At 40.0% G+C, this 57,671-nt stretch carries 57 protein-coding genes and 1 riboswitch (1 of these 58 running past the window's edge); of the genes, 25 read left to right on the top strand and 32 right to left on the bottom strand.

Going from position 1 to position 57,671, the window contains the following annotated elements:
* Window positions 1-154 precede the first annotated feature (154 nt).
* The 6 genes from IMO47_RS06730 to IMO47_RS06755 all read left to right on the top strand — a co-directional run bounded on the left by IMO47_RS06730 (window position 155) and on the right by IMO47_RS06755 (window position 4,710).
* Window positions 155-1,090, top strand: coding sequence for a VacJ family lipoprotein (locus IMO47_RS06730; protein ID WP_196077089.1), 936 nt, complete (start codon window positions 155-157; stop codon window positions 1,088-1,090).
* A gap of 124 nt (window positions 1,091-1,214) precedes the next feature.
* The gene (gene gigA, locus IMO47_RS06735) at window positions 1,215-2,183 is read left to right on the top strand and encodes an RsbU family protein phosphatase GigA (protein WP_196077090.1); all 969 of its coding nucleotides are present in this window, start codon (window positions 1,215-1,217) and stop codon (window positions 2,181-2,183) included.
* A 113-nt stretch (window positions 2,184-2,296) separates the two neighbouring features.
* Window positions 2,297-2,821 (top strand): anti-anti-sigma factor GigB, encoded by a 525-nt coding sequence (gene gigB, locus IMO47_RS06740; RefSeq protein ID WP_196077091.1) that lies wholly within the window; start codon window positions 2,297-2,299, stop codon window positions 2,819-2,821.
* A 33-nt stretch (window positions 2,822-2,854) separates the two neighbouring features.
* Window positions 2,855-3,679: a carbon-nitrogen hydrolase family protein gene (locus IMO47_RS06745; RefSeq protein WP_196077092.1), complete on the top strand. Its 825-nt coding sequence runs from the start codon at window positions 2,855-2,857 to the stop codon at window positions 3,677-3,679.
* A gap of 80 nt (window positions 3,680-3,759) precedes the next feature.
* Window positions 3,760-4,197: a MarR family transcriptional regulator gene (locus tag IMO47_RS06750; protein ID WP_196077093.1), complete on the top strand. Its 438-nt coding sequence runs from the start codon at window positions 3,760-3,762 to the stop codon at window positions 4,195-4,197.
* An 87-nt stretch (window positions 4,198-4,284) separates the two neighbouring features.
* Window positions 4,285-4,710: an organic hydroperoxide resistance protein gene (locus IMO47_RS06755; protein WP_196077094.1), complete on the top strand. Its 426-nt coding sequence runs from the start codon at window positions 4,285-4,287 to the stop codon at window positions 4,708-4,710.
* Window positions 4,711-4,839: 129 nt separating this feature from the next.
* On the opposite strand, the gene gspE is transcribed toward IMO47_RS06755, so the two are convergent.
* Entirely contained in the window at window positions 4,840-6,327 is a 1,488-nt protein-coding gene (gene gspE, locus IMO47_RS06760; protein WP_196077095.1) for a type II secretion system ATPase GspE, read from the bottom strand.
* A 100-nt stretch (window positions 6,328-6,427) separates the two neighbouring features.
* On the opposite strand from gspE, the gene IMO47_RS06765 reads away from it, so the two are divergent.
* The 4 genes from IMO47_RS06765 (at window position 6,428) to IMO47_RS06780 (ending at window position 9,464) form a co-directional block, all read left to right on the top strand.
* Window positions 6,428-7,249 (top strand): hypothetical protein, encoded by an 822-nt coding sequence (locus tag IMO47_RS06765; protein ID WP_196077096.1) that lies wholly within the window; start codon window positions 6,428-6,430, stop codon window positions 7,247-7,249.
* Between the two features lie 15 nt (window positions 7,250-7,264).
* On the top strand, window positions 7,265-8,200 hold the full coding sequence (locus tag IMO47_RS06770; RefSeq protein ID WP_196077097.1) for a mechanosensitive ion channel family protein: 936 nt from the start codon (window positions 7,265-7,267) through the stop codon (window positions 8,198-8,200).
* A 118-nt stretch (window positions 8,201-8,318) separates the two neighbouring features.
* A complete protein-coding gene (locus IMO47_RS06775; RefSeq protein WP_196077098.1) occupies window positions 8,319-8,759 on the top strand; it encodes a VOC family protein in 441 nt (146 codons plus the stop codon).
* Window positions 8,760-8,843: 84 nt separating this feature from the next.
* Entirely contained in the window at window positions 8,844-9,464 is a 621-nt protein-coding gene (locus IMO47_RS06780; RefSeq protein ID WP_196077099.1) for a rhomboid family intramembrane serine protease, read from the top strand.
* A gap of 40 nt (window positions 9,465-9,504) precedes the next feature.
* Here IMO47_RS06780 and IMO47_RS06785 read toward each other — a convergent pair whose 3' ends face one another.
* The 9 genes from IMO47_RS06785 to IMO47_RS06825 form a co-directional block, all read right to left on the bottom strand.
* Entirely contained in the window at window positions 9,505-9,858 is a 354-nt protein-coding gene (locus tag IMO47_RS06785) for an SMR family transporter (protein WP_196077100.1), read from the bottom strand.
* Between the two features lie 125 nt (window positions 9,859-9,983).
* Complete coding sequence (ygiD, locus tag IMO47_RS06790; protein ID WP_196077101.1) at window positions 9,984-10,850, bottom strand: 4,5-DOPA dioxygenase extradiol; 867 nt, start codon at window positions 10,848-10,850, stop codon at window positions 9,984-9,986.
* A gap of 222 nt (window positions 10,851-11,072) precedes the next feature.
* Entirely contained in the window at window positions 11,073-11,558 is a 486-nt protein-coding gene (locus tag IMO47_RS06795) for a DUF934 domain-containing protein (RefSeq protein ID WP_196077102.1), read from the bottom strand.
* The gene (locus IMO47_RS06800) at window positions 11,551-13,194 is read right to left on the bottom strand and encodes a nitrite/sulfite reductase (RefSeq protein ID WP_196077103.1); all 1,644 of its coding nucleotides are present in this window, start codon (window positions 13,192-13,194) and stop codon (window positions 11,551-11,553) included. The genes IMO47_RS06795 and IMO47_RS06800 overlap by 8 nt, the downstream gene beginning before the upstream one ends.
* Window positions 13,195-13,531: 337 nt before the next feature.
* Entirely contained in the window at window positions 13,532-13,726 is a 195-nt protein-coding gene (locus IMO47_RS06805) for a hypothetical protein (RefSeq protein ID WP_196077104.1), read from the bottom strand.
* A gap of 202 nt (window positions 13,727-13,928) precedes the next feature.
* Entirely contained in the window at window positions 13,929-14,459 is a 531-nt protein-coding gene (locus IMO47_RS06810; protein ID WP_196077105.1) for a DUF1543 domain-containing protein, read from the bottom strand.
* Window positions 14,460-14,476: 17 nt separating this feature from the next.
* The gene (locus IMO47_RS06815) at window positions 14,477-15,196 is read right to left on the bottom strand and encodes a type II CAAX endopeptidase family protein (protein WP_196077106.1); all 720 of its coding nucleotides are present in this window, start codon (window positions 15,194-15,196) and stop codon (window positions 14,477-14,479) included.
* A 134-nt stretch (window positions 15,197-15,330) separates the two neighbouring features.
* Entirely contained in the window at window positions 15,331-16,572 is a 1,242-nt protein-coding gene (gene trpB, locus IMO47_RS06820; RefSeq protein WP_196077107.1) for a tryptophan synthase subunit beta, read from the bottom strand.
* Window positions 16,556-17,206: a phosphoribosylanthranilate isomerase gene (locus IMO47_RS06825; protein WP_196077108.1), complete on the bottom strand. Its 651-nt coding sequence runs from the start codon at window positions 17,204-17,206 to the stop codon at window positions 16,556-16,558. Before IMO47_RS06825 ends, trpB begins: the two co-directional genes overlap by 17 nt.
* A gap of 142 nt (window positions 17,207-17,348) precedes the next feature.
* A riboswitch (cobalamin riboswitch) is annotated at window positions 17,349-17,556 on the top strand.
* Between the two features lie 23 nt (window positions 17,557-17,579).
* Between IMO47_RS06825 and IMO47_RS06830 the strand changes: the two genes are divergently transcribed.
* From IMO47_RS06830 to IMO47_RS06865, 8 genes are all read left to right on the top strand, one after another.
* A complete protein-coding gene (locus tag IMO47_RS06830) occupies window positions 17,580-19,445 on the top strand; it encodes a TonB-dependent receptor (protein ID WP_196077109.1) in 1,866 nt (621 codons plus the stop codon).
* Between the two features lie 108 nt (window positions 19,446-19,553).
* Complete coding sequence (locus IMO47_RS06835) at window positions 19,554-20,132, top strand: cob(I)yrinic acid a,c-diamide adenosyltransferase (RefSeq protein ID WP_196077110.1); 579 nt, start codon at window positions 19,554-19,556, stop codon at window positions 20,130-20,132.
* A 178-nt stretch (window positions 20,133-20,310) separates the two neighbouring features.
* Entirely contained in the window at window positions 20,311-21,033 is a 723-nt protein-coding gene (locus tag IMO47_RS06840; protein WP_196077111.1) for a glycerophosphodiester phosphodiesterase, read from the top strand.
* A gap of 354 nt (window positions 21,034-21,387) precedes the next feature.
* Window positions 21,388-22,551, top strand: coding sequence for an acyl-CoA desaturase (locus IMO47_RS06845; RefSeq protein ID WP_196077112.1), 1,164 nt, complete (start codon window positions 21,388-21,390; stop codon window positions 22,549-22,551).
* 88 nt (window positions 22,552-22,639) lie between these two features.
* Entirely contained in the window at window positions 22,640-22,969 is a 330-nt protein-coding gene (locus IMO47_RS06850; protein ID WP_196077113.1) for a DHCW motif cupin fold protein, read from the top strand.
* A gap of 78 nt (window positions 22,970-23,047) precedes the next feature.
* Window positions 23,048-24,505 carry a protein adenylyltransferase SelO family protein gene (locus tag IMO47_RS06855; RefSeq protein WP_196077158.1) on the top strand — a complete coding sequence of 486 codons (1,458 nt, stop codon included), beginning with the start codon at window positions 23,048-23,050 and terminating at the stop codon, window positions 24,503-24,505.
* Window positions 24,506-24,660: 155 nt separating this feature from the next.
* Window positions 24,661-25,260: a L,D-transpeptidase family protein gene (locus tag IMO47_RS06860; protein ID WP_196077114.1), complete on the top strand. Its 600-nt coding sequence runs from the start codon at window positions 24,661-24,663 to the stop codon at window positions 25,258-25,260.
* A gap of 21 nt (window positions 25,261-25,281) precedes the next feature.
* Window positions 25,282-25,665 carry an MmcQ/YjbR family DNA-binding protein gene (locus IMO47_RS06865; protein ID WP_196077115.1) on the top strand — a complete coding sequence of 128 codons (384 nt, stop codon included), beginning with the start codon at window positions 25,282-25,284 and terminating at the stop codon, window positions 25,663-25,665.
* 189 nt (window positions 25,666-25,854) lie between these two features.
* On the opposite strand, the gene IMO47_RS06870 is transcribed toward IMO47_RS06865, so the two are convergent.
* Together IMO47_RS06870 and baeS are read right to left on the bottom strand one after the other, a co-directional pair.
* Window positions 25,855-26,541: a response regulator gene (locus tag IMO47_RS06870; RefSeq protein ID WP_004824972.1), complete on the bottom strand. Its 687-nt coding sequence runs from the start codon at window positions 26,539-26,541 to the stop codon at window positions 25,855-25,857.
* A gap of 15 nt (window positions 26,542-26,556) precedes the next feature.
* Window positions 26,557-28,290, bottom strand: a complete 1,734-nt coding sequence (baeS, locus tag IMO47_RS06875) for a sensor histidine kinase efflux regulator BaeS (RefSeq protein WP_196077116.1) — start codon at window positions 28,288-28,290, stop codon at window positions 26,557-26,559.
* A gap of 137 nt (window positions 28,291-28,427) precedes the next feature.
* Between baeS and IMO47_RS06880 the strand changes: the two genes are divergently transcribed.
* Entirely contained in the window at window positions 28,428-29,048 is a 621-nt protein-coding gene (locus IMO47_RS06880; RefSeq protein WP_196077117.1) for a hypothetical protein, read from the top strand.
* Window positions 29,049-29,482: 434 nt separating this feature from the next.
* On the opposite strand, the gene yjgA is transcribed toward IMO47_RS06880, so the two are convergent.
* The 9 genes from yjgA to mazG all read right to left on the bottom strand — a co-directional run bounded on the left by yjgA (window position 29,483) and on the right by mazG (window position 36,306).
* The gene (gene yjgA, locus IMO47_RS06885; protein ID WP_004824975.1) at window positions 29,483-30,022 is read right to left on the bottom strand and encodes a ribosome biogenesis factor YjgA; all 540 of its coding nucleotides are present in this window, start codon (window positions 30,020-30,022) and stop codon (window positions 29,483-29,485) included.
* A gap of 2 nt (window positions 30,023-30,024) precedes the next feature.
* On the bottom strand, window positions 30,025-30,294 hold the full coding sequence (locus IMO47_RS06890) for an HPr family phosphocarrier protein (RefSeq protein ID WP_004824976.1): 270 nt from the start codon (window positions 30,292-30,294) through the stop codon (window positions 30,025-30,027).
* Complete coding sequence (gene rapZ, locus IMO47_RS06895; protein ID WP_196077118.1) at window positions 30,291-31,142, bottom strand: RNase adapter RapZ; 852 nt, start codon at window positions 31,140-31,142, stop codon at window positions 30,291-30,293. Before rapZ ends, IMO47_RS06890 begins: the two co-directional genes overlap by 4 nt.
* A gap of 25 nt (window positions 31,143-31,167) precedes the next feature.
* Window positions 31,168-32,013, bottom strand: a complete 846-nt coding sequence (panC, locus tag IMO47_RS06900; protein WP_196077119.1) for a pantoate--beta-alanine ligase — start codon at window positions 32,011-32,013, stop codon at window positions 31,168-31,170.
* Between the two features lie 3 nt (window positions 32,014-32,016).
* On the bottom strand, window positions 32,017-32,826 hold the full coding sequence (gene panB, locus IMO47_RS06905) for a 3-methyl-2-oxobutanoate hydroxymethyltransferase (RefSeq protein ID WP_196077120.1): 810 nt from the start codon (window positions 32,824-32,826) through the stop codon (window positions 32,017-32,019).
* A gap of 45 nt (window positions 32,827-32,871) precedes the next feature.
* Window positions 32,872-33,357 carry a 2-amino-4-hydroxy-6-hydroxymethyldihydropteridine diphosphokinase gene (folK, locus tag IMO47_RS06910; protein WP_196077121.1) on the bottom strand — a complete coding sequence of 162 codons (486 nt, stop codon included), beginning with the start codon at window positions 33,355-33,357 and terminating at the stop codon, window positions 32,872-32,874.
* Complete coding sequence (pcnB, locus tag IMO47_RS06915) at window positions 33,354-34,844, bottom strand: polynucleotide adenylyltransferase PcnB (RefSeq protein WP_196077122.1); 1,491 nt, start codon at window positions 34,842-34,844, stop codon at window positions 33,354-33,356. The genes folK and pcnB overlap by 4 nt, the downstream gene beginning before the upstream one ends.
* Window positions 34,845-35,060: 216 nt before the next feature.
* Window positions 35,061-35,534, bottom strand: coding sequence for a ComEA family DNA-binding protein (locus IMO47_RS06920; protein WP_196077123.1), 474 nt, complete (start codon window positions 35,532-35,534; stop codon window positions 35,061-35,063).
* Window positions 35,521-36,306 carry a nucleoside triphosphate pyrophosphohydrolase gene (mazG, locus tag IMO47_RS06925; protein ID WP_196077124.1) on the bottom strand — a complete coding sequence of 262 codons (786 nt, stop codon included), beginning with the start codon at window positions 36,304-36,306 and terminating at the stop codon, window positions 35,521-35,523. Before mazG ends, IMO47_RS06920 begins: the two co-directional genes overlap by 14 nt.
* Before the next feature lie 106 nt (window positions 36,307-36,412).
* Between mazG and IMO47_RS06930 the strand changes: the two genes are divergently transcribed.
* Entirely contained in the window at window positions 36,413-37,195 is a 783-nt protein-coding gene (locus tag IMO47_RS06930) for an SDR family oxidoreductase (protein WP_196077125.1), read from the top strand.
* A 408-nt stretch (window positions 37,196-37,603) separates the two neighbouring features.
* Here IMO47_RS06930 and IMO47_RS06935 read toward each other — a convergent pair whose 3' ends face one another.
* From IMO47_RS06935 to cysM, 4 genes are read right to left on the bottom strand one after another with little or no spacing between them, the layout of a single operon-like run.
* The gene (locus IMO47_RS06935) at window positions 37,604-39,910 is read right to left on the bottom strand and encodes a bifunctional (p)ppGpp synthetase/guanosine-3',5'-bis(diphosphate) 3'-pyrophosphohydrolase (RefSeq protein WP_196077126.1); all 2,307 of its coding nucleotides are present in this window, start codon (window positions 39,908-39,910) and stop codon (window positions 37,604-37,606) included.
* Between the two features lie 27 nt (window positions 39,911-39,937).
* Window positions 39,938-41,332, bottom strand: a complete 1,395-nt coding sequence (gene rlmD, locus IMO47_RS06940; protein WP_196077127.1) for a 23S rRNA (uracil(1939)-C(5))-methyltransferase RlmD — start codon at window positions 41,330-41,332, stop codon at window positions 39,938-39,940.
* Window positions 41,333-41,340: 8 nt separating this feature from the next.
* A complete protein-coding gene (locus tag IMO47_RS06945) occupies window positions 41,341-42,162 on the bottom strand; it encodes a 3'-5' exonuclease (RefSeq protein ID WP_196077128.1) in 822 nt (273 codons plus the stop codon).
* 56 nt (window positions 42,163-42,218) lie between these two features.
* The gene (cysM, locus tag IMO47_RS06950) at window positions 42,219-43,139 is read right to left on the bottom strand and encodes a cysteine synthase CysM (protein WP_196077129.1); all 921 of its coding nucleotides are present in this window, start codon (window positions 43,137-43,139) and stop codon (window positions 42,219-42,221) included.
* A 314-nt stretch (window positions 43,140-43,453) separates the two neighbouring features.
* Between cysM and IMO47_RS06955 the strand changes: the two genes are divergently transcribed.
* The 5 genes from IMO47_RS06955 (at window position 43,454) to rsfS (ending at window position 49,537) form a co-directional block, all read left to right on the top strand.
* On the top strand, window positions 43,454-46,258 hold the full coding sequence (locus IMO47_RS06955) for an ATP-binding protein (RefSeq protein WP_196077130.1): 2,805 nt from the start codon (window positions 43,454-43,456) through the stop codon (window positions 46,256-46,258).
* Window positions 46,259-46,445: 187 nt separating this feature from the next.
* A complete protein-coding gene (locus IMO47_RS06960) occupies window positions 46,446-47,234 on the top strand; it encodes a crotonase/enoyl-CoA hydratase family protein (protein WP_196077131.1) in 789 nt (262 codons plus the stop codon).
* Between the two features lie 38 nt (window positions 47,235-47,272).
* Window positions 47,273-48,142: an NAD(P)-dependent oxidoreductase gene (locus IMO47_RS06965; protein WP_196077132.1), complete on the top strand. Its 870-nt coding sequence runs from the start codon at window positions 47,273-47,275 to the stop codon at window positions 48,140-48,142.
* A gap of 97 nt (window positions 48,143-48,239) precedes the next feature.
* A complete protein-coding gene (locus tag IMO47_RS06970) occupies window positions 48,240-49,034 on the top strand; it encodes a TIM barrel protein (protein ID WP_196077133.1) in 795 nt (264 codons plus the stop codon).
* A gap of 101 nt (window positions 49,035-49,135) precedes the next feature.
* Entirely contained in the window at window positions 49,136-49,537 is a 402-nt protein-coding gene (gene rsfS / locus IMO47_RS06975; protein WP_009584388.1) for a ribosome silencing factor, read from the top strand.
* 84 nt (window positions 49,538-49,621) lie between these two features.
* Here the strand turns inward: rsfS and IMO47_RS06980 are convergent, their stop codons facing one another.
* The 7 genes from IMO47_RS06980 to ispG all read right to left on the bottom strand — a co-directional run.
* A complete protein-coding gene (locus IMO47_RS06980; protein ID WP_196077134.1) occupies window positions 49,622-50,845 on the bottom strand; it encodes an ammonium transporter in 1,224 nt (407 codons plus the stop codon).
* Window positions 50,846-51,185: 340 nt separating this feature from the next.
* Entirely contained in the window at window positions 51,186-51,833 is a 648-nt protein-coding gene (locus IMO47_RS06985; protein ID WP_196077135.1) for a 4'-phosphopantetheinyl transferase superfamily protein, read from the bottom strand.
* An 87-nt stretch (window positions 51,834-51,920) separates the two neighbouring features.
* Window positions 51,921-53,330, bottom strand: a complete 1,410-nt coding sequence (gene der / locus IMO47_RS06990) for a ribosome biogenesis GTPase Der (protein WP_196077136.1) — start codon at window positions 53,328-53,330, stop codon at window positions 51,921-51,923.
* Between the two features lie 184 nt (window positions 53,331-53,514).
* Window positions 53,515-54,663 carry an outer membrane protein assembly factor BamB gene (gene bamB, locus IMO47_RS06995; protein ID WP_196077137.1) on the bottom strand — a complete coding sequence of 383 codons (1,149 nt, stop codon included), beginning with the start codon at window positions 54,661-54,663 and terminating at the stop codon, window positions 53,515-53,517.
* On the bottom strand, window positions 54,663-55,364 hold the full coding sequence (locus IMO47_RS07000) for a tetratricopeptide repeat protein (protein ID WP_196077138.1): 702 nt from the start codon (window positions 55,362-55,364) through the stop codon (window positions 54,663-54,665). Before IMO47_RS07000 ends, bamB begins: the two co-directional genes overlap by 1 nt.
* A gap of 30 nt (window positions 55,365-55,394) precedes the next feature.
* Window positions 55,395-56,690 (bottom strand): histidine--tRNA ligase, encoded by a 1,296-nt coding sequence (gene hisS, locus IMO47_RS07005; protein WP_196077139.1) that lies wholly within the window; start codon window positions 56,688-56,690, stop codon window positions 55,395-55,397.
* Window positions 56,687-57,671, bottom strand: the 3' portion of a protein-coding gene (gene ispG, locus IMO47_RS07010) for a flavodoxin-dependent (E)-4-hydroxy-3-methylbut-2-enyl-diphosphate synthase (RefSeq protein WP_196077140.1). Its footprint extends 131 nt past the window's final position; the window shows 985 of its 1,116 coding nt (coding positions 132-1,116); the start codon falls outside the window, past its right edge — the gene reads right to left on this strand; the stop codon is at window positions 56,687-56,689. Before ispG ends, hisS begins: the two co-directional genes overlap by 4 nt.

Genomic DNA, 57,671 nt, shown 5'->3' on the forward strand with positions numbered 1-57,671 from the left:
ATTGTTTGTATAAATATCATCCATTAATCATATTTATTCACATTTTTTAATCAAATTTGCTTTAATACATATGCAATAACTACTGTTAGAATACGAAAGTGTCTTTAATATTATTATCGACTATTTTTACTTTAAGAATATTTCAAGGAATTCTATGCGTCCTTATCACGTAATTTGGGCTTGTTTACTCAGCATTGGTCTGACGAGCCATGGATTTGCTCAAGAAGAATTATCTACTCAAGAAAATTCTGACAATGCTGTTGACTCTGTTTCAGCCGATAAGTTGTCTCAAGAGAATTCTTCTGATCCAGCAATGTCCAAGCATCCGAGAATTGAAGCACTTAAAGAGCTGAAGAACATTACAAAAAATGATTTAAAAGTAAATGCAAATGCTGCTCAGCCAGATGCTGTAAAAGATCCTCTACAACCATTAAATCGTGAAATTTATGCATTTAACGATATGATCGACCGCAATGTCGCTCGACCAGTGGCAGTTCAATATAAGCAAAAAGTTCCTGAAGATGTGCGCTCTTCTTATAGTCTATTTCGTAAAAACTTAAGTGAACCGTGGAATGCGGTAAACCAACTTGCCCAAGGACGCTTTAGCCGTGCGGCAAAATCATTAGGTCGTTTTACCATTAATACAGTTACCTCTTTAGGCTTGGCTGATCCTGCAACTCGTTTGGGTTTAGCCACTGAAGAAGAAAGTTTAGGAACGACATTGGGCTATTATGGTGTACCCAGTGGTCCTTATCTGATGTTACCTGTCTTAGGCCCAAGTACACTTCGTCACTCCGTAGACTATGTTGCCGAGAGCTATGCGAATCCACTCAGCTACCCAATGGATGATAATCATCAAACAGGTTTAATTTGGGGAAATCGTGTTGTAGGTGGGATTAATACCCGCTCGAAACTATTAGATGTTGAAAATGTATTGCAAGGTGACCGTTATTCAGCAATCCGTGATATCTATCTACAACGCTTGGCCTTCCAAATCGCCGAGAAAAAAGGTGGTGGAGCGGAAGCGGTTTCTTTTGTTGGTGATGACGATGATATTGATGATTCATCTGATACAGGCGCAGACAAATAATCACAATATTTTGTTAAACTTATTTGCTAGTAATCTCATCAGTTTTACTAGCAATGTGGTGTTATCTATAGTAAATCTAGTGGATATCACTTTCTATATTGATTAAGGATCATTCATTTCTTCTATGTATTTCATTCAACCCAGTCGCCAGATTTCAAGTTTAGAGCAGGTATTAAACACGCTTCCTAGCTTGCAGATGATTACCATTGAAGAGATTCATCGTTATGATCCGACCAGAATTGCCATAGCCGATGTACATGATTTTTTAGAATATCAGTGGGCACTGCCAACAATTGTCATTGCTCAAGAGAATGAGGGTGCCGAACTTTCTCAAGCTTGGGAACTGGGTGCACTTGCTGGTTGGATCTGGACAAAGCTTCCTGAGAATCTTGAAGATTCTCTATTAAAAATAGATGCTCAATATAAGCGTAACCAAGACAGTCGTGACCTCCCTTCAGCAGCAGAATTACAAAAAAAACTGCTTCCTAATCCAATAGACCTGCAAAACTATAAAGTAGAAACGCTTTTTCAGCCTTCCGCTTACTTGTCTGGTGATTGGTATGATTACTGGAAAATCAGTGATAAAGAAATCATGTTCTATTTGGCTGATGTTTCTGGTCATGGTGTAACCAGTTCACTGTTGACCTCATGGATGGCTGCTTTTCACGGGCGTTCAAAAACACCAAGAGAGTTAATCAAGAAACTGAATGGAATGCTTGTCCAAGAGAATATTGAAAAACACATCACCATGCTGGCAGGAATTCTCAACATTGAGACACATACATTGAAGTGGTCAAGTGCAGGACATTATCCGCCCCCCATCATTTTTGAGCCTAATCAAGCACCTCGTGTCTTAAATACCAGCAGCTTTCCTCTAGGACTTACTGAGGATTTAGAAGTAGAAGAATTTGAATCTACCTTAAACAAACATGCGCGGTTCATTATTTGTTCTGATGGTGCGCTTGAACCTTTTTCTGGTGGCTTGAATGAACAATTCGCTCAATTGGTCTATCATTTGCAAAATCAATCATTCCGTGCGCCAGATCACGTCGCAGATGACATTGCCATCCTCAGTCTTCGCAGAATGAATTAACATTATAATCAAATACATATAACTAATTAGACTATTAACTGATATGCAAACGCTTGAGTATAGACTTGCGCTATGTGATAATTTTCCTATCCTTCTCTGCAAATGGCATTTATATGTCAACAGGTCATGTTGAATATGCAAGCTTGAATGGAACGCATATTTTCAAACTTATTGGTGAAGTGCGAGCCCAATCTTGTATTAGTTTAGACAAACTTTTGGCAAGGATTGAACAACAGGAAAACGTCATTGGCGCGATTGTTGATTTAACCCAAACCACATTTATTGATAGTACTGTTCTTGGAATACTTGCAAAACTTGGTTTAAAGTTAAAACAAGTACACCACATCCAAGCCGTCATGCTATCTACAAATCCAGACATCACTACTCTAGCCAATAGTATGGGCTTAGGGCAGGTCTTTGTCATCTTAAACTATTGTGGTGATCCGCATGTATGTACAAAAGCTTTGATTGACGACAATGTGAATCACAGCACCATGTTGTGTACCGTTCTCGATGCACACAAAACCTTAATGAAGCTCAATGAAAACAATCAAAATATGTTCGAGCCATTAGTGAAACAACTTGAAAAGCAACAAGATACAATGGAATGTGTATCTTCAAATCAGCAAAACGCTTAATCTTTTCAAAATTGTTGTGATTAGGGATAGCACATGACTTTACTTTCTGTTGTTCAAATGAATTCTCAAAATGACATTGAAGCCAACTTCAGTGTGATTGAGTCATTGATACAACAAAGTAAAGCCGATGGTGCATCTTTGATTGTTTTTCCAGAAAACTTTGTCTGTTTCGCGGCAGGAAAGCAACGAGAAACAGCAGCGCGCTTTGAAGAGATTCAAAAGCGTCTGGAACATTTAGCACTCCGATATCAAATATGGATTGTCGCGGGGACATTACCTTGCCCGTTTCGTCCTGATGGTTCGGTCATTGAAGATGGTCGTGTACGTACAGTCAGTTTATGTATTAGTCCTGAACGTACTGAGGCGCGCTATGACAAAATTCACTTGTTTGATGTTCAAGTGGGCGATGCTGTAGGTGGCTATCAAGAATCAAAATTCTTTGAGCCAGGCAATGAGGTTGTCGTTGCAAAAACACCTTTTGGCAATATCGGCTTGATGGTGTGCTATGACCTGCGTTTTCCTGAGCTTGCTCTTACTTTGAGATCACAAGGTGCAAATATTTTGACAGCGCCTGCTGCATTTACCTATACCACGGGTGAAATGCATTGGCAGTTATTGCTGCAAGCACGTGCGATGGACAGTCAATGCCAAGTTTTAGGTGCAGCCCAACAGGGTTGGCATGGTGAGAAACGTCAGACATGGGGACATGCTGGAGCCACCAACAGTCGTGGTCAAATTTTAGCAATAACAAATCAAGAGGGCGCTCAACTGCTTACCGTACCTTTTGATTTAGCTGAACAAGACGCTATACGTGCTTCAATGCCGCTTATGCAACATCGTCAATTGATTTCACTTTAATATTTTCCCAAATGACTTTATTTTATGAATATGACAAAACAGCGTTATACTTCGTGTGAGTCATATCCTATGAGACAAGCATGCAACAAGACTATTCACATTTAAATCTTGATCATCAAGTTTGCTTTCTTGTTTATTCTACAAACTTAGCATTAAACCAACTCTATCGAAAAATACTTGCACCATTGGGCTTAACCTATCCACAGTACTTAGTGATGCTTGTGCTTTGGGAAAAGGATGGTTTAACTGTCTCTGAAATAGGTGAAAAACTATTTCTAGAATCATCTACACTTACCCCTCTGCTTAAAAAATTACAAAGCCACGGTTTGCTTAATCGGGAGCGTTCTACACTCGATGAACGTCAAGTAATCATTAGCCTAACCACTCAAGGACAGCAGTTAAAATTGAAAGCTGTTGATATCCCACTACAAATCGCTCAAGCCAGCGAATGTAATTTAGATACCCTGACTGAGCTTAAAGGACTTCTGTCAACATTACGCGACAACATTTCAAAATAATTTTTTATTCAATTTTACACAAAAGCTACTTGTTTAAATAATTATATCGTATACGATATATTTGAACACAATCAAAGGAAGTCTCCAATGTCTTTAGAAAAAGTGGTTTATACAGCACATGCAAAAGCAACAGGTGGTCGTGATGGTCGTGCAACATCATCAGATGGAATTTTAGATGTTAAACTGGCCGTTCCAAAAGAAATGGGTGGTGCGGGTGGCGGAACCAATCCAGAACAACTTTTTGCGGCAGGTTATTCAGCATGTTTCTTAGGCGCAATGAAGTTTGTTGCTAACCGTGATCATTTAAAAATTACCCCTGAGGTTTATATCGAAGGTGATGTAGGTATTGGTCCTATTCCTACTGGCTTTGGTATTCAAGTGACTTTAAACATTCATTTAGAAGGTCTAGAACAAGAAGAAGCACAGAAGTTAGTCGATGCTGCTCATATTGTTTGCCCATATTCAAATGCGACTCGTGGCAATATTGATGTGACATTGAATGTAATTGTTTAATGGCATGATCCCCTACTTAAAATAAATATTCTTTTTAAGTAGGGCAAGTATCTTTATATTTCGGGGTTAACTTTATATGAGTAGGATAGATTGAAGATCATACAGACCACATAGATCAATAATTTTCAACTACTCAGCCGCTTCATTGGTCACACGTAAAACCTCTTCCATGGTCGTTTTACCTGCCAGTACTTTACGTAAACCATCATCACGAATTGAGCCGGCATCTTTACGTGCATATTCTTCAAGTTCATATTCAGCTGCGTTGCCATGGATTAAACGACGCATTTGCTCATCAATCGGAACAATCTCATAAATCGCAGTACGTCCTGTAAAACCGGTATGTGAACAATAATCACAACCGTTTGGCACAGGTAACTTTAGATCTGATTCCAAGCTGACAGGTTTAAATACATCTTTTTCAAAATCATCTGCTTCACGCCATGTATGGCAATGAGCACATAGTGTCCGAACCAGGCGCTGTGCAATCACACCAATCAGTGAACTGGATAATAAGAATGGTTCAATTCCCATATCCTTCAAACGTGTTACCGCGCCAATTGCAGTGTTGGTATGCAGTGTAGATAAAACCAAATGACCGGTTAAAGAGGCTTGTACTGCAATTTCTGCGGTTTCCAAGTCACGAATTTCGCCCACCATCACCACATCTGGGTCTTGGCGAAGCATTGCCTTGAGTGCACGGGCAAAAGTCATATCCACTTTGGTGTTGACTTGGGTTTGCCCAATACCCTCAAGTTGATATTCGATTGGATCTTCAGCGGTCAGAATATTTTTTGAACCATCATTCAAATCGGAAAGTGCGGCATATAAAGTTGTTGTTTTACCAGAACCTGTTGGTCCCGTGACCAAAATGATGCCATGTGGACGGTGAACCAATTGAGTTAGGCGTTCATAATCGCTTTTCATCAGCCCCAAATGCGTCATGTTCAAGCGTCCAGCCTGCTTATCCAGTAAACGCATCACCACACGCTCACCATGAGATGACGGCAATGTGGATACACGAACATCCACCTCACGCCCAGCGAGACGTAGAGAAATACGACCATCTTGCGGAATACGCTTTTCAGCAATGTCCAATTTAGCCATCACTTTGATACGTGAAACCAACAACGGTGCAAGTTCTCGACGTGGTTGTACGATCTCACGCAATTGCCCATCAACACGCAAACGCACAGATAGTTTCTTTTCAAACGCTTCAATATGAATATCAGATGCACCCACACGAATAGCTTCTGACAACAAGGCATTGATCAGTCGGACGATAGGTGCATCATCCTCCTGATCCATCAAATCTTCCGTTTCAGGGACTTGGTCGGCAAGGCTTAATAAATCTGGATGATCTTCCAGTCCAGCTGCAACTTGCTGTGACTCACCTGTTTCACCTGCATAGCTTGAACTGAGCATTTGATTAAATTCAGTTTCATTGCATAATTGATGCTGTGCAACACGACCAAGATAACGACGTGCTTCCTGAATCGCAATTTGTGCGGTATCCTGACGGCGAACAATAAAAACTTGATCACCTTCATAACGCAACAGCACTCCATGCCGTTTTGCAAAACTATATGGTATTTGTAATTGTTTAAGAACTTGCATTACAACTTATATTAATCATTTAAATTGCTTTGAGTGTACTCTATGCACATGACAGCGTGAAGTCTGTTTGTTAATGATTTTATGAATAGGATGAACACTTTTGTCTAAAAAGAAAGACCATCTTGAACCAGAACTCCCGGATTTAAAATGGTGGGGAGAACAAAATTTCGAATTGCACCAATCCAAAGCATGGCAATTTGGTTCAATGATGATGCGCATTACACGTGGTTTACAAGAATGGCGTTTAGAATACTATCGCCCACATTTTCAGTATGACTATGAACAGCAATGGCATAAAATTCATGATGTGAATTTTGGCTTTCCTGAACCTGTACATGTTGAGCGCTACATGTTTAGAGAAACCCATAAAACATTTCAGTTAATGCCCCGATTGGCTGACCGTTCTGTGGTAATCCGTCCTGTCGATCCTATTTATATCCCCGCTGGACAACGTGGTACGCTGTATATCAGTACCCCTTTATGGATCTCAGGTTTTGTTCAAGCTCAAAAAGAGCCACTATTTGATATTCCTGTGATTTTGCCTAAGGATACATGGTTTGGTCCAGATCATCGTACAGGTGAAATGTGCTATGCAACCTCAGTCGATGGTCGTACAGAATTGAATTTACTGCGTCCTCGTGCTTTCCGTGCTGTTACCCCGATTGATTTTCACAATGTAAGCAGTCATCAATTGCGCTTTGACCGGATGAATGTGCCTGTTCCAGCACTGCCTTTATTCTATAGTGAAAGTACAGGGCGTTTGTGGACCTCACAAATTAAGGTCATTTATGAAGGCAATGATCGCCCTGCTCGCGTTAGAATTGAAAATCGTACTCCACCACTGGCTGGAGAAGTGATCTATGTTCATCCACCACGTTCACCAGGTGGTGCATTATTTAACATGTTTGATTCATTTTTCTAAGGGATAAGGTAAAAGATGGCTCAATCCAATATTCCCAAAGATATCGCGGACAGCTTAAAAGGCATTTTTACCAATGTAAATTTGGATCGTTTAAGTGAAATTGCAGTTGCGCTGATTCTCTGTTTTGTTGGCTTTGTACTTGCGCGAGTTATTTCCAATACTTTTATTCGAACTATTGGGGCACGCTTTAATGCACATCAACGTTTGGTGTGGCGCAGAGGTATTTTTTATTTTATTTTCTTGCTGTTTGTGATCGCCAGTTTAAAAGAAGCAGGATTTAAACTCAGTGTATTTTTAGGTGCAGCAGGGATTTTGACCGTAGCACTGGGTTTTGCTTCGCAAACTTCTGCATCCAACTTGATCAGTGGATTATTTTTAATTGGTGAAGGCTCTTTTGAAGTTGGTGATACCATTCAAATTACCCTGATTCGTGGGCATACCATCGAAGGTGAAGTGATTTCCATTGACCTTTTGTCAGTGAAGCTTTTAACCATGGACAATGTGTATGTACGCTTACCCAATGAGCAATTGATTCGGGCACCAGTACATAATCTATCAAAATTTCCGATACGACGGTTGTCGATTACGGTCGCGATTAATTTCAATGAAAATATCAATAAAGTCCGTGAAGTATTGATCGAGGTCGCCAACGATTATCCATTGGTTTTGGCAGATCCAAAACCCCGTGTGACTGTGTCTGCATTTGGTGAATCATCCATTGAAATTTTATTTGCACTCTGGTGTATGCAAGCCAATTATCTACAGGTAAAAGATGAAATCCATGAGCTGATCCGCAATCGCTTTGTGGAAAATCAGATTGAGATTCCTGTGCCTAAAATTGGTTTTGTGGATCGTCCAAATCCAAATGAACCACTGCAAAATGAAGAGCTTGACAGCTATGCAAATCAACAAGATTTAAAGTTAGAACAAAAACAAGATAAACAGCTTTAAAGCTCAATGGGCATATTTATTCTTCATGATGAATATGTCCAATTACAAAACCTTCATCAAGTTTTAAACAATGAGCTGATAAATTAATCACTTCAAAACAACAAAATGGACAGCCACAATGCAACTCAATCATTATTTAAACTTTAAAGGACAAACAGAAGCTGCTTTTAACTTTTACAAATCAGTTTTTGGTGGTGATTTTTCTTTTTTAAAACGTTATTCAGAATTGCCCGATGTCCAAGTACCAGAACAAGAAAAAAACTATATTTTGCATGTTTCTTTGCCGATTAATGACTTTACCGTATTAATGGGCTCGGATACCACTGAACAGTTCTGCTCACCAAATGGTGCCCCTTTCAGCAAAGGTACAAATCATTATATTTCAATTAATTTAGAAGCTCATGAAGTGGATGAAGCTCAACGACTGTTTACAGCCCTGTCTGCCAATGGTCAGATTGAAATGGCTTTGGAAAAAACGTTTTGGGGTGCGCTATATGGCGCTTTCACTGACCAGTTTGGCATTCGCTGGATGGTAAACTGTCAACTCTCTGAGGTTTGATCATTTCATTAAAATTATAGCCTATTGATTCAGCATGATATAGGCTATAGTTCACTTAAGAAAACGACATCATTTACAATAAATATGATCACAGGGCTAACCCATACACTTCTGATTATTTTAATCACGATTGCAATCTCTATCCTTGCTTGGCAACAGCGTCATGTGATGAATCGTCTGATTTTCAATATTTCAGCAATTAAACACGGTCAATATGATCGTTTCTTAACCCATGGTTTCATTCACAATGATGGTATGCATTTATTTTTTAACATGTTTACCCTATATTTCTTTGGACGAAATATTGAATGGTTTTTCCGTGGCTATTTAAGCGGTATGGGTTTTGTTCTATTTTATTGTAGTGCCATTATCATTGCTGCCATTCCGAGTTATTTACACAATCGGAGTTTAAACTCTTATCGAAGTTTAGGTGCTTCAGGTGCAGTCAATGCGGTACTATTTAGTTCGATCTTGTTTAATCCGTGGGGCATGATCTATATCTATATTTTACCTGTTCCTGCGATTATTTTTGGAACCATATATTTGTGCTACAGCATGTATGCGATTCGCTCTGGACATTCACCACTGATTGATCATCGTGCTCATATTACAGGTGCAATCTATGGTTTCTTATTCCCATTACTTTTAGAACCCTCACTAGGTACAGCATTTTTCTATAAGTTTATTCAGTCGCCTTTATTTTAATTTTGCATTCAGTCATTGATGTCTAAGCCATTGTTAAACTTCAGACATCAATATTCGAAAATTGCGCAATAATCGTTAAGCCGATGGTAATAAAAGCAATCCCGACCCAACCTGCTAAATCAATATTTTGACCTAAAAATGCCTTGGCTAATAAAGCAGTGGCAATCACACCAAGCCCTGACCATAGAACATATAGAATTCCGGCTTGCATAAATTTCAACGCATAAGCAGCACATGCAAAAGAAATGATATATAAGACTAGAGCAATCCCTTGATCAAATTTATTGACCAAACCATTCCCTTTAGCAGAATAAAATGTGGATAAAACATCCGTCGCAATTGCGATTAACAGCCAAAAGACCCCAGGATTAATTTTTGCAAGTAAGAAAGACATTGTCGTTTTAGTTCAAATCATCATCGACAAATTTTATCTTGAGTCAATCTCAACAGCCAGTAGAATCTTTGAATAAATCAAAAGGTGAATATTTAAATTCACCTTTTTAAGTCCCACATTTAAAATTAAGCTTGATCCAATCTAAATGATGTCATGGTCAAAGAACCTGCTACAGCCTGATCATTAAAAATACTCAGCTGATCGTTCTCTTCCTGCAAACCTAAAGCATATAACATTGGATAATAGTGATCTGGTGTTGGAATCGACAATAAAAATTCAGGACCCTGCTTTTGCCAATCAATCAATGCTTGATGATTATGGGTTAACAAGAAGTTTTTCATTTTTGCATCTGCTTCTAAAGCCCAATCATAACCAAAGTGACCATCAAATTTGTCAAAAGCAACTTTTCTAAGGTTATGGACCAAATTACCACTGGCAACAATCAAAACACCTTTACGTCGCAATTGGGCCAATTCTTTTGCCAAATCATAATGATATTGTGCGCCCTGACTGTAGTCGATACTCAACTGTACGACGGGAATATTGGCTTGTGGAAAGACATGGCATAACACTGCCCATGTTCCATGATCCAAACCCCACGTATGATCATGATGAACTTCAACACGATGAATCGCAGCAGTTGTTTCTTCAACCAGTGCTTTATTTCCTGAGGCAGGATATTGCATATCAAATAATGCTTGAGGAAAGCCACCAAAATCATGAATCGTTTTTGGTTGCTGCATGGCAGTCACTGCTGTAACACCCTGTGTTAGCCAATGCGCAGAAATACATAAAATTGCTGCCGGTTGTGTCTCCATTTCAGCGCCAATACGATTCCACGAACGCGTAAAATCATTGGTTTGAATGGCATTCATCGGAGAGCCATGCCCAAGAAACAGTACAGGCATGACTTCAGTATTCGGTAAAGTTGCATTCCAACCTTTGAGTAACGATAAATCACCTGTTGTTTGACTGAGCATTTCGTTCACCATAAGAAATCTTTATTTGATTATGTGATCTTTCAACTAGTAAAACAGCGACTTTTACAGCATACAACATTGCAAATATGCAACGATCAATTTAAATTCCTGATTTAACTTTGACCATAGTTTTAGCCGTCATGAAAGCATTCATGCTTAATGATTCAATCAATCATCCACAAAAAAGCCGAACTTAAGTCCGGCTTTTTATTTCAAAATCAGTGCCTAAAACAATCAAGCACCAGTTTGATAATGCGCTTTCGGTACTGCTGTAGAGGCTTGATAAGGGTGGGTAAAATCACCTAGACCAGCAGCAGCTTCCTGAATATCTTTACCCTCTTTGATCACAAAGGTATCAAAACCTGAACGCTTCATATAATTCAACACGTCTTTAAATACATCACCTGTTGCACGAAGCTCGCCTTGGTAACCTTGGCGACGTAATAACGCAGCAAAGGAATAACCACGACCATCATTAAAGCCTGCAAAGTCAATAAAGATGGCATCTAACTGATCAAGTGGAAACTGGTGGGTTTCAGGAGAAGCATCCACTGTGATCAATAGCGCTTTTTTACCTGTGACATTGCTAAGCTGATCTAACTGCTCAACTGTTAATAACACATCACCTTGAGGCAATACCCCATCCTCACCAATAAGTTGATAAGTATTGTCTGCAATAGAGCCATCTTTAGAGAGGACTTGAAGTGCGGTATTAAGCATATGCACGCTCCTTGAATGGTTTAATGCCGACACGGCGATAAGTTTCAATAAACGCTTCACCTTCATTACGAAGATCGAGATAAGTGTTTAAAATTTCATCAATAATATCAGGAACAGCTTCTGCGGCAAATGATGGTCCTAAAATGTCACCAATTGAAGCATCATGATCGGCATTTCCGCCCAAAGTAATTTGGTAGAATTCTGCACCTTTTTTATCTACACCTAAAATACCGATATTACCGACATGATGGTGACCACAAGCATTCATACAGCCTGAAATATTCAAGTCAATATGACCTAGATTATAAACCGTATCCAAGTCATCGAAACGACGTGTAATCGCCTCAGAAATTGGAATTGATTTTGCATTTGCCAAAGAACAGAAGTCACCACCTGGGCAGCAAATAATATCGGTAATAAAGCCAATATGTGCACGAGCCAAATTGTTCTTTTCAAGAATTTGCCATAATTCAAATAAATCTTTTTGCGGAACGTCTACTAAAGAAATATTTTGTTCGTGAGTAGTACGCAATTCACCGAACGTATATTTGTCTGCAAGATCTGCAATCAAATTCATTTCTTCAACAGTCATATCGCCAGGGGCAATACCTGCACGTTTCAGCGAAATGGTGACAATACGGTAACCTGTCACTTTATGCGCATTGGTATTGATATTAAACCAATGCTTGAATTTTGGATGTTCAGCAAATAAGGCGCTAAAGTCTTCATCCGCATAATTTTGATAATCAAACGGTGTAAATTCCTGATCTAACTTTTCCAAGATTTCAGGTTGTATCTTTAACGTCTTAATCGTTTCAGCAAACTCAGCTTCAACTTTCTCAGCAAACACTTCAGGTGTTAATGCTTTCACCAAAATTTTAATACGTGCTTTGTATTTATTATCACGACGACCATGTAAGTTATAAACCCGAAGAACTGCTTCCAAATATGCAATTAAATCTTCACGCGGCAACCATTCACGAATCATAGAACCAATAATCGGTGTACGTCCTAAACCGCCACCGACTTTGATTTTATAGCCCAGTTCACCTGCTTCATTTCGAGTTAAATACACACCGATATCATGAAATGAAGTTGCAGCGCGATCAACTTCTTCAAGTGCAGACACTGCAATTTTGAATTTACGTGGTAAGAAGGCAAATTCAGGATGGAATGTCGACCATTGACGGATCAATTCACAGGTTGGACGTGGATCTGCTATTTCTCCAGCCACAACACCTGCATATTGGTCCGTAGTTGTATTACGGATACAGTTCCCCGAAGTTTGGATGGCATGCATTTGAACGGAAGCAAGACCTTCAAGCATATCTGGCACATTTTCCAGTGCAGGCCAGTTAAACTGAATATTCTGACGTGTTGAAACATGCGCATAGCCACGGTCGTATTCTTTGGCAAGTTCAGCAACTTTGCGTAATTGTTTAGAATTCATTAAACCGTAAGGGACAGCAATACGTAACATTGGCGCATAACGTTGCACGTATAAACCATTTTGCAAGCGTAATGGACGATACTCATCTTCAGTGAGTTTTCCAGCTAAATAACGTTCCGTTTGATCACGGAATTGTGCAACACGTTCGTTGATCAGTTGCTGATCAAAATCAGTATATAAATACATGGCGTACAGCTAGTAGTTTCATTATAACGATGCACAATATAACGAGTATTGATCTATCAAAGAAATGCTTTTTTTCCATATTTTATAGCGGTTTTATTGATAAGCATCCCGCAATGATTGAATTGGCAAGACTTCGCCTAGAATCTTAATCTTTATGAGGCAATTGATGTTTTTCTTCATTGCTTATCTTTATTTAAGATAATAAAAAAGAGCATATGTTCTATGCTCTTTTTCAACTGATTAAAGTTAGATTAACAATGAAATGCTTCAAATACTCTCGTTAAACATGTGATCATCTCTTGGATTCAATCCGCTATTGAGACTTAAAACAACAAATTTAGGACTGGTCATCCGAGTTTTGCTGATCAGTATCATTCTCCAATTTATTTTCAGCAATTTTTGCAGCTTCATAACCTGCAAATGCACCTGCCGCTTTTTCCAAAAATCCAGCATCAGGATCTAATTTATCAACCCCTTGCTCTGCAATTACAGCGCCTGCAATTTTACCCAACTCATCCAATAATCCGCTCATTGCCTACACTCCACAGTGTTTTGTTTGAGTTCTCATTGTATGCAGTCACATGCTCAACATTGCGGAGATTCTGTTGTATGAACATGGAGCTTATGAGAGAACAATGCAATGATTTATATCATTTGTTTCTGATTAAGTGACTCTTAATCTTTTAAGGTTGAAATACTACGCCCTTTTCACTGCTCAAATCTGATTGATTCAGCTAAATCGTCAAGTAAGTATTTTCCCACTTATTTTCACAGAATTGACTCAAATCTGTTTTCCTATCTACTTCAATGAGTTCAACATAGCGACCATGTACATGATCAATCGCGAGACAATCATCAATATCTAAAACCCGATCTGTGTGTTGCTTTTGCCAATGGCTGGCAAAATATTGTTTACCTTTGTTTTTTGCTTCAATGCCATCCCGAGCAACCACCAGAACATATCGATGCAACTCGCCAAATTCATGCGCATCATAACCACCCAAGTTAATTAACCACAGTTTGGCATCCGATAGATTCGGTTGAGCATCACTAAAACGAATATGGTATTTCTTATTTTCAAACTCAATAACTTGTAGCTTTTGCCAAGCATCAATGTGCAAACCTTGTTGTTCACCAAACCAAGCATTTTTTAATTGGGGATAAATTTCTTCGAGTGTGTCTCCAACAGCCAAAACCACATCATGGACTTCCATATTGGCACGTGCATGACGACCACCCAACATCACGATAAATAAACTAGACATATGCAATTACTGAACAATTAAGTGAATGTTTGAATAAATTTTAATAATAAAACGCCGCCTAAAGATAATACCGCATTATTGAGAAAATGAATGAGTAATACATGCCATATATTTCTTGTCCATAAATAAATCAAGTTTAAAAATAATCCCGCACTCATAAAGCTGATCGTTGCAACCAAGTTCCCATCAAAATTATGATAATGAATCAAACCAAATAAAATCGAATTCAGCATGATCAAGACCATGCGCCATAACCACGGCTGAATAAATAATTTTTGTAATAAGGTGTAGCGGAACACGATATCTTCTAAAAGTGCGGTGAATAAAGGTCCAAAGCTGATGATCAGCAAACTCAGAAAAGCGATCTGTTCAGGTTCAATATACGGTCTCTCTTCTTGTCTCTCACCCAGAGGAAGAAATTGACGTGTAAGTGAGATGACCACTTGTAATAATATTGCACCCACCACAACCCATATACTTGAACGCCAAAAGGTCTGTTGATACTTTTGCCAATGTGTAAGCAACATATCTTTATATAGGTAACACACTGAAATAAACAACAGTCCGCGAAAAATAGCATCTCCCAAACTGACAGCAATCGAGATTCCAAATATTTTTTCTAAAATAAGACCATTTATAACAATCAATGGGAGAATAGAAACGGCAAAAGTATCTTTCCATCCCCAGATAATTTTTTCAGGGAAATTTTCAGCCCGAACTTTTTGTAAAAAATGCATAACCAACATAATCTTTTATTTTTAGTAGATTTTTCGCAAAATAGCGCAAATTCCAAATACTGTGTATAGGGTGCTTACCATCAAGATATAAAAAAGCCCCTTATAAAAGAGGCTTTCCAAATAAAAATGATGAATTACATTTCCACCATTTCCACACCATCAATACGCGCCACAGTCATTAAATCTTTATCCCCACGACCTGATACGGTTGCAATAATAATTTGATCTTTTGACATCGTTGGTGCCAGTTTGGTGACATAAGCCATCGCATGTGAACTTTCCAATGCAGGAATAATTCCTTCAATATGGGTCAAATCACGGAAACCTTGTAAAGCTTCCGTATCGTTAATTGGTACATAATTTACCCGATGCATATCTTTCAGGAAACTATGTTCAGGTCCTACGCCAGGATAATCCAAGCCTGCTGAAATAGAGTGAGTTTCAATAATTTGACCCTGTTCATCAGACATCAGATAAGTTCTGTTACCATGTAGAACACCGACATGTCCTGCATTGAGTGGTGCTGAATGTTTACCCGTTTCCACACCAAGACCAGCAGCTTCAACGCCATACATTTTCACATCAGGATCATTTAAGAATGGGTAGAACAAGCCCATGGCATTTGAGCCACCGCCCACACATGCCACCAGGGCATCAGGTAAACGACCTGCCTGCTGTTGAATTTGTTGGCGTGCTTCACGACCAATAATCGATTGGAAATCACGTACCAATTGAGGATATGGATGTGGACCCGCAACTGTACCAATCACATAATAAGTCGAGTCTACATTGGTCACCCAATCACGCATTGCTTCATTCATGGCATCTTTCAGTGTTTTAGAACCGCTCTCTACGGGAACAACAGTCGCCCCAAGCAAACGCATGCGATAGACATTCATCGCTTGACGTTTCACATCTTCAGCGCCCATGAAGACAACACATTCAAGACCTAAACGTGCTGCGATTGTCGCTGTTGCAACACCATGTTGCCCTGCACCTGTTTCAGCAATAATACGTTTTTTACCCGAAAGCTTTGCCAACAATGCCTGACCAATTGTATTGTTGACCTTGTGTGAGCCTGTATGATTCAAGTCTTCACGTTTAAGATAGATCTGCGCACCACCCAACTCTTTCGACCATCGTTCAGCATAGTACAAAGGACTAGGACGTCCTACATAATAAGCGAGATCACGGTCGAATTCTGCCAAAAACTGAGCATCATTCTTCATGCGGAAATAGAGCTTCTCTAAATCCTCTAAAGCTGCCATTAAAGTTTCTGACACAAAACGTCCGCCATGGATACCAAAATGCCCGTTTTGATCCGGGAATTGGGTATAGTCAATCACACTATTTTGTTGATTACTTTGCTGATCCACGTTGGACTCCTTGCATAAATCGTTCTACGAGTTGTTGGTCTTTAATACCTTTTGCGGATTCTACGCCTCCGCTCACATCGACTGCATAGGCTTGAGTCGTTTGTATGGCGTTTTCAACATTTTCAGGCTTTAAACCACCTGCCAAAATCAAAGGAATATCAAGTTTAGGGAATTGTGACCAGTCAAAACTGTGCCCTGTTCCCCCTTTCAAGTCAGGATGCCATGCATCTAGAAGCATAGCACTCGCGCCTGCCTGTTGATATGGTCGAATTGTCGCAATAATTTCGGAATGTTCTGCATCAGGTTTGATCTGAATTGCCTTATACCAACGACGCTTATTGTATTGGGCAATCTGTTGGCATTGCTGTGCAGTTTCATCCCCATGAAATTGAATAATATCTAAAGGGACAGACGCCAAGACTTCAGCAATTTCATCTGCACTGGCATTCACAAACAAGCCTACAATATTGATATATGGTGGAATGAGTTGTGCGAGTTGTTGCGCCAGTTCAATTGTCACGTAACGAGGGCTGGGTTTATAAAACACAAAACCAATCGCATCCACACCTGCATTTACAGCAGCATGAATATCCTGTGGTCGTGTAATTCCACAAATTTTGGCACGGGTACGCATAGTTTTGAACTCGAATTTGTTCAGATCAAACTGATTTTTTCAATATTTTGGACAAATCATTGTAAAGCAAATTTATTCACTTGCGTTAAAGTTATATAGGATTATCTGTTTTACATTGTTTATACACTTAACAAACTTTATACTGCACACAAATGCAACAAGTCTAGCTTAAGGCTTTGGGAAGTTGGTGCAAATCCAACACTGCCCCCGCAACGGTAAAATGAAAATATTATTCTTTATAAGTCAACTGACTTACACCACTGCAATGTTTTGTGGGAAGGTGGAATAATCTGAATCGTTTCAGATTCTATATTTAAGTCCGGATACCAGCTTGTTGTGCCCTTAAACTCAATCATTCACGGGGAGTGAATGTATGGAGCATATCATGTCTGTTATTTTTAAACCTACTGCACTTGTAGGTGCTGTCGCTTTTGCGATGGGGTTATCTTCTACTGCATTTGCTGAACAGCAAGACCAGACTTCTAATTCGACAGCATCCTTGTCACCGATTGTTGTGACAGCCACTCGTTCCGAAGAAAGTCTAAAAAATATTCCTGTTCGACTTACTGTAATTGATCAAAAAACAATTGAACAAAACCCATTACTGAATGTTTCAGATGTCATCCAAAGAGATCCTGCTGTTTACATTAAGCAAAGTGGTGGTATTGGACAAGTTTCAGAAATTGCACTTCGTGGCACTAAAGCAGTACATACATTGGTTTTAAAAGACGGCGCTCGTCTAAATAGTCAAAATGAACTTGGGCCTTTATATCCTGCGTTCTTGGATACAACGGATGTTCAACAGATTGAAATTTTAAAAGGTCCAGCTTCGGTTCAATATGGCAGTGATGCCATCGGTGGGGTTGTTCAGCTCATTTCAAAAAAACCAGTTAAATCTGGTGCTGAATTAACAGGCATCTACGGTGAAAATAATACTTACAAAGCCATTGCAAAAGCAGACCTAGTGACTGATCAAGGCTTTTATGCACAAGTTGGTGGACAGCGTTTAGAAAGCGACGGTACACGTATTTTTGAAAGTCAGCCAAAAAATGAAAAAGCTAGCTTTGATCAAAAAGGCTACAATGCAAAATTTGGTTATTCACAAGAAGATGTCGTTGACGCTTATGCATCAATCAGTGAAAACAAAGGTACAAATATTTTTAGTAATGACTACATTGTCAACACATCACCACGTGAATTTGAAAATCGTGTGATCAATGCAAAAGTCGCTTATAATATTTTGCCTGAACTAATTGTAAATGCACAATATTCGAATGTTCAAGACAAACAAAATGTTCCAGCTTATGCATCGCATTACAACACTGAGAATAATCAGGGCGATTTAAACTTAAAATGGAAATTTACACCAAATCAAAATATTTTGGTGGGTGCAACATACAACGATGCAAATTATAAAAGTAATACGATTCTAAAAAATGACCAAAGTGTGAATAGCACTGGCTATTATTTACAGCATCAATTTAAAAATGAGTTGTTTGATACCCAGGCTGGTATTCGTGTAGAAGATAATGAACGTTTTGGTACGCATACTGTAGGACAAGGTGCCGTACGTTATCACTTCTTACCGAATGCAAGTGTATATGCCAATATTGGTAGTGCTTTCCGTGCACCAACCTTAAATGAGTTATATTCGCAATGGGGTGGAAATGAGAAGTTAAAGCCAGAAGAAAGTACATCTTATGAACTTGGTTTTGATTATGATTTAACATCAAACATCAGCACAAATATTTCTGCTTATCATACTAAAATCAAAAATTTGATTATTTACAATTATCCTGCGGGTAATGAGAATGTTGATCAAGCTAAATTTACTGGCGGCGAAGCTGAAGTTAAATGGCATCAAGATGATTTATTTCTCTCTACTGCATACGCTTATGTAAAAACAGAGAACAATAAAGATGGCAATGAAATTGCTTATCGTCCTCGCCAGACTTTAACGCTTACCACTGGTTTAGAAAATACAACTTATGGTATTAGTGCTTCACTCATTGCACGAGCGAAAGCTTATGCAGATGCCGCCAATAAAACTCGTGTCCCTGGTTATGCAACTGTGGACTTAAATGCTTATTGGAATGCAACACCGAATGTTAAAGTTTTTACCAACATTCAAAATGTGGGTGATGTTGAATATCGTGAAGTTTTCAATAATTATCCATCACAAGATTGGTATATCAATAGTGGGCGTCAAGCTTCAGTGGGGGTAACTTTCCGTTACTAAAAGTTAGACTCAAAAAAATATCTAAAACAGCGCAGTTTATGGATAATGTTTTGACCGACATTATCCTTTTTTATTCTTTAGCTTTTCATTTAAATCCAGGACAAAATCATGGGACATCGCTTAAGTAAAATTTACACCCGTACAGGTGATTCAGGAACAACTGGTTTAGGAGATGGCTCTCGTGTACCCAAAGATGACTTACGTATTACCGCTTTAGGTGATGTGGATGAGCTGAATTCAATTGTCGGTGTATTACGTTCACAAATTTCAATCAGTGATATCACGGATAAAGGAGATTGGGACAAATCGCTCAGTTTAGTTCAACACTGGCTGTTTGATTTGGGTGGTGAAGTATGTATTCCCAATTACAACTTGCTACAGCCTGTTTGTGTGGAATTTCTAGAAAATGAAATTGATAGAATGAACGAAGACCTGCCGATGCTGAAAGAGTTTATTCTTCCTTCAGGCACCTTGGCATGTAGTTATGCTCATCAGGCACGTGCAGTATGTCGTCGTGCTGAACGTAGCCTCATGACTGTACATAGCAGAGACCAGAATATTCAAGCCACAGCCTTACAATTGCTCAATCGTTTGTCAGATTGGTTGTTTGTTGCTTCACGTACACTTCAACGTGCAGAAGGTGGCAGTGAAGTGCTTTGGCAAAAGAACATCAACGATACAATTTAAACATCACTGATCATTCATTGATGGTTTCTGGACAGTATGATCAAGGTGTAGCCCTATTAGTGGAATAGGGCTAAAACACAAGTTTTCAGTTAAAGATTAAAATTTCATCACGAGTCAAAATGATCTAACGATCAGGCTTATGTGATGGGATCGATAATCTGAGTATCGAGTACATTCTATGAAAATTATCGGACATCGTGGCGCACGTGGCGAAGCACCTGAAAACACATTGGGTGGTTTTCAATATATTCATGACTTGGGCATTCGTGCGGTCGAGTTTGATGTCCGACAATTAAAAGATAATGCACTGATTATTATGCATGACGATAATTTCTTAAGAACCACAGGAATTGATCAACCACTTTATGCTTTAGACAGTACACAACTGGCACCTTTTAATCAAGCCAGCATATGGATGGATTGGGAAAAGCAAATCACGCCGACTTTAAGCCAAAGTCTAAATATCATGCATGATTTTGAACATATTGAAGTCGAGGTGAAGGCTGTTGAAAGTCTAGAAGATGCTGAAAAACTGACCATTGAATTACAACAACAGCTTAAGGATTTTAAACATACTGCGGTCATCACCAGCTTTGATTTAAAAATACATCAGGTTTTACAGCAGCAGCAATCTGAGTTTAAACGTGGTTTACTGATCGAAAGGGACATTCAAGAACAGGCGATTGAACAAGCTTTAGAACTGGATTGTTGCCAAATTGGCTGGATGAATCAGTTGGCAAGCGATGCGATACTTCAAGCAACCCAAGCAGCAGGTTTAAATATCAGTGTTTGGACCGTGAATGATATCCAACGTGCTCAGCATTTACGCGATCTAGGCATCCAAGGATTAATTACTGATTTTCCAAAAATGATGCAAAATGCTTTAGGTCAGGTGCAATAATTCAGAATAAATGAGACATGCAAAACCGGCTTTCGTTTACAGTGTTAAAAGCGCTTAAACTCAAAACTTCGACTATTCAATCACTACAGACTATGAAGCTACAACGATTATTGCGACTAAAATCTTCTATACATATGTGACAATGAAATACGACTTTTTAATCATTCATTTTTTTCGATCAAACCGCTAGAATTTGTGTTTTATTCTGTTACTGTTTTATACAATACAGATGTACACTAATACTAGTGAACAGATGTTCGCCCATGATACTATCCCTGAAAGTATAGCCTAGAAAATGCTGAAGCTATGCGTTTAACTTTTACCTAATGAAGGTTCTTAGGAGTGCTGTTGGAGATGAATGCTCCCCTACCCAAAGCCCCAATAAATTGGATCGGTGTTTTTGCCTTGGTATTCCTACCACTTGTGGCATTGATCGCGATTCCATTGTATGCCTACCATCATGATTTTAGTATGGCAGCTTGGATTAGTTTATTCGTTTTACTCGGTCTCAGTAGTTTAGGCATTACTGCGGGTTACCATCGCTTATGGGCACACCGTGCTTATGAAGCGACTTTACCTCTTAAAATTATTTTGATGATTATGGGAACATTTGCTGTTCAAAACAGTATTTTGTTCTGGGCTTCCGGTCACCGTACCCATCACCGTCATGTCGATGATGTTGATCAAGATCCATATTCAATTAACAATGGCTTTTGGTATGCACACATTGGCTGGATGTTACGCAACTACCCTGCTGCAGAAGCAAATTACAAAAATGCACCAGACTTATTGAATGATAAAGTGGTGATGTTCCAGGACAAATATTACATTCCATTGGTCATTGCGGTTCACGCAGCCATTCTGCTCCCATTGGGTTGGGCTGTAGGTGACATGTGGGGCGTATTACTCTTAGGTGGTTTACTTCGTTTAATCATCAGCCATCATGTAACCTTCTTTATCAACTCTTTATGTCATATGTGGGGCAAACGTCCTTATACAGACGAAAATACTGCACGTGATAACTTCCTGCTTGCCATTGCGACATGGGGTGAGGGTTATCATAACTACCACCATATTTTCCAATACGATTATCGTAATGGCGTGAAATGGTGGCAATATGATCCAACCAAATGGTTGATCTGGTCCTGTTCTAAAATTGGTTTAGCAAAAAATCTTCGTCGTATTCCAAGCTTTAATATTAAAAAAGCAGAATTAGCAATGAAGTTTAAATATGCTGAACAGGATTTAGCGATTTACGGTCACAATGTAAATGCTGACATTTTAGCCATGAAACAAAAAGTCTCTCAAGAATATGAAGCCTTTACCCATACATTAAACGATTGGGCGGCTTTAAAAGAGCAAGAACTACAAGCAAAAAAAGCCTCGGTTGCTGAAAAAATCCACCAAATGGATGTCAAGCTTAAAGTTGATTTCCAGTTGGTAGAACAAAAGTTGGCTTTCCATCGTGAACGCTTAGAAACATTGATGCGTGGTATTAAAAAGAACGTGGTTTCTTAATCCATCGTTCAGCAAAAGAAAAGCTCCAACTGGAGCTTTTCTTTTGCCTAATTTTTTTCGTGATTTAACTCCAAACTGAGAAACAGACATGCAGATCAATAACATCCCTTTTGGCATCACCAACTGGACAGAGATTCCGACCACGCATCACCAAGGTGAACAAGGTTTTGCACTTTGGCGTACTCAACAATTTGATCAAATTCGTGTTCGAATGGTCGAATACTCTGCAGGATATCTGGCAGATCACTGGTGCTTGAAAGGTCATATCCTTTTTTGTTTAGAGGGTGAGTTACACACCGAACTTGTAGATGGCCGTACATTTACTTTAACGGCAGGTATGAGTTATCAAGTTGCAGACCAAGCGGAAGCACATCGTTCCTCAACCACATTGGGCGCAAAATTATTTATTGTTGACTAAATCAGTCGGCATTCGCCCATGTCATTAAAATTTTGCTATATTGATCAAGTCATGATTTATCCATTGCGATCAACTGCTATGTACTTCAATCCTCGTTATCCCACGTTGAATCCAAAACTATACCATGAGCAAATGCCCAACCCACTTCAGGGGGCCAAAGCAGGACATTTTAATCTTGCACTCGCTGATGAATTGCAATGGTCTGAAGAGGAAAAAACGCAGTGGGTCGAGATTTGCAGTGGGCAAAAAACATTCCCAGAATTCCATCCTTTAGCGATGGTCTATGCAGGACATCAGTTTGGTCAATGGGCTGGTCAGCTGGGTGATGGTCGGGGTTTGCTGATTGCGCAAATTCTCAATCGCCATCATCAAACCATTGATCTGCATTTAAAAGGCGCGGGCTCTACGCCCTACTCTCGCATGGGCGATGGTCGAGCTGTACTTCGTTCCGTCATCCGTGAGTATTTGGCAGGTCATGCCTTGAATTCGCTTGGTGTCCCCTCTAGTAACGCCGTAGGTTTTACCTCATCAAATCAAGGTGTTCAACGTGAGAAACTCGAACTCGGCGCAATGATGTTACGTACTTCTGATTGTCACATCCGTTTAGGTCATTTTGAATGGATCAACCAATACCAACCAGATTTACTGGCTGAATTTACCCAAAAATGTATTGAATGGCATTACCCTGAGTGTTTAGCGCTTCAAAAAACAGGAACTGAAAATCACATCTTGGCCTTTGCACGCAAAGTGATTCAAAATACAGCCATCATGATTGCCAAATGGCAGTTGGTTGGCTTTGCGCATGGAGTGATGAATACTGACAATTTAAATATTACTGGTTCGACACTCGATTTTGGTCCTTATGGTTTTATGGAAAGATTCCGCCCAAACTGGATCAATAATCACAGTGATTATAACGGACGTTACACTTATCAAAACCAACCCAGCATCGCACATTGGAACTTATGGAATTGGTTGAACAATTTAATTCCACTTGCCCATCCCGAAACAAAAGAACAATTTAAACAGGATTTGGTTGAATGTTTAGAAGATTTTGAACCTACTTTTCTAAAACATTATACACAGGGCCTCTGTCAAAAACTTGGACTGCCAGACTTTCACAAAGACAGTTTTGACTGCGGAATGAGCTTTTTAAGAATTTTACAAAGTGAACAACTTGACTATACCGGCAGTTTTATTCGTTTACAAAATAAGCAGTATGAAGCCATTCAAGATGATTGCTTAGATCGCCATCAATTTGAAGTATTTTTGAATCAATACCAAAGTATTCGTGAACATCAGGATCTAGATGTATTGGATGCTGAGATGAAGCAAGTCAATCCAGTTTATATTTTGAGAAATCATATGGCTCAAAAAGCCATTGAACAGGCTGAACGAGATGATTTTTCTGAGGTCGACCGTTTATTTAAATTATTAAGCCAACCTTTTAAGCGTCAGCTTGATTTAGAAACCGCCGCAGATTTAGCGCCTTTAGCAAGCGACTTACCAGAAGTCATGGTAAGTTGCTCTTCATAAATATATTGAGGACAATCATACTTACCCACAATTTCTGTGGATAACCATGTGTTTATCCACAGGATAAATCAATAATCACAATTCAGCTACAACGTGCTGGTTTAAAATGCGTAAAATTTAGGCAAGACATCGCTTTGCAACATCTATACTTTACAATGAATAAAAAATACCTCTTTTCAATTTGTACGGTTTTAATCCTGATCATCACGAGCGGATGGATTTATCAAAAATATAATCAATTTATTCCAACAGCCACTGCTGCAATCCATGTCAAAAATTTAACCCTGCAAGATATCAATCATATTCGTCAAAACACCCCGATTACAGAGGTTAAAGTTTATAAGTCTGCTCGCATTGTCCAATTGATGCATCATGATCAAAAAATTCAAAGCTATCCAATGCGTTTAGGTTTTACCCCACAAGGTCATAAAGTACAGGAAGGGGATGGAAAAACACCTGAGGGGCAATATATTTTAGATTGGCGCAATCCCAACAGCGCCTTTTATAAATCATTGCATGTATCTTATCCAAATCAACAAGATCTCGTCCAAGCCAAACATCTGGGTGTTTCCGCAGGGGGGGATATTATGATTCACGGCTCTGCAACCATTTCACAGGTCGAGAAAATGCCAAGTTTAATGAATTATTTACCTCGAAATGACTGGACATGGGGCTGCATTGCCGTTAGAAATGTTGATATGGATGAAATCTGGAAACTTGTGGATGATGGAACAATGATTCGCATTTACCCATAATTGAATTAAAAAGAGAACATCATGACTGGTGATGAAATTCGGAAAATCGCTTTTAATTTTGCAACTCAATTGCCAAAATCAGAATTAGACTATCCATTTGGTGAAGATATTCCTGTCTTTAAAGTGCTTGGTAAAGTGTTTATGTTAAGTTTTGAATTGCATGGTCAAAAAGTCATTAATTTAAAGGTTCAACCTGAGCATGGTGAAATGCTGAGAGATGTGTATCCCTCAATTAAAGTAGGTTATCACATGAATAAACGCCACTGGATTTCGGTTTATGAAGGCGATCAAATTCATGCCGATTTGATTCAGGACTTGGTCGAGACTTCCTATGAATTGGTCAGCAAAACGCTGACTAAAGCTCAAAAACAGGTTTTAGCAATCCATCAACAGATCCAGTCATAAGAATGTTCAACGATTTGACGACTCAGCCGGATCAATACAAATTGTTTATCTGCATCACAATATGTGAGTTATACTCCATTCAAATGCTTGTTTTTTCAGCATTGATTTCAACATTTGTACACATTTACCCACAATATCTGTGGATAAACCTGTGTTTATCCACAATGTGAATTAAAAAATGCTGGAAACTTAATCTTCTGGATATTCAAAACGATAGCCTACACCATAAACAGCTTGTACCCATTCATGGCGGTTTCCTGTTTCAGCAGCTTCCGAAATTTTTCTTCGTAAGTTCTTGATATGACTATCAATAACACGGTCAGCCACATCAAAACTGTCTGGATTGATATGATCTAAAAGTTGAGCTCTTGAGTAGACTTGACCTAAATGTTCGAGGAAAAGCTCTAAAAGACGAAATTCGGTTGGTGTTAAATTCAACGATTTTTGTTGATACCAGATACGTTGTTGTGCTTTATCAATTCTGAATAAATCATTGGCTTCAGGTTCAGCCTTGCGTTCTAAACGGCGCAACACAGCTTGTACACGTGCAACCAGTTCTTTCGGACTAAATGGTTTACATACATAATCATCAGCCCCCATGTTTAGTCCCAATACGCGGTCAATTTCTTCAGTTCGTGCAGTCACCATAATGATCGGTAAATCTGTTTGTTCACGCACTTTACGACAGATGGTAAGACCATCCATACGTGGCACCATCAAATCCAGAACCATGAGACTTGGTTTACGTTGCTGAAAACTCTCATAAGCTTCCTGACCATCATGAAACATACTGACTTCAAAGCCTGCCGCTTCTAGATAATCCCGCACCAATTGCGCAAGTTCAACTTCATCTTCTACCAGCATGATATGTTTCATGTTGTGTTATTCCTTTTAAACTTTCGTATGTTTTGAAAATGTCAATTTACAACGCAAACCACCTAAAGGTGAATGATCAAAAGTTAATTGTCCACCCAGCGCTTGCGCAATTTTACCAGATAATGCCAAACCTAATCCTGTTCCACCTGTACTGCGGGTCCTTGAATCATCGACACGATAGAAACGTTCTCCCAAACGTGCAATCTGTTCATCGCTCAAGCCGAGCGGGCTATCATCGACAATCACACTCCATGAGTCCGCATCTTGTTCAGTGTGTACATGAACTTCACCGCCTGCTTCAGTATATCGGATACTATTTCCCAGTAAGTTGACCATAATTTGCTTAAAACGATCTATATCTAATTGTAATTTTGCCCCTTCACCTGTCGCTGAGACATTGAGATTGGCTTGTTCAAACTTGGGTTTAAAGTTATCAATTTCCTGTAAAACCACAGACCATGGATCAACTTCTGCAAAATAACATTTCAATTGTTGCGCTTCTGCCTGTGCCAAATCGGCTAAATCTTGAGTCAGTTTTTTCAAACTTGTGACCTGACGTAGCATGGCAGCAAAATGTTCTGGAGTAGGCTTACGAATCCCATCCTGCATTGCTTCAATTTGTGCCTGTAATACAGCCAGTGGCGTTTTTAATTCATGTGAAGTGTCTGCAACCCATTGTCGACGAGACGTTTCATGCTGATCTAGAATCACTGCCAATTGATTGAGTTCTGTAGATAAATCACCAAGCTCATCATTTCGTTTAATCGCAACTTGATGTTGGAAATTACCTTTGGTAAGTTCACGTGTGCCATTGAGTAAGCGTTGAATTGGTGTTTTAAAATAGGTCGCTAAAAGTAATGCTGCAACCAAACTCGACAGGAATGTAAAAATATAGATCAGCACCAAATAACGTTTTTGGCTACTAAAGAAATTGATGCTCGATGCATCATCTTCATCCAGAACAGGTTTAAGCCCTAAGTAACCCACCACTTGTTCATTGACGATAATTGGACGGTAAGAGACTTGATCATCTGAAGGTTCACCCAATACAAACTGATGTTTGGCATCATATAAAGAAAGACGTGAACTCAATCCTAAACGGTCTGGCATGGATACAAACATTTTCTTACCATTTTTTGGACTGACCATGCGCATTGGATCACGCATGGAAGATTCTTTTCCCTGAGCAGGAGGGTTTTCATGACCTCCCCCGATATGCCCCTTGTCCATCGGTGGCTTAGTTTTACGATCAGAAGGTTTAAATAAATTTTGATTCGAACTCAATGGAAATTTCAAACCTTCAAAAGGCTGATAGGCTGAAGGTAAGTTTTCTTCAAGAATTTTTATTTCTTCTTTGTCTAATTGGGATTTTGGCGTAGTACCTTCAGTTTGTCCCAAAGTCGCCATCATCGTATGTTCTTTAAAATAACGTTGCTGTAAAGCAATATCGTACTGACGACGCAACCACCACCGTGACAGCTTATCGTAATCATCTGGCGCAGCATCGCCTTCAATCTGTAAAATTTGTGCCTGAACTGCATTTCCCCAGTCTTGATATACACCATAAACATCTGCCAAATTCTCAATCAAATGATCAAGTTTTTGCATTTCAACATCAGCAACATATTTAGCAAAGTTTTTCTGCATGGTCCAATGCAATACACTTAAACTTACTGTAGTAATCACCAATGTCGTCAATAACACAGTAAGAAATAGGCGTAAAGCGATGGGGACTCGGCGTATTTTCAAAACTCATCTCACGTTTTTCTTCGCATTTCAATATTGTACCCAACACTTGCTTAAAATACTCTCCATTGTTTCTACATCATTATTATTTAATCTTTACTGTATTCACAGAACATAGAATATTCATTGGAGTAGTAACAATGAAAGCGATCACAAAAATCACATTATTGTCAGCAAGTATTTTGAGCATGGGGGCTTTAACAGCCTGTCAATCGAATCCAGGTCCAAAAGACAGTCCAGAAGGTCGTTCTATGATGCATGGCGGACATCATAAAATGTCTCCTGAACAACGTGAAGAAATGAAAAAAATGCGTGCGCAGCATAAAGAGATGCGTCAGCAAATGCAAAAAGCCTGTGATGGTAAAGCCATTGGTCAAAGCATTCAGGTCAAAGCAGGTGAACAAAGCATTGATGGGACATGCAACCTTGTATTCAAAGCAGATCGTAAAGCGATGAGAGAAATGAAGCAGGATTTTCGTCGTGATGGAGAAGATCGTGGACATATGATGCGTCACGATGGTCCGCGTATGAAAGATATGACAGACGAACAGCGTGCTCAAATTCAACAGGAATTTGCACAAAAACGTGCAGAACGTAAAGCACAATGGGACGCGATTCAAAAGGCTTGTGCCGGTCAAAGCAATGGAAAAGCCATTCAAGTGAAAATCGGTGACAAAACCTTAGATGGTCAATGTGTTGTTAAATTCCAACCCGATTTTAAAGCAGACCGAGCAATGCCTGTCATGCCACCAAAATTATAAACGATATGTCGGGTAGAACGGCGTAAGATTTATTGTGACGATAACAAAACCTGGATCTCATCACTGCGATTCAGGTTTTATTTTATTGCATTCAATATGATTAACTTGATATCAATAAAGTGTTTTTGCTTTTTACATCCACTGATTTTACCTCATATCGCGATCGGATTCTGTGACATGGATGTCGTCCAGTCGGGAGGATTGCAAGCATATCACGCTCACCTGAACAAAAACAAAGCACTGCTTCGCTTGCAGCATAAGGTTTAGCGATACCTATAAAAAGGGAGGCAGTGAACACACCTGTTTATTTATATGATACAAGTTTTCAAGAATGCTAAAGATATTCCCTCGTCAGTTACTGAAGTATCAGTCCTATCTTTATCATCCATAAAAAAAACGACCCTCTCGGATCGTTATTACGCGTTAAGATCAACTTACTTCGAGTTGTCAGAAATCAACGCCACTTGCTGAGCATAATTCAACAATTTCAGCTTTGAAGCTGCTAATTCTTCAGCAGAAGCCTGACGGGTAATATCGCGGTGAATACGCAATACATGCTGACGCAAAGAATGCCCTTCTGCGGCATTATAAGACTTACAAAACTCTTTAATCGCAGGGTCACGTTGCTCAATCATACGTTCAACCCAACGATCAAGCTGTGCGAGCTTTTTAACACCCTGTTTAGGCGTTAAATACGATAAAATTACCGCTTCATCTTCATTACGCAACAACTTACCAATACGTTGAAATTGACGACGACGAGCCTCAAAAGATGTAATCAACTGCACATCCAATAAAGCTTCAATTAAGCGCTCTTCAACAGGTAAAGATTGAATTTGTTTTTTTGACAACTCTGCGAGTTGCTCACCTAAAGCAGCCATACGCTGTACAGCTTTTTTCTGTTCGGTTTTACTTGCACGCCCTTCTAAAGACTCAAAATCATCTTCAGTAAAACGTTGCGGACGACGTGCCACGATTATTCTGCCTCGTAAAATTTATCTGCAAAAAGTGCTTGAACTTCAGACAAAGCTTTTTCTTCGTCTACACCATCAATCACTAAACGCAAGGTTGTTCCTTTACCAGCTCCCAGCATAAGTAAAGAAAGGATATTCTTGGCATCAACCAACTTGTCGCCTTTCCCAATTTGAATAGAACATTTAAATTTGGTGGTGACTTCGATGAGTTTTCCAGATGCACGCGCATGTAACCCTAATTTATTAATTACGTCAACAGTTGTGTCAATCATGACCAGTGCTTCATTTCTCTATGTAATACTTGAATGGTCCATTTCGACTCAAGAGCCTTTTTCAACCGATCCACAATATAAACCGAACGATGTTGACCACCCGTACAGCCTATCGACACTGTGATATAGTGACGATGACCTTCCGCAAAAGCAGGCAACCACTTATTTAAAAACTGATAGATGTCTTGATACATCTCATTTGCTTGCTCGCTGGCTTCTAAAAAATTACGCACAGGTTCATCCAAACCCGAATATTTACGCAACTCTAAATCCCAATGTGGATTAGGCAAATGCCTTACATCAAAAACAAAATCTGCATCCAATGGGATACCGTGTTTATATCCAAAAGACTGCAAAATTAAAATTAGTTTATCGGACTGTCCCAATTTGGACAATAAGGTATCTTTTAAATCATGTACACTTTTGTCAGTGGTATCAATGTGCGCGGTTGCGCGCAGTTGAATCGGCAACAGAAGATTTTTTTCTTCTTGGATACATTCATTTAAACTTTGAAAACGATTTGAAAGCGGATGCGGACGTCGAGATGCACTAAAACGTGAAATCAACTCCTGATCACGGGTAGTTAAATAAATAACATCCACACTGCCATGTTTTTGTAATTGTTGAAAAACATCATCAAAACCTTGTAAATCTTCTTTTGCACTACGAACATCTACACCGAGTGCCAACAATTCTAAATTATTTTCTCGGTCAAGCTTTTCAACGATTTCAGGAAGCAATGCCAGAGGCAAATTATCAATACAGTAATAACCCAAATCTTCCAGTACCTGCAAAGCAGAGGATTTACCTGAACCAGATTGTCCTGTCACGATAAGTATACGCTTCATGGCATAGCGATCCTAAAAGCAAAGTTTATGCAGAATATTTCACTTGTAAATTGTCAATCAGACGAGTTTTGCCTAATTTCGCTGCAACAAACAATACAACATCTTGGTCGAACTGTTCAACTTTTTGTAAGGTTGGGCTACGTGCCTCAACATAATCCACCACTAATCCCGCATCAGTCAGACTTTGACGAATCTGCTGAAGCGCTTCTGCAAGTGTTTTACCTGCATGCAGATCATCTGCAGCAATTGTTAAAGACTTAAAGATGACAGGGGCGGTTTGGCGTTCCTGCTCAGACAGATAACCATTGCGAGAACTTAAAGCTAAACCGTCTTCAGCACGGGCTATCGGTACACCGATCACTTCTATCGGCATGTTCAAGTCACGAACCAACTGCTTAATTACAGCCAATTGTTGATAATCTTTTTGCCCAAAGAATGCAAAGTTGGGCTGAACAATATTGAATAGCTTGGTCACCACCACAGCAACGCCATCAAAATGACCTGGACGCTGTAAGCCACATAGATCTTCAGTAATTTCACCAACACTAATATTGGTCAATCGTGGATATTTACCATACATTTGCTCAACAGAGGGAGCAAAAACAATATCACATCCCACTTCAGCCAATAAATGGCTGTCATGCTCTAAAGTACGAGGATAGTTATCAAAGTCTTCATTTGGTCCGAATTGGATCGGATTGACAAAAATGCTGACCACTACGACATCACACAACTTTCGTGCTTCACGAACCAGATTTAAATGACCTTCATGTAAGTTCCCCATCGTTGGGACAAAACCAATGATTTTACGTGCTGATCGAGCAGGATTTAGAGATGCTGATAATCCTTGGATGGTCGTTTCTGTTTTCATCTTTTACAGCTCAACTTGGAAAGTATGTTCTTTCGCAGGGAAAGACTTGTTTTGCACAGCAAGATGATAGGCTTTGAATGCATCTACAATTGCTGTCTCACCTGTTTGCTCTTTCATAAAGTTACGTACAAAACGTGCCACTTTTCCAAAAGTCAAACCCAACATATCTTGTACAACGAGGACCTGACCATCCGTGTCAGCACCAGCACCAATACCAATCACAGGGACATGTGGGAACAACTCAGCAATTTCTTTACCCATTTGTGCAGGAACACATTCGAGCAGTAGTACTGCCGCACCAGCTTCGACCACAGCTTTACAGTCTGCAATCAATTGATCTGCAGCTTCACGTGTTTTTGCCTGAAGTTTATATCCGCCGAAAACATGAACCGATTGTGGTGTCAAACCTAAGTGTACACATACGGGAATGCCATTTCGTGTCAACACTTGTACAGTTTCTGAAAGCCAAGCACCACCCTCGATTTTAATCATTTGCGCGCCTGCCTGCATGACAGTTTTAGCATTTACCAAAGCATCATTGAGCGTTGCATAACTCATAAAAGGGAGGTCACATAAAATAAATGCATGCTGATTCGCTCGACGTACAGCGGCAGTATGATATGCCATATCCTCGACCGTGACAGGCAAGGTTGAATCATGCCCTTGGATGGTCATTCCTAAAGAATCGCCAATTAAAATAGTATCAATTTCGGCAACTTCCATACCTTTTGCCATACTTGCATCGTAGCAGGTCAAGCATGAAAATTTACGACCCTGAGTTTTAAATTGTCTTAAATCACTTAGACTGATCATGACGATATCCTCTATCAATGAGAGTTCTTTAGCGCATCCAACAGTTCAGTCTGCCCAACTTTGATCAGCCAAAACAGTCAATGTTGAATGTTGCACAAGTTCTAGGTTTTGCAATGATTGTCCATTTATCTTCAACTCAGTATTCAAGTCCAATAAAGGAATCACCACAAAATCACGCTGCAAAATACCAACATGTGGTACTGTGAGTCGCTCATTTATAATGTTTTTTTCAGCATAAAGCAAAAGATCTAAATCCAAAGTCCGCTCACCCCAATGGCGTAAACGTACACGACCTGATTCATTTTCGATCCGTTGCAACTCATTTAATAAATCCAAGGGGGCTAAATGGGTCAGCAATTCGGCAACAGCATTGTGGTAATGCGGCTGATCCTGTGGTCCCATCGGTGGACTTTGATAAAGCCGTGAAACCTTCACTTCACCCAATAGCCTTAACTGCTCAACAGCTTCACGCAAAATCTGTGCTGAATCACCCAAATTACTGCCTAAACCAATATAGGTTTTATTCATCATTGTGTAGGCCCAAAGATCACTTTGCTCAAATCACGCTGTACACGTCTACGTTTGGTGATCGGGTGTTCAGCTGTAATTTCACCTTTGTTGACAGCTGCTCTGCTGTCACTTCTGGTTTTAAAATCATGCGATGTCGTAGCTTGTGCATGACCAGCATTTGCTTTCTGACGAGAACGGCGACTACGTGACTCTTGTTCTTTGACTAGAGGTTCAATCTCTGTTGAAACAGTTTTTACTTCTTCAACAGCAGGAGACTCAGCAAGCTTCTTACGGCTTTTCGCTCGTTGGCGATTGTAGCTACTGATTGCACGTTCTTTCTCATCAGTAGACATAGTTTGGTAAGCTTCCCACCAGGCCCCCATACCATTGGTGGTAGAGTCGCCAGACTTTTCTCTTAACAATAAAAAGTCAAATCCAGCACGGAAACGTGCATGCCCTGAGAGTGCTTCGATTTGTTGCGGTTTTGGATTCAACAGCCGTGTCTGCATTTCCCAAACCTCACGGATAAACGTCTCCGCAAATCGAGGGATAATGGTACGCGTTGCCTGTCGTTTTAAAACATCCAAACCTGCTTGTGCACGGGCTTCTGCCGCAACCACGCCTTTAGCCTGATAAAAATCGCAACGTGCTAAAAAGTTGTTCCAAAGCAATACTGCATAGAAAAAAGCAGGATTGATGGTTTTGCCAATTTGAATCCGCTGATCCGTATTTTTTGCTGCACGCTCAATAAATTGAGTAATTTCAGGGCTAATATCAGCAAATAATTGTTTCCAAATACCAAATTCGATCAACATTGGCATCACACGATGTAAATGTCCCATCGTGAATAGTTTTTGTGATTCATCGTATAAACGATGCGGAGAAACATCACGCAATAGCTGTGTCATTTCTTGAGTAAAAATTTTTAAAATTTGAGGATCGATGCTGAAATTTAATTTTGCAGCAAAACGCAATGTACGCAACATTCGTACAGGATCTTCTTCAAAACGTAGAGCCGGATCACCCAATAGTCTTAAGGTTTTGCTCTTGATGTCATCAATAGCATTACAAAAATCAAGCACTTCGCCCTTACGTGGCTGATAATACATTGCATTGATAGAGAAATCGCGACGTGCAAAGTCTTGCTCGATGGTTCCCCAATTGTTATCTCGCAGAATCATGCCTTGAGCCGAAGTGATCGCTTTCTTTGGTGGTGCACGAAATGTTGCGACTTCAATCAATTCACGACCAGAATAGACATGTGCCAATTCAAAACGTCGCCCAATAATTCGACAACGACGACCAAAAACTTCTTTGACCTGTGAGGGCGTTGCATTGGTCACAGCATCGAAGTCTTTCGGATTTAAGCCTAGCATTAAATCACGCACACCTCCACCGACTATATAAGCTTCATAGCCAGCTTTGGTTAAAGAATCAATAACATCTAAAATGGAAGAAGGTAATTGAGCGGTGGATAATCCACACTTTGACGCACGCAAAGTTTGCAAAAGACACTGTCTCCTACGTCAGGACGTAAAAATCATAATTGTGCTAATGATATCGCTTACACAGCTAAAGGGCAATTTGATTCTCGCAATCTTGCATTGAAATTATGATCCTTAAATCATTGCTCTCAAATTTAAGCTTGCATGTTTTTTAACAATACTTTGTTTCAGATCAATGATATTGGGCTTTGTTGAAAAAATGCAATATAAGATCATTCATCATAAGCCAAGTTGGTTTTTGTTTTTCTCATAAAGTGAAGGACCAATTCCTTTGACATTTTTTATATCTTCCACGTTTTTAAACTTTCCATACTGATGACGATGATCAATAATCGCCTGCGCTTTTTTTGCACCGACCCCATTCAACTGCTGCAATTGCACGACATTGGCACTGTTCAAATTGATTTTTGGACTTAAATTGGATGGAACCTGCACTGAGGACCCCCGCCCTTTCCCTGCCAGATGAGTTTGAGTAGGCTGGATATTGGGACGTGACAGATAGTAATTGTCATCTACTTTTTTTAACTGAATGTCTTGTGCTTGCTGTTCAGCTTTCCATTTTAAATAAGCTTGATCAAATTTCTGCGCCTGCAACATGGTAGGCATACCCAATAACGATAGGTATAGCCCACTCAAAAATGCTGTTTTATTTAATTTTACTATACAATTTATCACATATTTAAAACGACTCATGATGATCCTGATATTGTAATTTTTGCTTTGCCTGATTCCATAATTGGTCCATTTCAGTCAAACTCACTTCTTCTATTTTTTTGTTTTTAGAATTGATTTGTTCTTCAATATAAGCAAAGCGAGATTTAAATTTAAAAATGGTGGTTAAAAGCGCCATTTCACTCGAGATATTCAGTTTACGCCCAACATTGATTAAAGAAAATAAACAATCACCGAATTCTTCAATAATTTTTTCGGACTCTCCCAATTGCATGGCTTCTTCAAACTCAGCCAATTCCTCTTTGACTTTCTCATAGGCTTGCGCAACATCGGGAAAATCAAAACCTACTTTCGCCACGTTTTTTTGAATCTGCTCTGCCTGTGTCAATGCCGGACCGTGTTTTACCGTATCTAAGCGGGATTGACGTTTCCCCTGCTTTTCCTTATTTTTAATTTCTTGCCACAATGATGAGACTTGGTCTGGTGTTAAATTTTCAAATTGTTGTTTTTGAAACACATGTGGATGACGTCTAATTAATTTCTGACAAATCGCCTCAATCACATCATTAAAATCAAATGCGCCTTGTTCACTGTACATTTGTGACTGGAACACCACTTGAAGCAACAAATCCCCCAACTCATTTTTAATTTCTTCAGTATTTCCAGAACGAATAGCCTCTTCCACTTCATAGGCTTCCTCAATCGCATATTGAGTCAAACTTGCAGGTGTCTGTTCACGATCCCAAGGACATTCTGCACGTAATTGTTTCATGATAGTTAATAACTGTTCCATTTTATGTCCTTTAAGATCAATAACAAATGACTGTACAACGCTTGTTGTTATGGATATTTTATGTTCAACTCACTGCAATCAAAAAATAAAACTGCAGGATGTTGCAATGAGCCAAAGTATATTCATTAGTGGGGCAGCGCAAGGCATAGGTGCTGCAATCGCACGTCTATTCTATCAACAAGGTTATCAAGTTGGTATTTATGATATCAATGCAGTGCAAGCTCAAGCTTTAGCAGATCAGTTGGGGCACAACGCCAAAGCAGGAAAATTAGATGTGAGTGATTATGCACAATGGCAAAATGCATTAGCCGAATTTACTGAGTGGGCGGAAGGCTTAAATATCCTCGTCAATAACGCAGGCGTTCTTTATTCAGGTGATTTTGAAAAGACAGACATTCAAGCCCATCATAGAACAATTAATATCAATGTAAATGGGGTACTCAACGGTTGCCATGCTGCATTTCCCTACCTTAAACAAGCTAAATTTGCTCGTGTCATCAATCTTTCCTCAGCATCAGCCATCTATGGGCAGGCTGATTTGGTTTCCTATTCTGCCAGTAAATTTGCGGTACGCGGCATTACAGAAGGTTTAGATATCGAATGGCAAAAACATGGCATTCGCGTACTTGATGTCATGCCACTTTTTGTTCAGACATCAATGGTGAAAGATATGGACTCTGGAGCGATTCAGAATATCGGTGTCAGTCTTTCTCCGCAAGATGTTGCAGAACAAGTATTTGCACAGGTGAAAGCCAAAGGCACTCTTTTCACTGCAACACATCGCCCTGTGGGATTAAAGACCAAAGTCATGTTCACGCTTTCTGCAATCAGCCCTCAATTCATCAATCGCTTGAGTAATTTGTACCTTACACGAAAGTCTAAAAGCTGAACCACCTAAAATTAAAAATCGATCACGCCTTTTTGATTAAGCATTTCAATATATTCTTGAAAGAAATAAGTGAATCTAATGAACCTGAGTTCGATATAAAAATCTTGATAAAATATGATACTCCAAAACGTCATCCGCAACTGTTTGAGGCAGGGCTACTTCTATAAGATATTGTTTCTGATCAAATATATTGCTGGTGGTTGACGAGTTTTGCGGTGAGCAGCGATGTCGCTGCGCAAGATGGTTGCCCTTGCGAAGCTTCGCCCCTCATCCCGAAAGAAAAGTAGGGGCTAGCCGCAGGCTGATCCTAAAGTTGCATGAAAACTCAGCAAGACTCCGTAGAGTTTTATTTTTTCAATAGATTAAAGATGTGGTTGCGTCGAACTCACGTTAATTAACCTAATATGTTTAGTTCCCTTGAACCAAACGGCGTGCACTGATAATACCTGGCTGTTGCTCCAAACGAGCAAGCAAGCGAGATAATTGAGCCAAACCTTTGACTTCAATCAATAACTTCATATTGGCTATACCATCCGCTTCAGAAATAGTATTCACCTGACGAATATTGATTTGGTCAGAAAAAATCACTTGGGTCAAATCTTTAAGCAAACCACGACGATCATAAGCTTCCACAACAATTTGGACGCTTTGTCCACGTGTCGGTTGCATTTCCCAATCCGCCTCTACGGCACGGTCTGGTTCTAACTTGATCATACGCATGTAATCAGGGCAAGCAACTTTATGAATACTCACACCACGATTCAAAGTGATATAGCCAGCAATCGATTCACCATGCACAGGCTGACAACATTGCGCAATATGCAGTTCAACATTATCTAAACCATCAATCAAAATACCGTGTGCAGATAAAGTATGGCTTGCACGTGGATTCAATGTAGGTTTCAGTACAAGTTCTGGTTCGTCCTGATCCAAATGCATATGGCGATTAACTTGATTAATCAATGCATGCAGACTGATATCACCACTGACCAGTGAAACCAGAATATCATCGCCAGATTTCACATTGAAGTGATTGCAGTAATCACTTAAATCAATGCTTTTAGGATGAATCGCTAAACGTGAAAGCTCTTTGTTTAACAGCTCACGCCCAACTTCCAAGTTCTTACTGCGATCTTGCTGTCTAAACCAATGGCGAAGTTTGTCACGCGCACGGGCTGTTTTGATATACCCCAGAGAGTTGACCAACCAATCACGATTCGGTTCACGATCTTTTTTGGTCAAAATCTCAACCTGTTCACCTGTTTTCAGCGTATAGGTGAGCGGTACATAACGCTGATTGACACGCGCTGCATAGCACTTGTTACCGACTTCCGTATGCACATGATAGGCAAAATCAAGTACTGTAGAACCACGCGGTAATTCTTTGATATCTCCATCACGACTGAACACATAGATCTTTTCAAAACCTTCAAAATCTTGAAGTTGTTCAAAATCTTCCGTTTCATCTTCATTTGGATGTGCACTGGTTTCAGTACGCTCTTGATAGTGTTCAAGTACGGCACGTAAAGAATGCAAACGGTGATTAAATGAATAATCTGTGGTTTTAGAACCTTCTTTATAATTAAAGTGCGAACATACCCCCAGTTCTGCTTCTTCATGCATCTCTTTGGTACGGATCTGAATTTCCAAAGATTTGTTTTCAGCAATTACAGCAGTATGCAATGAACGATAGCCATTGGCTTTTGGGTTAGTAATATAGTCATCAAACTGATGCGGGATATGCCGCCAGATCTGATGAACGATGCCCAACGCGTGATAGCACTCAGCAACCGATTTAACCAATACCCTGAGCGCACGAATATCATAGAGCTGATCGAAGCTTAGATTTTTACTCTTCATCTTACGATAGATTGAGTAAATGTGTTTTACTCGCCCTGAAATTTCCGCTTCGATATCGTGATCAGCCAATTCGCTTTTAAGCTTTTCCACCACAAATTGGATATATTGCTCTCGCTCCAAACGCTTTTCATTCAACAATGAGGCAATTTCTTTATAGCGTTCAGGCGCAAGATAACGGAAAGCAAGATCTTCCAGTTCCCACTTTAATTGAGCAATTCCCAAACGATGCGCCAAAGGAGAATAGATGGTGAGAATTTCTCGTGCGACACGTTCTTGGCGTTCTTTTGAAGAATGAGCCAGCTCCCGAAGCGCAAAAGTACGTTCAGCCAGTTTAATCAATACAACCCGAACATCCTCAGTCACTGAAATCAGCATCTTGTAGATGCCTGTTAAATGTTCACGTTGGTTGTTATTGAAATGGTCTTCCAAACGTTTGTTTTTCTCTATCAGCTCAGACAGTTTACCCATTGCCAAAGTACCTTTGACAAGATTGTAAACCTGTTCGCCAAACTGTTGTTGGATATCATCAAGTGTCGTCAGATCCTCACGAACACTACGATAAAGTACAGCTGCTGCCAGTGTATCTTCATCTACGTGCAGATGCGCAAGAATATCGGCCATCCCGATACCTGTAGCAAAAGTATTGGTTCGAGAGTTTACCGTGGTCGCCAATTCTTTTTGTAATACTAATTGCGCGACTTCTTCTAACTGTTTTAGTTCAGCACCGTCTAAAATTCCACGCACTCGATCCAGCCAAGTTGCTAGAGCTTGCTGCGCTTCATCGGCATGTTCTACAGTCGCTTCCTCTGATAGCTCATTGAGCTGATCAGGAAGTTGCTCACGTACTGTGACCATACCCTACTCCTATAACTCTATATTTCATTATAAATCGTTTATCTCTAGTTTCTTTTCAAATAAAGCGATGGATTCAACATGTCCAGTATGTGTAAACATGTCCATTACACCGGCTTTTTTTAGCTGATAACCGTGTTGCACCAAGATCCCTGCATCCCTCGCCAAAGTCGCTGGATTACACGATACATAAACGATTCTTTTCGCACCAAATTTAGGGAGATAATGCATAACCTGCTCAGCTCCCGCACGCGGTGGGTCAATCAATAATGCATCAAATCCTTGATTTGCCCAAGAATAATGCGAAAAGTCTTTTGTTAAATCTTGTGAATAGAATTTAACATTGCGGATGCGATTGTTCAGTGCGTTTTCTGTACCGCGCTTCACCATCGCCTCACTTCCCTCCACTGCGACCACCTTGCCTGTGTCACCCACACATTTAGCAAGCGGAAGAGAAAAATTACCCAATCCACAAAAAAGATCTAGAACGCTTTCACCTTCTTGTAATTCAAGCAAATCACATGCCAATTTAACCATTTGAGGATTCACTGTTGGATTCACCTGGGTAAAATCGGTAGGATTAAACGTAAAATCAACAGCAAAATCATTCAAACGATAATGTAAACACATTGCTGCATCAACATCATCAACCCGATGGACACTTTCAACCCCTGCAGGTTGCAGATACAACTGCCATTGCTTCTGTAACGCATATTGTTGCAATAGGTTGACATCCTGCTGTTTTAATTTTTCAGTATGACGAATCAGTAAAGAAATTTCACAATCTCCTTTGGCTAATTCTATATGACCAATACTGCTTTTGCCTTTTAGACTTTCGAGTAATGCTTTAATTTCAGGTAAGGCTTGATCCAGTTGAAGGTCCAAGATTTTACAAGTCTGAATTTCAGTGAGATGGTTGCTTTGGGCTTCCCGAAAACCCATCAGTAATTTATTTTGCTTGGGTAAAAACCGCACACCGATTCTTGCCTTATGGCGGTAATCGACACGTGTAGAACGCAGGGGCGATAACCACTGTTCTGGCTCCAAGCCTGCAAAGTGACTGAGATGAGATTTTAAAACATCCTGTTTTAAGCGAATTTGTTCGTCAGGATGAATATGTTGCATATTACATCCCCCACACACTCCAAAATGCGGACAAATGGGTTGGATGCGATATGGACTCGGCTCACCCAGTAACTCGATACTGTCTGCTTCCTCAAGCTTTGAGATCTGACGTGTGATTTGAGCTTTAACGGTTTCACCAGGCAATGCATAGCGAATAAAAACTTTTTTACCCTGCTTTTCAATTGGGTGGGAAAACTCAGCCCCGTAATGTGCAATCCCTCGCCCCTCATGTGACAATCGTTCAACTTTAAACACATATTGAGGAAGTTGAGATGGTCGAGGTTTGGCTCTATGCTTCAAAGGAATACCTAATTGGGTGTGGAGGAAAAATCTGCCTGAGTAAATTCAGTAAGTTGTGACATTTGACGCCAAACATCTAAAAACTCATGTTGCTGGGGTTGTCCTTGTAAATAATGAATCGAGGCTTGAATCCACAAACGGTGATCTTGCAAAGAAATCTGCCCTTTTAACAAAGACCAGCGCAAATAAATCAACCATGTATTTAAAACATCGCCCTCACAATAACTGGTCAGTTTTAGCCATTGCTGGGTTTTCACGTATTCTGGAACAAAATAACCTGAAATACCACGTTTGCCGGGATAACCAAGCAAATGTGCAACATCATCCAATTTCTGAAAATGACGGCCATTAAACATCGCCATCACGTCCATCAAATCGACATGACGGTTGTGGTATCGGTTCTGGTAGTTATTATACCTTTTTTGCGTATCAATCTCACCTTGATCGAACAAACTTGGTGCAGATAATCCGTGATACATTGAACGGAATAAAATAACAGGCAAATCAAACTGTGAACCATTCCAACTGACAAGAGTTGGATGGCGTTTATCAAAAATAGATAAAAACTTTTGCAAAATTTCAGCTTCAGTATCATGCTCGCGGCTGAATGAAAAAAGCTTCATCGCTCCATTTTCATCAATCCACAACCCTGAAATGCAGACAATTTCATGTAAAGCCAAACGTTGAAAATCCATACCGGATTCTTGACGGCGTAATTTGGCAAGTGCTTGTTCCAAATCAGCTTCAGCTAAGTCCAATCCATACAAATGCGCCCCTGACTTAAGATCTGTTAGGGTTTCAATGTCAAAAACTAAAACAGGAAGACGCATAAAAATTACTCAATTACTCAGAGATGATCATGAAATCATGGATTGACTGAAAACAATTATTGATCATCTTCCACAGAGAATAAACCTGTAGATAAATAACGGTCACCACGATCACACACGATACATACAATCACAGCATCCGGATGTTCTTCTGCAATTTTTACTGAAGCCCACACCGCCCCACCGGAAGATGTACCGGCGCTGATACCTTCCTGACGTGCCAAACGACGAGCTGTTTTTTCAGCTTCAAGCTGTGGAATATCCATGATTTGATCAACACGTTCAGGATCAAAAATCGTAGGCAAATATTCCTGTGGCCAACGACGAATCCCAGCAATGTTTGATCCTTCAGAAGGCTGTAATCCAATAATTTGAATGGCTGGATTTTGTTCTTTCAGATATTTTGAAATTCCCATGATCGTCCCTGTGGTTCCCATTGAACTCACAAAGTGGGTAATTTTACCGCCAGTTTGTTGCCAAATTTCCGGACCTGTGGTCAGATAATGTGCTTCGACATTATCTGGATTCCCAAACTGATTGAGGACCAAGCCCAGACCGTCACTCTGCATTTGCAAAGCCATATCACGTGCAGCCTCCATATTCGGTGCTTCAATCAACTCTGCACCATAAGCACGCATCGCATCCTTACGTTCCTGACTTGAATTTCCCGGCATGATCAATTTCATTTTATAACCACGCATGGCAGCAACCATTGCCAATGCAATCCCTGTATTTCCACTTGTCGCTTCGATCAACGTATCGCCTGGCTTGATTTGACCGCGTTGTTCAGCTTTCATGATCATATTATATGCTGGACGATCTTTTACCGAACCTGCGGGATTATTCCCTTCTAATTTTGCCAATACTGTTGCTTGAGTATGACTTGCCAAACGCTGTAGACGTACTAATGGTGTTTTCCCAACATAGTGATCTAGTAAAAATTCGTCGGCTAAGAAATCAGGTTGTGTGTTACTCATGGACTGCACCTATATTGAGGTGGGCATATTGTATGAAAAAATAAATGTCACTGCACATCTTTCCATTTGATTTTTACGAGTATGGTCAAACTAAATCCACTCCAAACAATTCAGTTAAACACTGGAGAAAAATTGTTTATCCAATAAAATTAGATAGATATAAAAAAAACATTAAGACTTAGAATTAGAAGTGATAAGGTTATCTATAAAACAGCATAACCAGAATGCAGTTTGCAAGTTTTTTAATCATATTGTCATGCAGGATCATTAAAGCATGTTAATATCTTGCGCATGGTCAATGAGTTGCTGGAACCATGTCGAATTTCAATAAAAAGCTCTTTAAACGTTTAAAACTCAATCACGCTTATGGTCAACTCATCGCGTTAATTTTCGTGCCGATCATGATTTTGGCATGTGTGGGAACCGCACTTGTACTTTCCGAAACATCTGCAGCTGCAAAGTCTAAACAACGTTTTCAAGCCATTGCAATATTGAGTCGTTATCAATATACCGCTGAACAACTTACCGCGGTGATGGGACAAAGCCCACTACAGCACACCAAAGCTGAAAATATTTTACAAAAAATATTCAATGAAAAACATCTGCTCAGTGCCGCGATTTTGGATGGAAATAATGTCAATCATTTAAGTGTCGGCTATCAAAATCAACGTGAATGGCCCAAAATACCAAAAACCGGAACCTTTTTTGGACCCGTTCATAACAAGTACAACAATATTTATGGGATCAAACTCAATCCAATCAATAATGCGCAAAATATGTGGTTGGTGATTGAACTAGATAATCAACCTCTAGAAATCTCACATTATCGCGTCATGATCGTGCTGATTACGACGGCTCTACTGACACTGCTTCTGCTTTTATTGTGCTTGAATTTTTATTCACGTCGCTGGATTGCCCCAATGTACGAAATTCGGATGCAATTACAACGTTTAAATGCAGATACGCTTGATCAACACATGGTGATCAACAGTACAGGTGAGTTACGTTTGTTACAACGAGACATTGCCAATGTGGTTAAACGCCTGCATTTCAGTTTTCTAGAACTCAAAGAACATACTGAACAAACAGAAGATGACTTAAGACGTACTTTAGACACCTTGGAAGTTCAAAACATCACTTATAAACAGGCACGTGATCAGGCAATTTCATCAAATCAGGCAAAGTCCGTATTTCTTGCAAACATCAGCCATGAATTAAGAACCCCATTGAACAGTATTGATGGCTTCATTCATCTGATGCTACGTCAGGACAACCTGAGCAACGATCAGAGTTTATATTTACAGACCATTCGAAAATCGTCTGCGCATTTATTGGCACTGATTAATGATGTGCTCGACTTTTCTAAGATTGATGCAGGTAAATTAGAATTAGAAACCGCACCATTCGATCTAGAAGAAGCAATTTTCGATGTAATGGATATGCTGTCACCATTAGCGGCGCAAAAACATATCGAAATGGCATTCTATTTTGCAGACAACGTGCCAAAACATGTGATTGGTGATGCCTTACGCTTTAAACAAGTTCTGACCAATTTAATTTCCAATGCAATTAAATTCACTCCCGATGGTGAAATCATCGTTCGTGCGCGTATGGAACACGATGATATCGGGCAATGCCTATTACATTTCAGCGTACAGGACAGTGGTATCGGACTGAGTGGTACCGACCGTAAAAAACTATTTGAGTCATTCTCTCAAGGTGATGCATCTGTTACCCGCCAATTTGGTGGAACAGGTTTAGGGTTGGCAATTTCCAAACAATTGGTGCACTTGATGCATGGTCAGATCGGTTTTGAAGATAACCAAGAGCGTGCACCAACGGAAAAAGGCTCGACATTCTGGTTTACGGCTATGCTGACGACCAATGAAAATGAAGATATTGTGCATCCATCATTTAAAGATTTAAATGTCGTGTCCTTCTTGGCGCATCCAGCCACAGCCAATGTCTTACGGCACTATTTAGAAAACTATCAAGTTCAGCATACTGAGGCACAATCCATTCTGGACCTGTTCAGCCGTCTAAACAGTTTGGAACAAAATGTTGAAAATACCTGGCTGATTGTTGATCACAGTGGCGATACGGAAGCCTTATTAAAAGAAATCCGTAGTCGCTATCAGGGACATCTTGCTGTGTATGGTTATCAGATGTCACTTGATCCCAATATGCTCAACGAATATATGGCACGCCCCTTATATCAACCACTCAGTCGTAGCTCAGTCATTCAATTACTCAACAATAAACCGATTTTTGAGCAGGAACAACACAAAGATTTTAAAGGACAGGACTTACATATCTTGGCGGTTGATGATCATTTACCAAACTTAATTGTACTGGAAGCGCTGCTCGGTGAGTTGAATGTAAAAACCACCAAGGCGCAAAGTGGTCAAGAAGCACTGACAATTATTCAACAGGCTGTTGAACAGGGTTCAAAGCCTTTCGATTTAATCTTTATGGACATTCAAATGCCTGTCATGTCAGGAATTGATACCACACGTGCTATTCGATCATTAGAATCGACCTTGGATGACATGCGCATGCCAATCATTGCCTTAACGGCCCATGCATTGGCAGATGAAAAACAGAAATTACTCAAAGTCGGTATGGATGACTATGTCACCAAACCGATTCAAATCGAACAAATCATTCAAATTTTAACCAACTGGACCTCGGATAAATTTATTCAGCATCAAGCACCCGTTGAAAATACAATTTATATCGAAGCCTTTGACACGGATATTCTGGACTGGAAACAAAGCCTTGCGCTCGCAGCCAACAAGGAGGATCTTGCACAAGATCTTTTAAAAATGCTGGTTGACAGTTTCCCAACCGAATTGGATGAAATTGCACAATTGATCGAACTTGAGGACTTTCCTCAACTGGAGCATGTGTTACACCGTTTATATGGTGCGACCCGTTATGTTGGGACACCAAAATTGCAAAGTGTTACAGGGGATTTTGAACAGTTTATCTCAACTTTACGTAAAGAACGCCGTAAAGCAGATGAGGCTTTCATTCAGGATGTCATGCAACGTTTGGATGATTTGCAATTGGTGATTCACGAAGTAGAAACAGCCGCACAGCAGATCTTAACTGGCTGAAAATTGCGTTGAAACCCTTTTAGCCATTTCTGTATCTATGGGCTGTATCCATAAAAAGCCCTTGCAGAGATATAAACTCAAATTACTGTCCATTGGCGCATATACAGAAATTCTGTGACTGTACTGTCATGTAACTCATCCTTCCACATGCTATGCTGATGACCAAGGAAAAAAATGAGTCAAGATCATGGCACTGTTACATATAGAAAAAAACAAGGGTATCGCTACAGTTTCATTAAATCGTCCAGATAAACGCAATGCCATGAGCTTTGCTTTACTGCGTGAGCTCGTCAAAGTCGCGGAGAAAATTAAAAAAGATCGAAGTATCCGAGTGGTGATTCTGACTGGTGAAGCCAATGTATTTAGTGCTGGTATTGATTTAGCTGATTTAAATAGCCCTAAAAATACTGCATTTGCAGCTTGGGAACTGATTAAACCAGGACAAAGCCTGTTTCAAAAAGCATTCCTCATTTGGCAAGAGTTACCTGTTCCTGTCATCGCTGCCATTGAAGGATTCTGCTTTGGTGCGGGAATGCAGCTGGCTTTGGCTGCTGATATCCGTATTGCACATCCAGAAACTAAAATGTCGATTATGGAAAGCCGTTGGGGGTTGGTGCCCGATATGGGGCTTACGCGTTCTATCAAAGGTGTGATCGGCATCGATTTAGCCAAAGAACTGACCTTAACTGCACGTATTTTTGATGGTCATTATGCCAAAGACATTGGCTTGGTTACGCATGTAAGCACCTCTCCCTTAGAAAAAGCTCAAGTAATCGCTGAGGAAATGTTGCAACGCTCTCCTGATGCTTTGATGGCAGCCAAACGTGTGTTGGATGCCATGGAGCATCAACCTAACAAAGCGCTGCGTTTAGAAAAGATTTGGCAGTTAAAATTACTTCTAGGGAAAAACAGTCAAATTGCCCGTAAAAAAGACAAGAATCCTGAAGTACAATTCCTACCGCGCCAATATAAATAATTTAAAAACACTTCAGTACAAGGCTTGGGAATAACAAAATGAATTTTGATCGCAACAGTAAAATCGCATTTCTAGGTATGGGCTTAATGGGGAGCCGCATGGCTGCCCGATTGATTCAAGCTGGATTTGATGTGGCAGTTTGGAATCGCACAGCAACTGCATGTGATGCTCTGGTGGATATGGGTGCACATCCCCTACAGCTTGAACAAATTGCAGACTACCCTGTTATTTTGATCTGCCTCGCCGATGACCAAGCCGTTCAACAGGTTTATCAACACATTGAACCTAACTTGCAGGCTCAACAGATCATCGTTGATTTCTCAAGCTTGTCTGTAGCGATCACCAAGCAACTGGCAAGTCTGGCAGCAAGCAAAGAGGTGATTTGGATTGACTCTCCTGTTTCAGGGGGTACTGCAGGGGCAGAAAATGGGACACTGGTCATTTTTGCAGGTGGTCACCGAGAAACCATTCAAGATTTGAGTTTAGTCTATAACGTGCTTTCACAAAGAGTGACCTGTATGGGAGAAACAGGTACGGGACAAGCAACCAAGATATGCAATCAATTGATCGTTGCTGCAAACAGTACACTGATTGCAGAAGCAGTTGCACTTGCTGATCAGGCGGGGGTTGATACCCGCTTACTTGCACCTGCATTAGCAGGTGGATTTGCGGACTCCAAACCCTTTCAGATTCTTGCGCCACGTATGGCGAGCCATACCTTTGAACCCGTACAATGGAAAGTGCAGACCTTATCCAAAGATCTCAATAACGCCGTTCAATTAGCACAACAATCTGGTCTAGATATTCCGGTTGCCCAACGCGCGCTAGATCAGTTGCAAAACCACCAAAGCCAAGGTTTTGCAGAAGCAGATCTCGCTACAATCATTCATCAAGTCGAGAAAACTTAAGCATGTAGGTGTTTTATATCATACAGAAATAAGTTGAAAAATAATCTATTGCCGACTACATTGAAGATAAAAGCCAATAAGAGCACGGAAGATTGCCATGACTAAACTCGCAGTAAACCTATCGATGATTTTTACTGAAGTTCCACTCATTGAACGCTTTGCTTTGGCACATCGCCACGGCTTCCAGTATGTAGAAATTCAATTTCCCTATGAATTAAGTATTGAAGAAATTCAAGCACAGTTGGAACAATATGACTTACATATTTGCCTCATCAATGCTCCTGCAGGAGATTTGATGCAGGGCGGCAATGGACTTGCAGGCATACCCGGTAAAGAACTTGAGTTTCATCAAGCTTTAGAACAAGCCATCGAGTATGCCGATGCACTTAACATTCCAAACATCAACATATTGTCCGGTAAACAACCTGAAGATGCTGATTTGCTGCCATGTCTAAACACCTTGGCAAACAACCTGAAACTGGCCTGTCATATGTTGTCTGAATACGATATTCAGCCTGTATTTGAAATGATCAATGGAACAGATATGCCTCGTTTTCTCGTACAGAATATTGCCCAGGCCCAGGAAATGCTTGAGGCAGTGCAACATCCCGCTTTAAAAATGCAGTTTGACTGTTATCATATGGCCATGATGGGTGAAGAAGTTCTTCCAGCCCTACAAGAAAACATTGACTGGATTGGGCATATTCAATTTGCAGATTGCCCAGGACGTCACGAGCCAGATACTGCGCAGATTGATTATTCATCCATTTTTTCATGGTTAAAACAAAGTCACTACACAGGTTTTATTGCGGCAGAATACAAGCCACAATCTCATTCAAATCAATCCTTTGCATGGAAAGAAAAATACTTTTCAAATAATCATAGCTATTAATTGAACAATATCTTGCATCAATACTGGCACTGAATAATTGTATTTTTTAGCCAAAAGCGCTATATTAGAAGATGAGATATTTTCTGGAAAATATACCTTATATGAATTTAGAACCATCGCCCAGCGCTTCTAATTCTCACGAACTTGCAATGAACACTCAAAATCAAGATGTACAGACCTGTTTAAATGTCGTACAAGAAGCTCTACTTGATGTAAAAGCCAAAGATATTATTCAACTTGATGTAAGCAAAATCAGTAACGTCGCAGATGCTATTGTGATTGCAAGCGGAACATCAACTCGTCATGTTAAAGCCCTTGCTGATAATGTTGCTGATGAAGCACGTAAAGCAGGTTTTCGCCCAATCGGTGTAGAGGGTGAAAGAGATGCTGAATGGATCCTTATCGATCTCGGTGTTGTGGTTGTACATGTCATGCTTCCAACAGCACGTAAATTTTATGATTTAGAAAGCTTATGGCGTGCTACGCCTGAAAGTGTAGCCTAAGTTTTCTGATGTTGTAAAAATAGAAAAAAGCGACTTTATGTCGCTTTTTCTGCCTCTATATGATGAATTGACAAGCCAAGTTCCTTAAACACCCGTTTTAAATTTGGAATTAATGCCACAAATCAATTTAAAAACTAAAAATGCAACGCCAAAGCTCCAAATAAAATTCACGCCAATCCCCATGATTTGAGCCAGCAGACTGGCTTTATGCGTGAGTTGAATGTTTGGATGATTGCTCAATGATACTGCCAAGGTGCCCCAAATACCGCATATTCCATGTACCACCACAACTTCACGAATATGTTTTGAAGCAATCCAACGGGTCAATAGATGCGGAAGATAGTTTGTCAGAGTACCCGAAACCAAACCAATAATCAGTGCAGATGAAAAGCCAACCAAACCGCAGCTTGCTGTAATTGCCACCAGTCCACCTAATGCAGCTTTGATCAATTCAGCCCAAGAAATGATCTTGTTATTCATCAACAGAGATAAAGCCCATGAAGCCAGCATTGCACCAAATAAAGCGGCGAAAGCATTCAGGACAATCAAGCCAATATCAATACGGTAGGTAGAAATATAAACGATATTCAAGCCCGACCAAGCTAACCAAAGAATAAAACCCGCTAAAGCCAAAGATAAAATTTTGTAATCTTCAAAGATTAAATCTTTCTTGGAAATTTCCCGCTTATCCTTTGATTTGGAAGTGAAATACCCCGCCAAGACTATCCATGCAGCAGTCGAATGCACGACAGTTGAGCCAGCAAAATCAATAAAGCCTAGGGCTTTCAGCCAGCCACCAGCAAAAACAATATTTCCCCAGACCCAACTACTGAAAAATGGAAAAATAATCCCGGCAATCATAAAGCCAACAATCCAGTTGACCCATAAGGAAGCTTTATTTGGAATAACCCTTCCAACAACAGTGGTTATTGTGGTTGCCATCAGCATATAGAAAAACAGTAAATTCCAATGCCAACCTCGTAACATAGCGTTGAGATAATTCACGGAATCAACCACATCAGCATGAAATATCTTTGAACACACCAAACTAAAAAAAAGGGTGCCTAAAATCGCAGAAATATAATTTACAATCAGGGCATAAACAGACTTTTGGGTATTTTCATATCCACCTTCAACAACTGCAAAACCTGCCTGCATCAGGATGACAAATACACCACCAAGGAATAGAAGTTTATAATTTGTAATAAGATTAAAAGCAGCAATGTCACTTTCTAGTGCGGAAGCAAATGCAAAATTTGGGCAAACAAATATGAGAAAAATTAAACAGAGGAGATATTTTAATTGCACACATTGACCCTAATGTATTGATCATTTATTAATCTAAATTCACAATAATTAATATTTCAGAGACTTGCTTTTCATTTAATTTATCAAGTATAGAGAATTTCCAGAATAAATAAACTCTTTTTTAAGAAATAATCATGATTCATCAACTTGAGGATGTTGAAATATTTTAGATGATATTGATAATATTCAATTTGCTTGACGATTTATAAATTTCAGTCTTCAACTTAAACAAATACGCATCAACATCTGTGTCTATATTGCTGAGAATATTCATAAAAAATAGATTTTCCCTATCCCAGCAGCCCAAATTTTAAGTAAGTGCTTTTAAGTAAGTCGCATTTTAATTATGCTGAATAATTTCAATCTGCGGGAAAGCAAAACCTTTGCAGGATAATTCAGAACGCCATGCAACCGTAAGCATGACTCGACTGAGATGAAAATTCTGATAGGCAAAACTACCTAATAATGAATGAGTACATAATCCCCCATCATTTACACAATGCACATGCGTATTCAGCTCATTTAAACTTAAACGGATTCCCAAGCCCGAAGCTTTTAAAATTGCTTCTTTGGTGGTCCATACTTTAAACCAAAACACTGGATCAAAATCCAACTTTTGCCAAGTCTGATATTCCTCAGGGTGAAACGCATGTTTTGCTAAAGCATCAAAGCGTACTTTGCGATCTAGATCTTCAACATCAACCCCCAAATCATTGATGTATTGACTGCTTGCCAAAGCATAATGCTGCTGACTATGCGAATGATTCACGTGAAACTTTGGATAATCAATTAAATACGGCTTGCCAAATTCTGTCTGCGCAAAACTGGGATTTGTGATTTGTTTGGACAACAAATCAGAGATTAATTGATTACGATATTGATAAATGGCTTGCTTGAGCTCTTGAATTTGGCTTTTACGATCGGATGTCTGAAAAGCAGGAAGAATATTTTGAATAGAATTTAGGTCAAGCCGAATTGTACGGTTCACAATATATTCCCAAGTTTTTTTCTCATTTTAAAGCAAAAAAACCCAAAGATCACTTTGGGTTTTTTAAGCATACAACAACTTTCAGTATTAACGGCTAAATTTTTTCTCAGCCTTTTTAAACTTCTGAATATAACGACGGCGACGTGCGGCTGTACGTTCATCCATCTGAGATTTGCGCCCCTCAAATGGATTTTCTGAAGTTTTAAAGTCAATTCGAACAGGTGTTCCCTCAAGCTTATACACTTTACGGAAAACATTTTCGAGGTAGCGACGATAATCTGCCGGTGTCTTATCCACTTTATTACCATGGATTACAATCGTAGGCGGATTCTGCCCCCCCATATGCGCATAACGCATTTTAATTCGTTTACCACTGATCATCGGTGGCTGATGCGCATCGGTGGCATCATTCAGAATTTGAGTCAATTTTGCCGGTGATACTTTCAAATGAGAAGAATCATAAGCACGGTGGATTGATGGATAAAGCTCTCCTACCCCTGTACCATGCAAAGCAGAAATCAAGTGGATTTTTGCCCAAGGAATAAAATCAAAGCGACGTTCAACATCGAGTTTACATTGTTTGCGGTCATATTCGGTCATGTTATCCCATTTATTAATGGCGATCACCATCGCACGACCCGCCTCAAGCGCATAACCAATTAAATGCAGATCCTGCTCAACAATACCCTCACGCGCGTCAACAACAACCACAACAACATGCGCATCTTTCATGGCTTGCAGCGTTTTCACCACTGAGAATTTCTCAATCATTTCGTCTACTTTACCTTTACGGCGCACACCTGCCGTATCAATCAAGGTATATTGACGACCATCACGCTCAAACGGAATATAGATTGAATCTCGCGTTGTACCAGGTTGGTCAAAAGCCACCACGCGCTCTTCACCCAATAAACGGTTGACCAGGGTTGATTTACCCACATTTGGGCGACCAATAATTGCTAAGCGCAAACCTGTGGCTTTATCATGCTCATCTTCATTTTCATCTTCTGGAATATCAGCAAGAACGTCTTCAAGCATTTGTTGAACGCCGCGCCCATGACTCGCAGCCACTTGCAAAGGCTCGCCCATACCCAACTTATAGAATTCAACTAAAGCAGCTTCAGCATGGACACCATCGACTTTATTGGCAACCAAATATACTTTTTTGCCCAGAGTACGTAGCTCACGTGCAATCTGCTCATCTGAAGCCAAGAGACCTGCACGCGCATCCACAACAAAAATAATAATATCCGCTTCATTTATCGCAGTTTTTGATTGTTCTGCCATATACGAATCGATACCACCTTCATTTTCACCAATACCCCCAGTATCGACAACAATGAAAGATTTATTTTGATAAGTTGCATCACCATATTTGCGGTCTCGCGTTAGTCCAGCAAAGTCAGCAACAAGTGCATCACGGCTCTTGGTAATCTGGTTGAATAACGTTGATTTGCCGACGTTTGGACGACCAATGAGCGCAATTACGGGTTTCATAAAATAACCTTTATTCAAGATCAGCCAGTATGACTGGTCTGAACATCAGAAATGTATAGGAAGAAAAGTAGGAAAAACCTAAAATAAAAACACGGGGTATTGATTTGCAATCACCCCGTGTATGAAATTCTTACGGATGCGTCTATTTTAGCACAAGACTAAAAAAATAGAGAATCCTAATCAGTTAACGACTTTGCCAAATACTTAGTGCACCTTTACGCGTCGATACATAGAGCTGATTATCAATCACTCTTAAGGTACGGACTTCACCACTGGTTTTTGAGCGACCCAGTGTAGTTCCACTGTTGAGATCAATTTGATGTAAATAACCATCCAAATCCCCCACCACAAGAGTTGAACCCAGCAGCACAGGATTACTGAGGTTACGATTCAGCAATTGCTCATTTTTCCAGATTTGCTGACCAGTAATCAAATCATAGGCAATAATCTGACCATCTGTTTGTGACACAATCACTTTACCGTCTGTCACTTCTGGACGATTGATACTGCTTGAATTTTCACTCCACAAGATACGTTGTGTCGCGAGATCAAGAACAGTGACTTGGCCTTGAAAACTTGTCGTTACGACATATTGTCCAGAAACCACAGGTTCACTGTCAACATCAATCAAACGTTGAATATCTGATCGCCCTTCTGAAACAGCAACGCGTCGTTGTAAGCGTGGCACACCTGCAAGACTATCAATTGCGAAGAGGTAGCCTGTAGATGTTCCTATAAGTACTGTACGCGGATCCAAACTTACAGGGGACGCTTGACCACGTAAGCTCAACGATGCATTGGGTAATTTATAAGTCCAGGCCTGTTGCCCCGACTCAACATCTAAGGCATAGACAGTACCGTCATTTGCAACCACAATCACTCGACCAGATTGAATCAATGCTGAACTAATGATTGCGCCCGATAACTGTGTAGACCACTTGGTTGCACCAGTAGCCTGATCTAAAGCAAAGATGCGCCCTTTCTGGTTCCCCACAATTACCACACCGTCAGCAGCCTCAACACCTGAGCTTAAACCTTCTTTGGTCACTTTAGCTTCCCATAGGCGTTGTTTACCTTTATAGGCTGCCACTTCACCTTTTGGATCTAATGCAAACACAACACCATTATCAGTATCTAAACGAAGACGCAGCGCATCTTCACTGCTGGTTGAGGAAACACTGGTCGAAAAAACTTGCACCAAACTTGATGCTTGTGCAACTTTAGGCAATGGATTCGGCTTAATCTTTACTTCTTTCGTCTTATTGCTCGAACAGCCGATTAAAGCGATTGATAAGATTGCTAAAGCAAAAGGTATTTTAAAATTTCTATCCATTAAGACTCATCCACTTGTGTTGCTAAAATTGGGCGCTCAAGATCAGGATCTTCTACTAATACGCCAACACTTTCGAGTTTAATTTGTAAAATTTGTCGTTCTTGCTTACGCTCAACAACTGCATTCCATGCTGCTTGATACGATTTTTTGGCATTTTCAGTATCATTTTTTGCCACATAAATGTCACCTTTCAACTCATCGGCACTTGCTTGAAAAGCAGGATCATTCACGGTTGACAAGGTTTTTAAAGCTTCATCAAACTTTTTTTGTGCCAACTGTGCATCAGCCAATTTGATTTTTACAACTTGTAACAAACCCGCATCTTTAATTTTAGAATTTTCGACTTTTTTCAACTCACGTTCAGCCAAGGCATAATCATTTTTATCATAAGCAAGTTTTGCCATGATAATTTGAGCCTGGATTGCCTGCACTGAATCTGGATTGTCTTTGACGATTTTGTCTGCTGATGACACCAAAGCAGCTGCGACTTTAGCATCACCATTGGCTGCTCTTGCCTCGTCCATCAATCTTTGAATTTTAGCCGTTTGGTTTTGATTTTCAGCCAAAGTTTTCTTTTGCCAATATTCCCAACCGAAAAAGGCAATCAATGCAATGAGCACACCAGTGACCATAGCCGAGCCATATTTTTTAAAGAATGACTTCACACTATCCAGTTGTTCTTCATCAGTCATTGCGCTCATTTGACTCCCCTTTTCCTTATGATTATCGGCTTATTTTGACGAAAGTTTTTCAATGAAAAACGGTACTATTTCAGATACCTGAATTTCATGTTGCTCAGCTGTTGCAAGTTCTTTAACTAAAACCTGCTGTGCTTCAGCCTCACGTTCACCAAAGATCAATGCATAGATCGCACCAGACTGGTCTGCTTTCTTCATTTGACTCTTCATCGAACCCTGTGAACCTGTTTTTAAACGGATTGACGTTTTTGCCGTTTCAATCTGATCGCGGATTTGCTCCGCCAACACCAAAGCCTGCCCTTGTGTAGCCGGGTCAGAAACCAAAAACAGCTCACATTCACGTGTTGGAGTATTGTCTTCAACCTGTTCAAGAAGCAACAATAAACGCTCCATACCCATGGCGAAGCCTACAGCAGGTACAGATTGATCCGGCTTGCCTTTGAGCTGTCCAACCAAACCATCATAACGACCACCTGCACAGACAGTACCTTGAGAACCTAAGTGCGTTGTGGTCCATTCAAATACTGTTTTGTTGTAATAGTCTAAACCACGTACCAGTTTTTGATTGATCACAAAACTAATGCCAGCATTCGTTAAATACTGCTGTAACTGGGCAAAATGGTTCAAACTGTCTTCTTTTAGGAAGTCGTGCAACTTTGGCGCATTTTCAAGAATGTGTTGGGTACGGGCATCTTTTGAATCCAAAATGCGCAAAGGATTGGTTGTCAGACGACGTTGTGAATCTTCGTCCAATTCCGCTTGATGAGCAGTCAAAAATTCAACCAATGCTGCACGATACTCAGCACGCTCATCAGATTCACCCAAAGTATTCAGCTCAAGTTGAACTTTGTCGGCAACCCCCATGCGTTTCCACAGACGTGCAGTCATGAGAATCAGTTCAGCATCTTGATCCGGTGTTGCAACCCCGAAAGTTTCGACACCAAATTGGTGGAATTGACGATAACGTCCTTTTTGAGGCTTCTCATAACGGAACATTGGTCCCACATACCAAACACGTGGATTAGCACCACGCAGAAGATTATGCTCCAACATTGCACGTACACATCCCGCAGTCCCTTCTGGACGCAATGTCAAGGACTCAGGCGGATTGCCTTTATCCAGAAAGGTATACATTTCCTTTTCAACGATGTCAGTTGCATCACCAATTGAACGCTTAAACAAATGGGTATGTTCAACGATCGGCAAACGGATTTGCTGATAACCATAAGCATCCATAAGTGATGCTAAATGTTGCTCAAGACGTCTCCATGCAGCAGTTTGCGTTGGCAGTACGTCGTTAAAACCTTTAATTGCGACAATTGAACTCATGATGAACTACGGATAATCTCTTTAGCTTTAGCTTCTTCAAGCTCTTGAACACGTTGACGAACCATCGTTTCGATTTCATCAACCAACTGATTTGTATCTATTAAATGACTCTTTTCGCCATTACGATACACGAGTGAGCGTGGACTTGCACCAACAATACCAATATCAGCTTCCTTGGCTTCACCCGGACCATTGACTTTACATCCAATGACAGATACATCCATCGGAGTACGAATATCTTCCAAACGTTCTTCAAGGGATTGCATGACCTTAATCACGTTAAATTCCTGACGTGAACAACTAGGACAGGCAATAAAATTGATCCCATTTGAACGAAGACTCAATGATTTTAAAATATCAAAACCGATTTTCACTTCTTCTTCAGGCTCTGCTGCCAATGAAATACGCATGGTGTCACCAATGCCTTCCATCAACAAACCACCTAATGCAATCGCAGATTTCACTGAACCTGTACGATAAACACCGGCTTCTGTCACTCCCAAATGCAGTGGATTATCAATCTGTGCAGATAGTAAACGATAAGCATCCATGGTTAAAAATACATTTGAAGCTTTTACAGATACTTTAAATTCATGAAAATCCAGGCGATCCAAGATATCGATATGACGCATCGCAGATTCAAGTAAAGCTTGTCCTGTCGGTTCACCATATTTCTTTTGAATATCTTTCTCTAAAGAACCGGCATTGACTCCAATACGCATTGAAATATCGTGATGGCGTGCCGCAGCCACAACCTCGCGAATCTTGGCTTCAGAACCAATATTCCCTGGGTTGATGCGCAAACAATCCGCACCCATATCAGCAACTTTCAAAGCAATTTTATAATCGAAATGAATGTCCGCAACCAAAGGAACGGTAACACGCTTACGAATTTCCCCGAAAGCTTCAGCAGCTTCCATGGTCGGCACTGAAACACGCATAATATCCGCACCCACATCCGCACAGCGTTGAATCTGTGCA

The sequence above is a fragment of the Acinetobacter sp. Res13-Abat-PEC15-P4-01 genome (assembly GCF_015676285.1).
Classification (GTDB): Bacteria; Pseudomonadota; Gammaproteobacteria; order Pseudomonadales; family Moraxellaceae; genus Acinetobacter; species Acinetobacter nematophilus.

Coding starts and splice junctions, on each gene's coding strand:
- IMO47_RS06730 (WP_196077089.1), top strand. CDS start 155: ATGCGTCCTTATCACGTAATTTGGGCTTGTTTACTCAGCATTGGTCTG.
- gigA (WP_196077090.1), top strand. CDS start 1,215: ATGTATTTCATTCAACCCAGTCGCCAGATTTCAAGTTTAGAGCAGGTA.
- gigB (WP_196077091.1), top strand. CDS start 2,297: ATGTCAACAGGTCATGTTGAATATGCAAGCTTGAATGGAACGCATATT.
- IMO47_RS06745 (WP_196077092.1), top strand. CDS start 2,855: ATGACTTTACTTTCTGTTGTTCAAATGAATTCTCAAAATGACATTGAA.
- IMO47_RS06750 (WP_196077093.1), top strand. CDS start 3,760: ATGCAACAAGACTATTCACATTTAAATCTTGATCATCAAGTTTGCTTT.
- IMO47_RS06755 (WP_196077094.1), top strand. CDS start 4,285: ATGTCTTTAGAAAAAGTGGTTTATACAGCACATGCAAAAGCAACAGGT.
- gspE (WP_196077095.1), bottom strand. CDS start 6,327: ATGCAAGTTCTTAAACAATTACAAATACCATATAGTTTTGCAAAACGG.
- IMO47_RS06770 (WP_196077097.1), top strand. CDS start 7,265: ATGGCTCAATCCAATATTCCCAAAGATATCGCGGACAGCTTAAAAGGC.
- IMO47_RS06775 (WP_196077098.1), top strand. CDS start 8,319: ATGCAACTCAATCATTATTTAAACTTTAAAGGACAAACAGAAGCTGCT.
- IMO47_RS06780 (WP_196077099.1), top strand. CDS start 8,844: ATGATCACAGGGCTAACCCATACACTTCTGATTATTTTAATCACGATT.
- IMO47_RS06785 (WP_196077100.1), bottom strand. CDS start 9,858: ATGTCTTTCTTACTTGCAAAAATTAATCCTGGGGTCTTTTGGCTGTTA.
- ygiD (WP_196077101.1), bottom strand. CDS start 10,850: ATGGTGAACGAAATGCTCAGTCAAACAACAGGTGATTTATCGTTACTC.
- IMO47_RS06795 (WP_196077102.1), bottom strand. CDS start 11,558: ATGCTTAATACCGCACTTCAAGTCCTCTCTAAAGATGGCTCTATTGCA.
- IMO47_RS06800 (WP_196077103.1), bottom strand. CDS start 13,194: ATGTATTTATATACTGATTTTGATCAGCAACTGATCAACGAACGTGTT.
- IMO47_RS06805 (WP_196077104.1), bottom strand. CDS start 13,726: ATGAGCGGATTATTGGATGAGTTGGGTAAAATTGCAGGCGCTGTAATT.
- IMO47_RS06810 (WP_196077105.1), bottom strand. CDS start 14,459: ATGTCTAGTTTATTTATCGTGATGTTGGGTGGTCGTCATGCACGTGCC.
- IMO47_RS06815 (WP_196077106.1), bottom strand. CDS start 15,196: ATGCATTTTTTACAAAAAGTTCGGGCTGAAAATTTCCCTGAAAAAATT.
- IMO47_RS06825 (WP_196077108.1), bottom strand. CDS start 17,206: ATGCGTACCCGTGCCAAAATTTGTGGAATTACACGACCACAGGATATT.
- IMO47_RS06830 (WP_196077109.1), top strand. CDS start 17,580: ATGGAGCATATCATGTCTGTTATTTTTAAACCTACTGCACTTGTAGGT.
- IMO47_RS06835 (WP_196077110.1), top strand. CDS start 19,554: ATGGGACATCGCTTAAGTAAAATTTACACCCGTACAGGTGATTCAGGA.
- IMO47_RS06840 (WP_196077111.1), top strand. CDS start 20,311: ATGAAAATTATCGGACATCGTGGCGCACGTGGCGAAGCACCTGAAAAC.
- IMO47_RS06845 (WP_196077112.1), top strand. CDS start 21,388: ATGAATGCTCCCCTACCCAAAGCCCCAATAAATTGGATCGGTGTTTTT.
- IMO47_RS06850 (WP_196077113.1), top strand. CDS start 22,640: ATGCAGATCAATAACATCCCTTTTGGCATCACCAACTGGACAGAGATT.
- IMO47_RS06855 (WP_196077158.1), top strand. CDS start 23,048: ATGTACTTCAATCCTCGTTATCCCACGTTGAATCCAAAACTATACCAT.
- IMO47_RS06860 (WP_196077114.1), top strand. CDS start 24,661: ATGAATAAAAAATACCTCTTTTCAATTTGTACGGTTTTAATCCTGATC.
- IMO47_RS06865 (WP_196077115.1), top strand. CDS start 25,282: ATGACTGGTGATGAAATTCGGAAAATCGCTTTTAATTTTGCAACTCAA.
- IMO47_RS06870 (WP_004824972.1), bottom strand. CDS start 26,541: ATGAAACATATCATGCTGGTAGAAGATGAAGTTGAACTTGCGCAATTG.
- IMO47_RS06880 (WP_196077117.1), top strand. CDS start 28,428: ATGAAAGCGATCACAAAAATCACATTATTGTCAGCAAGTATTTTGAGC.
- IMO47_RS06890 (WP_004824976.1), bottom strand. CDS start 30,294: ATGATTGACACAACTGTTGACGTAATTAATAAATTAGGGTTACATGCG.
- rapZ (WP_196077118.1), bottom strand. CDS start 31,142: ATGAAGCGTATACTTATCGTGACAGGACAATCTGGTTCAGGTAAATCC.
- panC (WP_196077119.1), bottom strand. CDS start 32,013: ATGAAAACAGAAACGACCATCCAAGGATTATCAGCATCTCTAAATCCT.
- panB (WP_196077120.1), bottom strand. CDS start 32,826: ATGATCAGTCTAAGTGATTTAAGACAATTTAAAACTCAGGGTCGTAAA.
- folK (WP_196077121.1), bottom strand. CDS start 33,357: ATGATGAATAAAACCTATATTGGTTTAGGCAGTAATTTGGGTGATTCA.
- IMO47_RS06920 (WP_196077123.1), bottom strand. CDS start 35,534: ATGAGTCGTTTTAAATATGTGATAAATTGTATAGTAAAATTAAATAAA.
- mazG (WP_196077124.1), bottom strand. CDS start 36,306: ATGGAACAGTTATTAACTATCATGAAACAATTACGTGCAGAATGTCCT.
- IMO47_RS06930 (WP_196077125.1), top strand. CDS start 36,413: ATGAGCCAAAGTATATTCATTAGTGGGGCAGCGCAAGGCATAGGTGCT.
- IMO47_RS06935 (WP_196077126.1), bottom strand. CDS start 39,910: ATGGTCACAGTACGTGAGCAACTTCCTGATCAGCTCAATGAGCTATCA.
- IMO47_RS06945 (WP_196077128.1), bottom strand. CDS start 42,162: ATGCGTCTTCCTGTTTTAGTTTTTGACATTGAAACCCTAACAGATCTT.
- cysM (WP_196077129.1), bottom strand. CDS start 43,139: ATGAGTAACACACAACCTGATTTCTTAGCCGACGAATTTTTACTAGAT.
- IMO47_RS06955 (WP_196077130.1), top strand. CDS start 43,454: ATGTCGAATTTCAATAAAAAGCTCTTTAAACGTTTAAAACTCAATCAC.
- IMO47_RS06960 (WP_196077131.1), top strand. CDS start 46,446: ATGGCACTGTTACATATAGAAAAAAACAAGGGTATCGCTACAGTTTCA.
- IMO47_RS06965 (WP_196077132.1), top strand. CDS start 47,273: ATGAATTTTGATCGCAACAGTAAAATCGCATTTCTAGGTATGGGCTTA.
- IMO47_RS06970 (WP_196077133.1), top strand. CDS start 48,240: ATGACTAAACTCGCAGTAAACCTATCGATGATTTTTACTGAAGTTCCA.
- rsfS (WP_009584388.1), top strand. CDS start 49,136: ATGAATTTAGAACCATCGCCCAGCGCTTCTAATTCTCACGAACTTGCA.
- der (WP_196077136.1), bottom strand. CDS start 53,330: ATGAAACCCGTAATTGCGCTCATTGGTCGTCCAAACGTCGGCAAATCA.
- bamB (WP_196077137.1), bottom strand. CDS start 54,663: ATGGATAGAAATTTTAAAATACCTTTTGCTTTAGCAATCTTATCAATC.
- IMO47_RS07000 (WP_196077138.1), bottom strand. CDS start 55,364: ATGAGCGCAATGACTGATGAAGAACAACTGGATAGTGTGAAGTCATTC.
- hisS (WP_196077139.1), bottom strand. CDS start 56,690: ATGAGTTCAATTGTCGCAATTAAAGGTTTTAACGACGTACTGCCAACG.